Origin of the sequence: Paracoccus sp. PARArs4 (assembly GCF_947311865.1) — a bacterium.
Taxonomy (GTDB): Bacteria; Pseudomonadota; Alphaproteobacteria; order Rhodobacterales; family Rhodobacteraceae; genus Paracoccus; species Paracoccus zeaxanthinifaciens.
Window position 1 is genome coordinate 1 of record NZ_CAMZMW010000010.1, and the last position, 57671, is coordinate 57671.

Here is a 57671-nt window from a genome sequence, read left to right on the forward strand (position 1 = left end):
TGGCGCCGCGTTGCGACCCGCTACGACAGGTGCCCGAAGGTCTTTCTGTCCGCCATCGCTCTCGCCGCAACTGTCATCTTCTGGCTTTGAAAATTAACGAGTCTGGAGCCTAGGGATGCACGGGCGTATCCCCCGTATCCTTCAACTCCTCTATGAACCAACTGGTGTCATGGCCGCGACCCCCGAGGAGCCAGTCCACGTCCGTCAGGCTGCTCAGCAATGCTCTTGCACCGATGTCATCGCTGACCTGACCCGCCGTGGCGAACAGGTTAAGAGACCGGCCTTTTCTGTCGCAAATAGCGTACAGCTTGGTGTTCCGTTCTGGGGTAAAAACTGACAGTTTCTTCTTCCCGCGAACCCTCTGGTCCGACCAATCATGACGGTCTTCGTTTCGCCGCGCTCGGACGCCAGGTCAGCCATCATCGGGGCGAAGACGCCCTTGTCACTCCAGCGCTTCCAATGATTGTAGCGCGTCTTGTGGGACCACGGGCTGCATGCGCAGCACGCCATCGCAAGCCATTGCGATTGACGAATACAATGCCGCTCGAGGCACGCCGGCCATCGATTCGTGGCTTGCCATGGCTCTTGGGAAAGAACGGCCGCAGCCGCGCCAACGGTTCGTCGCTCAGCCAGAAAGGATTGCTCATCATGCCTCTATCTTTGCAACGGGGAATCGCCCCGTTAGACGGAAAGCAATGGGTCCTGACCCTAGGACGGGGATCAGTCCACGCGCACCCGGTATTCAGGCTGGCCTGCGACATCGGCGGGCACGGACATGACGCAGCCATCCTCGGGGGTGGGGTCGTCCAGGCCCTGCGTGGCCGATGTCACGAACAGGCGCGTCAGTTCCGGTCCGCCGAAAGCGGGGCAACTGACATGGCGGGCGGGCAGGTCGATGGCGCGGTCGAACCGCCCCTCGGCGTCATATCGCGCGACGCGGGACGCGCCCCATTGCGCGGTCCAGAAGCCGCCCTGCGCGTCGATCACCGCGCCGTCGGGGTTCAGCCCCTCGGCCGACAGGTCCAGCCAAGGCTGCGGGTCGCCCGCGGGCCAGCCATCGGCATCCAGCGCGACCTTCCAGACGATGGATCGTGCGGTATCGGCGAAATGCGCGTGCCGCCCATCGGGGGGGAAGCAGATGGCGTTCGTGATGGTGATGGCGGGGAACAGGCGGCGCAGCTCGCCCCGGTGATAGCGCCAGATCGAGCCCGCGCCATCCTCGGCGTTCAGGCCCATCGTCCCGATCCAGAAGCCCCCCTGCGGGTCGGCGCGGCCATCGTTCGATCGCGTGACCGGGTTGTCGGCCTCGAGCGCGACAAGCGGACGGCTGCTGCCGTCGCGCAGGTCGAACAGCGACAGCGCGCGGCTGGAGGCCACGATCAGGCGGTCGCGGTCCACGATCCCCGCCGCCGAGACGTGATCCTCGAACCGCCATTCGCGGCGTTCCCCGCCGGGTTCGCGCATGAACATGCGCCGCCCCAGGATGTCGAACCAGATCAGCGCGTTGCGATCCGAATGCCACAACGCGCCCTCACCCAGCTGGCACTGCCCCGCGTCGAAGATCATGCGGCGACCTTGTCCCATGCGGCGACCATGCGGCGCGCCTTGTCAGAGACCACCTGCGGCGTGTCGCCGGGCTTGTACATGGACGAGCCGATCCCGAAGCCCGCAGCGCCCGCCTGGCGCCACTCGGCCATGTTGTCGGCGGAAACCCCGCCCACGGCCCAGCAGTCGACATCCTTGGGCAGCACCGCCCGCATCGCGCGCAGGCCGACGGGGCCGATCAGTTCGCCCGGGAACATCTTAAGCCCGCTTGCGCCCGCATCCAGCGCCACGAAGGCCTCGGACGGGGTCATGACGCCCGGAAAGCTGTCCATCCCCTCGGCGCGGGTGGCGCGGATGACATCGGCGTTGCAATTGGGCGACAGGACCATGCGACCGCCTGCACGGGCCACGTCGCGGACCTGTTCCACTGTCAGGACGGTGCCTGCGCCGATGGTGGCGTCCTGTCCGAATTCGCGGGCCATGACGGCGATGCTGTCGATGGGATCGGGCGAATTCAGCGGAACCTCGATCCGGGTGACGCCGGCCTCGATCAGGGCGCGGGCGATGGCGGAGGCCTCGGGCGGGGTCAGGCCGCGCAGGATGGCGATGAGGGGTCGTGACATGGATCAGCCTTCCGATCTGAAGCGGTCATGGGCGGCGTTCAGGCCCGCAAGCGTCGCATCCTCGACCGAGACGCTGCGCGGGGCCAGGCCCTGCGCCGTCAGGGCTTCGGCATAGAGACGCGCAAGGCCGGATGCGCCGATGATGGTGATGTCGCTGCCCAGCCACCAGGGCTTGGTCGCGGCCAGTTCCCAGCCGATCAGCGTGCCCGACAGGCGGGCGCGGGCGACGGGCGCGGGCAGTTCGCCAAGCAGCCCCTCGGCGCGGATCTGGAACAGGCCGCCATAGCCGCGTTCGGGGCGCGCGATGGCGTCGGACACCGCCGACAGGAAGGTCGGCAGGTCGCAGCCATCCGTGCCGACCGAATGGCGCAGCACGGAATGGCCCGCGATCAGACCGAAGATCTCGCCTGTCATGACGGACTTGAAGTTGCAGATCTCGCCGGCCGAGATGCGGACCCATTTCGTATGGGTGCCGGGCAGGCAGATCACGCCGTCGAATTGCGGATCGGCGGCCAGCAGGCCCGCGATCTGCGTTTCCTCGCCGCGCATCACGTCGGCGGGGTCGGTCTGCTTGACGCCGCAGACGATCCGCACGGGGCGGCCCCCCGGATCGCCCGGCACCGCGACGATGCGCGGCTGGGCGGGGCAGGGCACGGCGGCATAGGGGGCCTCGGACCAGCCCTGACGAGAGCCCACCATGCCGCAGGCGATGACGGGGACGGCGGGCCATCCCTGCGTGGCCTCGGCCAGGACGGCGGCGAAATCGTCGGGGGCAAGGCCGCCCATGCCGCGCGGGTCGGTCCGGGCCTCGACGGGCGCGCGGCCCGACATGGCCCACAGCCTCAGGTTGGTCGTGCCCCAGTCGGCGGCAATCCAGTCGATCGTTCCTGTCACAGACGCTCTCCTTCGATGACGGCGATGGACTGCGGGAAGGCGGGCGGCAGTGCAACCCCCTGCGCCATGAGAACCGCCCCCGAGACGCGGATTTCCCCGTCCGTCAGCGCCACATGCGAGGTGGAGTGCCGCGACGGAGCCTCGATCATGTGCAGGCGATAGGTGGCCTGAGGATCCAGCCCGGTCAGCCGCAACAGCGGCGGCTGCAGCGCGACGGGCGCGGTGATCTGGGCCGCGAACAGCACGAAGCGCGATCCGTCGGCGGCCAGCTGCATCTCGGCCAGCGCGTCGTCGGGGCGGTCCAGCCGCCAGATGTCGCCCGCCATCATCCAGTCGCGATTGGCCTTCCACCAGGCGGTGACGCGGGTCAGGGTCGCGGCCTCGTCCTCGGTCAGCTCGTGCGGGTCCATCTCGAAGCCCATGTGCCGCTGCGCCGCGGTCCATGCGCGCAGGGCCATCGGCAGGACGCGGTGGCTGGTGTGGCAGTCGCGCGGGCCGACATGGCTGCCGGTCGCGCAGGCGGGCAGCAGCGATGCCGCGTGGTGCTGGATGCGCAGCCGTTCCAGCGCGTCGTTGCTGTCCGACAGCCAGACCCGTCCGCAGCGGGTCAGGATGCCCGCGTCGATGCGCCCCCCGCCCGAGGCGCAGCTTTCGAATTCGACCGCCGGATGCGCCGCCCGCAGCCGGTCCAGCAGGGCATAGACGCCGCGTGTCTGGGCCGCGTCGGGGAAGGGGGTCAGCCGGTTGTGGTCCCATTTCACGTAATCGATGTCGTTGCCGGACAGCACGGCGTCGATGCGGGCGAACAGGTGGTCGCGCACGTCCTCGCGGCTCATGTCCAGGTGCAGCTGGTTGCGGCCGCGGATCTGGTCGACCGGTCCCATGACCCAGTCGGGATGGGCGCGGTGAAGGTCGCTTTCCTCGTTGATCATCTCGGGTTCGAACCACAGGCCGAAGCGCATGCCCAGACCGCGGACGTGGTCGATCAGCGGGCCGAAGCCCTCGGGGTGCTTGCGCGGGTCGATGACCCAATCCCCAAGCGACGAGGTGTCGTCGTCGCGCAGCCCGAACCAGCCGTCGTCCAGCACGAAACGCTCGGCCCCCAGTTCGGCGGCGCGGTCCGCGATGCGGCGCAGCTCGGCCTGGTCGTGGCGGAAATAGATCGCCTCCCACCCGTTGTAATGGACGGGGCGAGGCTGGCGCGCGGGCGGCAGGTTGTCGCGGATATGGCGCTGGAACGGGATCGCCGTGCCGTTGAGGCCCCCGTCGCTGCGCGCGACGATCATCTCGGCGGTGGCAAAGACCGTGGCGGGGGCGCGTTCCGATCCGGTGACATGGCCCAGCTGCAACTGGCGGCGACCCTCGGGCAGGGTCTCGACCACCATGCGGTGACCGCCGGACCAGCCGTAATGGATGGCCGCATTCTCGCCCCGCGTGTTGGTCGTGCCCTGGGTCGCCAGGATCATGTGCGGCGGATGTTCGTGACCCGATCGTCCGGTGCGGGCCTCGCGCACCCGCATCCCGTGGTCGAGGACCGTGGTGACCGGCTGCCATTCGCGCGTCCAGCGGCCCGCGAATTCGGTCAGCCGGTCCAGATGCGCGGGCAGGGGCAGCGCCCCCGCCGTCAGCCAGTGCAGCCGGATGGGCGCGTCCGACCGCAGGCTGGCCGAGAACCCGACCAGCCCGTGATCCAGCGCGCGGATGGTGAAGTCCAGCGCCAGCCCCTGCGCGACATGGCGCAGGATCAGCGTGTCGCCGTCGCGATCCGCGCGGTCGAAGCGCCATTCGGGCGCCAGTTCCGCGCCGTCCGCCCCGAAGGCCACCAGCCCTGGCTGCCCCGGAAAGCTGCGCCGCGCCTCGGGGGTCAGGGACAGGGGCGGCACCTGGTCCAGCATGCCGCCGGTGATGCCGCCGCGCCCCGCCGCGACCATCGCGGCCAAGTCGGTATCCTCGGGCAGGGGCGCGCCCCAGTAGTGGCAGCAGGCAAGCCCGCCATCGGACCCGAACACGAAGGTCTGGGTCGGGGTGTCGATCCGCCAGAAGCTCATTTCACGGCACCGAGCGTCAGGCCGGCGATGAAGTGGCGCTGCATCAGGAAGAACATCAGGACGGGCGGAAGCGCCGCCAGGATCGACCCCGCGCTGACCAGGTGCCACGCCGCGATCCACTGCCCGTTGAGGCTGTTCAGACCCGCCGTGATCGGCTGCGTGCTGGCACCCGTGGTCAGCACCGTCGCCCAGAAATAGTCGTTCCAGATGAAGGTGAAGATCAGCACCGACAGCGCGGCGATGGCCGGACGCACCAGAGGCATGACGATGTGCCAGAAGATCTGCCACTCGGTCACGCCCTCGACGCGGGCGGCCTCGATCAGTTCCTTGGGCAGGGCCTTGATGAAGTTGCGCATGAACAGCGTGCAGAAGCCGGTCTGGAACGCGATGTGGAACAGCGCCAGCCCGGTGATGCTGTTGTACAGCCCCATGTTCACCGTCAGGTCGCGCACCGGCACCATCAGGATCTGGAAGGGCACGAAATTGCCCGCCACGAACATGAAGAACACGACCATCGACAGGCGGAACCTGTAGACCGCCAGCGCGAAGCCCGTCAGGCAGGACAGCCCGACCGCGCCGATCACCACGGGGATCGTCACGCGGAAGCTGTTCCACAGGTACTGCGCGAAGGGCGAGTTGCGGAACACGTCGAGGTAGTTCTCGAAGGCGATGCGCGAGGGCATGCCGAAGTAATTGCCGGCGGCCAGGTCCCCCGAGGGGCGGAACGAGGTCAGCGCGACCCCCAGAAGCGGCAGCAGCCACAGGACCAGCATGATCGGCAGGGCGATCTTGTATCCGCGCTGCGCGGCGGGCGACAGGGTCTGGATGGGACGGGGAAACATGGGTCAGACCCCTTTCTCGTCGCGCCACATCTTCCAGATGAAGCCCGAAATGAAGATCATCATGATGGCGAACAGCACCACGGCGATGGCCGCGCCATAGCCCATGCGATAGCCGTATTCCGACAGCGCCTGTTCATACATGTAGTAGGACAGCACCCGCGACGACCCGAAGGGTCCGCCCGCCGTCATGATCGACACGAGGTCGAAGCTGCGCAGCGCGCCGATGACGGTGACGACGACCGCGATGAAGGTCGCGGGCCGCAGCTGCGGGATGATGACGTGCCACAGCATCTTCCAGCCCTTCGCGCCGTCCAGGCGCGCGGCCTCGATCTGGTCGGGGGCGACGGCGTTCAGGCCCGTCAGGTACAGGATCATGCAATAGGCGATCTGCGGCCACAGGCCCGCCGCGATGATGCCGTAGGTCACGAAGCGCTCGTCGGCCAGGATGGCCACACCGTCCCCGGTCACCGCCTCGATCAGGGTATAGAGCAGCCCGAAATCGGGCGCGTAGAACCACGAGAACATCAGGCCGACGACGACCTGGCTGATCACGAAGGGGAAGAAGAACAGCGACTTGTAGATGCGGATGCCGCGCACGGTCTGGTTCAGGAACAGCGCGATCAGCAGCCCGAACGGCACCGCCAGCATGTACAGGACCAGCCAGATGACGTTGTTCTTCAGGCTGGTATAGAACGCCTCGTCCCACCAAAGCTCGGAATAGTTGGACAGGCCGATCCAGCGCGCCTCGCCGATGCCGTCCCAGGAATGGAACGAGATCCAGAAGGACTGGAAGATCGGGATGACGACATAGACGGCGAACATCAGGATGCCGGGCGCAAGGAACAGCCAGGGCGTCAGCTGGCTGCGACGGCGCCTGCGCGGCGCGGGCGTGCCATGCGTATCGGGGGTGACGGACATCACGTCCTCCGGGGTGGGTCAGCGGATGGGAAGGGGCGGGGGCGATCCGTGCCGCCCCCGCCTTGGATGCCGATGGCGGCGCTTACTGCCCGGCCAGGCGCTGGCGCTGGCGCTCCAGCCGGTCGAGGATGTTGTCCAGGCGCTCGGGGCGGACCATGAACTCCTGGAAGCCCTCCATCCCGGCCTTGGCCATTTCCGGGCTGGCGTCGCGGTCGAAGAACTGCGCGATGCCGCCTTCGGCCGTGGACAGCAGCTCGAAGCCCTGCTGCAGATAGGGGTCCTCACCCACGCTGCTCTCGGCGTTGATCGGCAGCTGGCCAAGCGTCTCGTTCATCTTGGTCTGCACGTCGGCGCGGGCCAGGAAGGCCAGGAACAGCTTGGCATCCTCGGGGTTCTTGGCGCCCGCGGGGATGTGGATGGTGTCGGTCGGCGCATCCTCGGCGCGCGGGATCGAGGCGTCGACGGTCGGGAAGGGCATGAAGCCCAGGTTCTCGTCGGTCATGCCGCCATCCTTGAAGGCCGCGACCGCGAAGTTGCCCATGACATAGTTGGCGGCCTTGCCCTGGACCAGGTTCGCCACCGCGTCCTGCCAGTCGATGGCGGCGTGGTTGTCGGTGGTATAGGGCAGCACCTTTTCCCAGTTCGCGAAGGTCGCCTTGACGCGATCGTCGGTCCAGGGAACCTCGCCCGAGGTCAGCTGCATGTGGAAGTCGTAGCCGTTCGTGCGCAGGTTCAGATAGTCGAAGATCCCCGCGATGGGCCACAGCGCCTTGCTGCCCGTGGTCAGGCAGTCGATGCCGGCGGCGTCGATCTTCTCGCAGGCGGCGACGAAATCGTCCCAGGTCTCGATGGTGTCGGGATCGACGCCCGCCTGCGCATAGGCGTCGCGGTTGAAGTAGATGCCCCACTGGTAATAGGTGTAGGGCACGCCCCACTGCTTGCCGTCGATCGTCATCGAGGACGCGGCGGAACCCAGGCTCTCCTCCAGCCCGTTCTCGGCCCAGACGTCGGACACGTCCATGAACTGGTTCGCCTCGACGAAGGGGCGCATCCGGTTGCCCGCATACCAGTTCGCAAGATCCGGCGCGTCGGCGGTCAGGAAGTTGCGGATGGCGGTCTTGTACCCCTCGTGATCGAAGACGTTCACCTCGACCTTGATGTCGGGATGTTCGGCCTCGAAATCCGCGATCAGCTGTTCGAACGCCGCCTTGGGGGCGGGGTCGGACGCGTCGGTGTTCATCACCAGCGTGCGGGTCTGCGCGAATGCGGGGGCGGTGGTGGCCAGCAATGCGGCCATCGCCAGTCCGTGCTTGACTTGGAACATGATCTCCTCCCGAGTTGGTTCCAATATTTGAGACTTGGTTTTGAATATTGAAACTATGCGGCGAATCGACTAGCCTGTCAACAAGGGCCAGAACGGGAGGGGGACGGCGACGTGACGGCAATGGACCGCGAGACATCGGACGGAACGGTGGGTCGCACCCTAGCGGTGCTGGACCTCGTGGCCGAATACGGCCGCCCCGTCCGCTTTGCCGAGATCCTGCCGCGTGCGGGCCTGCCCAAGGCCACGCTCTATCGTTTCCTGCAGGTGCTGGCGCATCAGGACATGCTGGTCTTCGACGAGGACCGGCAGACCTATGCGCCGGGGATGCGGCTGGTGCGCCTTGCCCATTCGGCCTGGGCGCAGTCCAGCCTTGCGCCGCTGGCCAAGGACATCATCGACGCGCTGGCCGCCCGCATAGGGCAGACCGTGCACCTTGCGCAGCTGGACAACGGCGCCGTGCTGTATGTCGACAAGCGCAACGCCCAGAAACCGGTCGAGATGTTCTCGCAGTCGGGCAAGATCGGTCCGGCCTATTGCACCGGCGTCGGCAAGGCCATGCTGGCCCATCTGCCCGAGGACCGGCTGGCGCAGGCCATCGCGCGGCAGTCCTTTCACGGGCACACGCCCAACACCATCACCACCCCCGAGGCGCTGCGCGCCGAGCTGGGCGTGATCCGCGAGCGCGGCTTCGCGCTGGACGACGAGGAACACGAGGCCGGCATCGCCTGCATCGCGGTTCCGATCCTGTCGGCATCCGGGCGGATGCTGGGCGCGATCTCGGTCACCACCACCACCGCCACGACCTCTCGCGACGAATTGCTGTCGCTGGCCGGTCCCGTATCCGACGCCAGCGCGGCCATCGCCGCCGCGGCCGAGGCGTGGCGTTTTCCTGAAACCAAGCAATGAGGTCCGCATGTCCGGCGTTCAGCTGAACCGCGTCACCAAGGATTTCGGCCCCGTGCGGGTCATTCACGGCGTCGATCTGCAGGTCGATCAGGGCGAGTTCTGCGTCTTTGTCGGGCCTTCGGGCTGCGGCAAGTCCACGCTGCTGCGCATGATCGCGGGCCTGGAGGAGACCAGCGACGGCCAGATCCGCATCGAGGCCGACGACGTCACCCATGCCGAGCCCGCCGATCGCGGCGTGGCGATGGTGTTCCAGACCTACGCGCTCTATCCGCACATGACCGTGGCCGAGAACATGGGCTTCGGGCTGAAGATGAACGGCCACCCCAAGGCCGAGATCCACGAGAAGGTCGCCGAGGCCGCGCGCATCCTGAAACTGGAGCCGCTGCTGGACCGCAAGCCCGCCGCCCTGTCGGGCGGTCAGCGCCAGCGCGTCGCCATCGGTCGCGCCATCGTGCGCGGGCCCAAGGTCTTCCTGTTCGACGAGCCGCTGTCGAACCTGGATGCCGAGTTGCGCGTCGAGATGCGGGCCGAGATCGCGCGCCTGCACCGCGAGATCAAGGCCACGATGATCTATGTCACCCATGACCAGGTCGAGGCGATGACGATGGCCGACAAGATCGTCGTCCTGCGCGCGGGCCGGATCGAGCAGGTCGGCGCGCCGATGCACCTGTACGACGATCCCGACAACCGCTTCGTCGCGGGCTTCATCGGCAGCCCCTCGATGAACTTCGTCGCGGGGCAGGTGACCGACGGGCAGCTTGTCGTGCCGGCCTTCGATGCACCGGTGCCCCATTCCAACGGCAACCTTCTGGAGGGCCGCAAGGTCGAGATGGGCCTGCGTCCCGACGCGCTGAAGATCACCGGCGACGGTCCCTTCCGCGTCGAGATGGCCGAGAACCTGGGCGGCATGACCTTCGCGCATCTGACCGCCCCTTCGGGCGAGAAGCTGGTCGTGCAGACCGATCAGCGGCTGGACCCCGCGGGCGGCGGCACGGTGGGGCTGAGCTTCGATCCGGCGGCGGCCTACTACTTCGACGCCGAGACCGGGCAGCGCCTGAGATGAGCGATCTTCGGATTGGCCTCGTGGGCCTGGGCACCATCGCCCGCGCCCAGCATCTGCCCGCCATCGAGGCGACGGCGGGCATGGTGCTGACCGATGTCGCAAGCCGCAATGCGCAGGCCGAGGGCGTGGCGAACCACCCCGATGTCGATGCGCTTCTGGCGGCGGGCGGGGTGGATGCCGTGTCGCTGTGCACGCCGCCGCAGGGGCGGTTCGAGCAGGCCATGTCGGTCCTGCGCGCGAACCGCCACCTGATGCTGGAAAAGCCCCCCGGCGCGACCCTGTCCGAACTGGAGCTGCTGGCCGCCGAGGCGAAATCGCGCGGCCTGACCATCTTCGCGACATGGCACTCGCGCGAGGCCGCGGCCGTCGATGCCTGCCGCGACTGGCTGGCGGGTCGCACGCTGCACCGCACCCATATCGACTGGGCCGAGGATGTGCGCAAATGGCATCCCGGCCAGCAATGGATCTGGCAGGCGGGCGGGCTTGGCGTCTTCGATCCGGGCATCAACGCGCTGTCGATCCTGACCGCCGTGCTGCCCGCGCCCGCGCGCATGGTCGGGGCCGAGTTGCATGTGCCGTCGAACTGCCAGACACCCATCGCCGCCGATCTGATGATGGATGCGGGCCACCCCGTCACCGCGCGGCTGGACTGGCGCCAGCAGGGCGCGGATATCTGGCAGATCCGCTTCGAGACCGATGCCGGTACCGCGATCCTGTCCGAGGGCGGTGCGCGCCTGACCATCGACGGAAGCGAGATGCAGTCGGGCGGGAACCGCGAATACGCCCGCCTCTATGCCCGCTTCGGCGACCTGGTCGCCCGCGGCGACAGCGATTTCGACCTTGCCCCGCTGCGGCTTGTCGCCGACGCGTTCATGAACGGCCGCATCCATGCGGCACCCGAATTCCAGGACTGACACCATGAAGATCACCCAGATCGAAACCTTCATCGTTCCGCCGCGCTGGTGCTTCGTCAAGATCAGCACCGACGAGGGCGTCTGCGGCTGGGGCGAGCCCGTGCTGGAAGGCCGCGCCGCATCCGTCGCCGCCTGCGTCGAAGAGCTGTCGGATTACCTGATCGGCCGCGACCCGCGCCTGATCCAGGATCACTGGACGGTCATGTATCGCGCAGGCTTCTATCGCGGCGGCGGCATCCACATGTCGGCCATCGCGGGGCTTGACCAGGCGCTGTGGGACATCAAGGGCAAGGATCTGGGCGTTCCTGTCCATTCGCTTCTTGGCGGTCAGCTGCGCGACCGCATCCGCGTCTACAGCTGGATCGGCGGCGACCGTCCGGGCGACACGGCCCGCATGGCCCGCGATTGCGGCGACCGCGGCTTTACCGCCGTCAAGATGAACGGCACCGAAGAGATGCAGTTCGTCGATACCCACGCCAAGGTCGACCAGGTGCTGGAGCGCGTGCAGGCCATCCGCGACGAGATGGGGCAGGATTTCGGCATCGGCATCGACTTCCACGGTCGCGTCCATCGCCCCATGGCCAAGGTGCTGGCCAAGGAGCTGGAACCCTTCCGCCTGATGTTCATCGAGGAACCGGTCCTGTCCGAACATGCCGAGGCCCTGCGCGAGATCGCGAACCATTGTTCCACCCCCATCGCCCTGGGCGAGCGGCTCTATACGCGGTGGGACTTCAAGTCGATCCTGCAGGGCGGCTTCGTGGACATCATCCAGCCCGATCCCAGCCATTCGGGCGGCATCACCGAGACCTATCGCATCGCGTCCATGGCCGAATCCTATGACGTGGCGCTTGCGCTGCACTGCCCGCTTGGCCCCATCGCGCTGGCTGCGAACCTGCAGCTGGATGCCGTCTGCTACAACGCCTTCATCCAGGAACAGTCGCTCGGGATCCATTACAACAAGGGCAGCGACCTGCTGGACTACCTGGTCGATCCGAGCGTCTTCGACTATGACGACGGCTTCGTGAAGATCCCGCAGGGTCCGGGCCTGGGCATCGAGGTGAACGAGGCCAAGGTCCGCGAGATGGCCGCCGAGGGCCATCGCTGGCGCAACCCCGTCTGGCGCCATGCCGACGGCAGCTTTGCAGAGTGGTGATCATGCGCGAGACGCTGAAACTGAACGACGGCTGGACCTTCGCGCCCGGCCATGCCGACCCTGCCGCCGTTCTGGCGGGGCAGGCGGTGCGCCTGCCGCATAACGCGGTGGACATGCCGCTGACCTATTTCGACGAGGCATGCTTCCAGAAGCCCTTCACCTATCAGCGCGTGATCGCCGCCGATCCTGCGTGGGCGGGGCGGCGGGTCCGGCTGCGCTTCGACGGGGCGATGGCGGATTCGCGCGTCTTCGTGAACGGGGTGCAGGTCGTGGCCCATCCCGACGGCTATACCCCCTTCACCGCCGATCTGACCGATCACCTGGGCGATGGCCAGGCGGTCGTGACCGTGCATCTGGACGGGTCGGAAAACCCCGCGATCCCGCCCTTCGGCGCGCAGATCGACTATCTGACCTATGCGGGCATCTATCGCGATGTCTGGCTGGAGGTTCTGCCCGAACGCCACCTGACGAACGCGCGCATCCTGACGCCGGACGCGCTGTCGGATGAAAAGACCGTCGTGATCCGCCCCGAGGTCACCGCCCCCGGCCCCGTCCGCGCCCGCCTGCTGGACGGCGACCGCGAGATCGCCGCGGCCGAGGGCGAGGGAGAGCTGACCCTGTCGGGCCTGACCGGCCTGCGCCTGTGGTCGCTGGATGATCCGGCGCTGTACACGGTCGAGCTGACGCTGCCCGACACGGGCGACGTGACGACGCACCGCTTCGGCTTCCGCACTGCCGAATGGACCCCCGAGGGGTTCGTTCTGAACGGCCAGCCCGTCAAGCTGCGCGGCCTGAACCGGCACCAGAGCTGGGCGCATGCGGGCTATGCCGCGGGTCGCCACGCGCAGGGACGCGACGCCGAGATCCTGAAACGCGATCTGGGCTGCAACATGGTGCGCACCTCGCATTATCCGCAAAGCCCGTGGTTCATCGACCGCTGCGACGAGATCGGCCTGCTGGTCTTCGAGGAGATCCCCGGCTGGCAGCATATCGGCGACAAGGCGTGGCAGGATGCGTCGGTGGAAAACGTCCGCGCGATGATCCGCCGCGACTGGAACCACCCCAGCATCGTGATCTGGGGCGTGCGCATCAACGAAAGCCAGGACAACCACGACTTCTATCTCCGCACCAACGCGGTCGCGCGGGAACTGGACCCGACGCGGGCGACCGGCGGCGTGCGCTTCATCACCGACAGCGAGATGCTGGAGGACGTCTATACGATGAACGATTTCATCCTGGACGAATCCGAGCTGCCGCTGATCCAGCGCCCGCGCACCCCCCTGCGGTCGCAGACCGAGGTGACGGGGCTGAAGGCGCCCGTCCCCTATGTCGTGACCGAGTATAACGGCCACATGTTCCCCACCAAGGCGGGCGACCCCGAGCTGCGCCAGATGGAGCACGTGATGCGTCACCTGGACGTGCTGAACGCGGCGCATGGCGATCCGAACATCGCGGGCTGCATCGGCTGGTGCATGTTCGACTACAACACGCACAAGGATTTCGGCGCGGGCGACCGCATCTGCCATCACGGCGTCATGGACATCTGGCGCGAACCGAAATTCTCGGCCCATGCCTATTCCAGCCAGAAGCCGCAATCCGAGGGCGTGGTGATGGAGCCGGTGACCTTCTGGGCGCGGGGCGAGCGCAATATCGGCGGCGTGCTGCCGCTGATCGTGCTGACGAATTGCGACGAGGTCGAGTTCGAATGCGCGGGCGTCACCCGCCGCGTCGGCCCCGATCGCGAACGCTTTCCGCATCTGCCGCATCCGCCGGTCATCATCGACCACCGCCATATCGGCCCCGAGGAACTGGGCCTGTGGGGCATGAGCTGGCACCCCGGCAGCATCACCGGCCTGATCGACGGCAAGCCCGTCGCGCGGCGCGATTTCGTGGCCGACCCGCTGCCCACCACGCTGCAGGTCGCGCCCGATCTGGACGCGGTTCCGGCGGATGGCGATATCGACCTGCGGGTGATGATCCGTGCGCTGGATCAGGCGGGGAACCGTCTGCCCTTCCTGGCGGGCTGCGTGGATGTCACGGTCGAGGGTCCGGCCACGCTGATCGGCCCCGATGCGCGGCCCTTGCAGGGGGGCACCACGGGGATGTGGCTGCGCCTGACGGGGGATGCGGGACAGATCCGCATCATCGCCCGCCACCCGCAATTCGCGGATGGCGGGGCGGTCGTCACGGTCGGTCAGGAAGGCTCGATCCGGTAACGGGTGCGCTGCTGCCAGATCTCGCCCGGGCGCAGGATCGCGTCCGGGAAATCCGGCCTGTTCGGGGCGTCGGGCCAGGCCTGCGCCTCGAACGCGACGGCGGCGCGGGGGCGGGCCAGCTGGCCCTTGTGCGCGGGGATGCCTTCGGGCGGGAAGTGCCCGCCGTCATAGATCTGAAGCCCCGGCGCGGTCGTCAGAACCGCCAGCCGCAGGTCCGACGATTGCAGCGTCGCGACCTGCCGCATCGGGCCATCCCCATCGGGCAAGCAGAAGCAATGGTCGATCCCGTCGCGTCCCAGGGTGCGCGGCTGCCGGAAATCGAAGCGCGTTCCCGCGACCGGCGCGGGGGCACCGGCCAAGGGGATGCCCGACGCATCTACCGGAAGATAGCGGTCGGCATGGACGGTCAGCATGTGGTCGGCCGCATCGCCCCCAAGCGCGAAATAGCCGTGATGCGTCAGGCTGCAGGGCGTGGCGCGGTCGCATGTCGCCTGCAGGTCGAAATCCAGCGCGCAGCAGGCCCCGTCATCCGACAGGGTGATCCGGATCGTCGCGTGGAAATTGCCCGGAAATCCCCCCGCGCCATCGGGCAGGGTCAGCGTCAGGGTCGCGCTGTCCTCGGTCGTGCGGACCTGCGTCCAGTCCCGAAGCGAGGCCGCCGCGTGGCCGCCATGCAGGCAGTTTCCCCCTTCGTTCGCGTCCAGCACATGGGTCGCGCCGTCCAGATCGAAGCGTGCCCCCGCGATGCGGTTGGCAAATCGGCCCATCATCGCGCCGACATGGGCGAAGCGGTCGGCATAGGCGGCAGGGTCCGGATGGCCCAGCACCAGCGGGCGGTCGATGCCCGCGATCCGAAGATCCTGCACCACCGCGCCGAATGGCAGCAGCGTCGCCGTCGCACGGCCCGAACGCAAGGTGATCTGTCCCATGGGCACCCCTTTTCCCCCGCGATACGACGCGGGGGCGGGGGGGGGCAAGGTCAGGACTGCAACGCCTTGCGAAGGCCGGGCAGGGTGCGGTCGAATGCCTTTTTCAGGGCAGGGCCGAACTCGCCTGGGGCAAAGCTGCGGATGCCGGAATGCGCGGCACACAGGTGGCGCAGATTGGCGCAGGTATGGGCCAGCTCGTCCACCCACGCACCCAGCTGCTCGATGCAGTCGGGGTCTCCGGTCAGCGCCTTGGACATGGTGGGGTGCATGAAGAGCTTGTCTTCGCCCATGATGCGTTTCAGCGGGCCGGGCATGGGCAGCACGTTGATCGTGTCGTCCACATGCAGCGTCGCGCTGGCCGGATGCCATGCAAGGACCGAGCCCGCATGCACGCGCTCGTTTGCGGTCGTATGCGCGATCCCGCGCGGCACGGTCAGGACGAAATCCGATGCGAAGGTGGCCGCGGCCTCGGGGGTGTCGATCAGGGTCGGCTGCCAGTCCAGATCGGGGTGCTGGCGGCGATGCCGCTCGGTCCCATAGAGCCGCGCCTGCGGAAAGTCCCGCGCGACTGCCTGGCAGTGCAGCGTGTGATAGGGATGCAGGTTCAGCACCGCCGTGACCGCACGCCCCTGGTCGGTCATCTGCATCACTTGGTCGCGGATCTCGCCCGACAGGGGATAGCTGTCCAGCATCGCGAATTCGCCCGATCCCAGCTGCACCAGCGATGCCTGCGTGCCCACGTTCAGCACGCCGCCGATCCGCAAATCGCCGCGGATGTTCCAGAAGCCGTTGCCGAGGTCGATGATCTTCTCGCTCATGTGTCTTTCCTGTTCATGCGTCCAGTGGGCTTATGCACCCGGGGGCGTTCCGAAATCGCGGTCCGTGGGCTGCGGCGCGTTCACCTGGCGGCAGATGTCGCGCAGCGCGGGCTTCATGCCCTCGACCAGGGTGGGGTGATAGAAGGGCATCGACAGAAGCTGCGGCGCGGTCGCGCCCGACTGGATCGCCCAGGCCAGCAGATGCGCCAGCGTGTCGCCGCCCGGGCAGCACAGATCCGCGCCCGTCAGTCGCCCGTCATCGTCGGCATAGATCCGCATCAGCCCCTCGTTCGTGGCCTCGACCTTGGCGCGGCCCTGATCGCCGTAATCCGAGCTGCCGCAGATGCGCCCATCCTCGGGGGCGGTGCCGATCACGGCCATCGGCGGATCGGTGAAGGTCAGCGCGAAGGCCGGGCTGCGGTCGGCAGGGGCCACGTCGGGCAGCCGGGCGGCATTGCGCCCCGCGACGGCCCCCTCGGTCGAGGCTTCGTGCAGGACCGGCGCATCGGCATTCGCATCGCCCGCGATGAAGATCGCGCTGTCGCCGCAGCGCATGGTGCGGCGGTCGAAATCCGGCATGCCCTTGTCGTCCAGCGCCAGCCCGCTCCGTTCCAGGTCCAGCCCCTTCAGGTTCGGCGGCCGCCCGGCTGCGACCAGCACGCGGTCGAAATACTCCTCGCCGCTGTCATCGTCCGAGGACCAGCGGAGGCGAATGCCGAACCCCTCGCGCTGCGCTTCGGTCTGCACGCCCAGATGCAGGTCCACGTCGCGCGTCAACGCCTGTTCCAGCGCGCGCCCGACGCGGGGGCAGCGGGCCTTGCCGACCGTGCTGCCGTGATCGAAGAGCGATACGGTGACTCCCAGCCGCGCCATCGCCTGTGCCAGCTCGCACCCGATGGCGCCGGCGCCGATGACGGCAAGGCTGCGGGGAAGGTCCTCGATCTCGAAGATGGTCTCGTTGGTCAGGACGGCCTCGCCCAGATCGCGGAAGGGGTCGGGGATGGCGTTGGCCGAGCCGGTGGCGATCACGACCGCACCGGCCCGGATGGTGCGCCCGTCCGACAGGGCCAGCAGGTCGGGCCCCGCAAAGCGTGCGCGGGCGCGGATCATCACGCCCTCGGGCAGGTTGTCATAGCTTTCGCGCGTGCCGGCGGCAAAGCGGTCGCGTTCCTCGCGCAGGCGGGCCATGACCGCGGGGCCGTCGATGCGCGGGGTGCCGGGATGCACGCCGAAGACGGGCGCGCGGCGCGCGTCATGGGCGGCATGGGCCGCCGCCAGCAGCAGCTTCGAGGGCATGCAGCCGGTATTCGCGCACAGCGTCCCGCGGAACTCGGGGTCGATCAGCAGCGTGCTGGCGCCTGCGTCCCGCGCCGCGCGTTCCGCCGACATGCCCGCCGTGCCCGCCCCGATGACGGCCACGTCGCAACGAAGATCGGGGCTGTCGGTCATGTCGTTCTCCTGGCTTGAACCTGCATGACAACATGCCGGGGGCGGCATCGTTCCCTGCGCGTCAATCAGGCGCATCCGGCGGTTGCGGCGAAAGGTCGCGCGCCGCCTGCGGGCCGTGCAGCATCTGCAACCGATATTGACAATTCCGCGTTTCGGGCAGACCATATGTACACAATTTGTACCAAGCCTAATCGCAAGGGAGAGGGGTCGAATGAATATGGACCTTTCACGCCGCAGTTTCCTGCGGCTGGCAGGTGCAGGGGTTGCAGCGACATCGCTAGGCGCGATGGGTTTCGGCAAGGCCGAGGCGGCAGAGGCGGCACATGTGCGCGCCTTCAAGCTGGCCACCATGACCGAGACGCGCAACATCTGCACCTATTGTTCGGTGGCATGCGGGATCATCCTGTATTCCAAGGGTGACCTCAAGGCGGGCGAGACCGCCGAGCTGGTCCATGTCGAAGGCGACGCCGATCACCCGACGAACCGCGGCACGCTGTGCCCCAAGGGTGCCGCGCTGAAGGATTTCGTGAAATCCGAGACCCGCGCGACCAAGCCCCGCTATCGCGCCCCCGGCGGCGGCGAATGGCAGGACATCACCTGGGACGAGGCTTTCGACAAGATCGCCCGCGCCATCAAGGACGACCGCGACGCCAACATGATCGAGCGGAACGAGATCGGCACGCCGGTCAACCGCTGGACGACGGCGGGCTTCCTTGCGGCATCTGGTTCCACCAACGAGGCCGCATGGACCACCTACAAGGTCGTGCGCTCGATGGGGATGGTCGGCTTCGACAACCAGGCACGCGTCTGACACGGACCTACGGTGGCCAGTTTGGCTCCGACATTTGGCCGTGGCGCGATGACGAACGCCTGGACCGACATCAAGAATACCGACCTCGTGATCGTCATGGGCGGCAACGCCGCCGAGGCGCATCCATGCGGTTTCAAGTGGGTGACCGAAGCCAAGGCCCGTCGTGGCGCGAAGCTGATCGTGGTCGACCCGCGCTATACCCGCACCGCATCGGTGGCGGACTACTATGCCCCGATCCGTCCGGGCGCCGACATCGCCTTCCTGATGGGGGTGATCCGCTGGTGCATGGAAAACGACAAGATCCAGTGGGAATACGTCCGCAACTATACCAACGCGGCATTCCTGGTGAAGGACGGCTTCGGCTGGTCCGACGGGATGTTCAACGGCTATGACGAGGAGACGCGCAGCTACGACATGGACGACTGGGAATACCAGATCGGCGATGACGGCTTCGCGATGACCGACCCGACGCTTCAGGACCCGCGCTGCGTGTGGAACCTGCTGCGCGAGCATGTCGACGTCTATACCCCCGAATTCGTCGAGAACGTCACCGGTACGCCCAAGGACAAGTTCCTGACCATCTGCGAGATGATCGGCGAATGCAGCGCGCCCGACCGCGTCATGACCTCGGTCTATGCGCTTGGCTGGACGCAGCATTCCAAGGGTGCGCAGAACATCCGCGGCATGGCGATGCTGCAGCTGATCCTGGGCAATATCGGCATGATGGGCGGCGGCGTGAACGCGCTGCGCGGCCATGCCAACATCCAGGGTCTGACCGATCTGGGCCTGATGTCGAACCTGATCCCGGGATACATGAACATCCCGCGCGATACGGAAATCGACTTCGAGACCTATATCGCGGGCAAGGCGAACCCGCCCCTGCGGCCGAACCAGATCAGCTACTGGCAGAACTACTCGAAGTTCTTCGTGTCCTTCCAGAAGGCCATGTGGGGCGACGCCGCCACCGAGGAGAACGACTGGGCCTACGACTATCTGCCCAAGCTGGACGTTCCGACCTACGACATCCTTCGCATGTTCGACATGATGTCCAAGGGCGAGGTGAACCTGTATTTCTGTCAGGGCTTCAACCCGTTCCTCAGCTTCCCGAACCGGGCCAAGCTGCTGAGCGCGCTGTCCAAGCTGAAGCTGCTGGTCGTGATGGACCCGCTGCAGACGGAAACGGCGCATTTCTGGCAGGATCACGGCATCTACAACGATGTCGACATGGCCTCGATCCAGACCGAGGTGCTGGAACTGCCCACGACCTGCTTCGCCGAGGACGAGGGCGCGACCGTGAACTCGGGTCGCTGGCTGCAATGGCATTGGCCGGGCGCGACCGCGCCGGGGCAGGCCAAGCCGGACACCTGGATCATGTCCAACATCTTCCTGCGCGTGCGCGAGCTGTACCGCACCGAAGGCGGCGTGTTCCCCGATCCGATCGTGAACCTGAACTGGGAATACGAGGATCCGATGGAGCCCTCGCCCCAGGAACTGGCCAAGGAGATGAACGGCCGCGCGCTGCGCGACGTCTACGACCTTGCCGATCCCGAGAAGCTGCTGGTCCCCGCGGGCGAGCAGGTCTCGACCTTCGCGCATCTGCGCGACGACGGATCGACCATGGCCGGGTGCTGGATCTTCGCGGGCTCGTTCACGCCGGAAGGCAACATGATGGCGCGCCGGGACAATTCGGACCTGGGCGACACGGGGACCTTCCTGAAATGGTCCTTCGCGTGGCCGCTGAACCGCCGGATCCTGTACAACCGCGCATCGGCGGACATGAAGGGGCGCCCCTGGGACCCCGAACGCACGCTGATCGAGTGGAACGGCGAGAAGTGGGTCGGCTTCGACGTGCCCGACACGGCACCGACGGCCAAGCCCGAGGAGGTCATGCCCTTCATCATGACGCATGAGGGGGTCGGACGCCTCTTCAGCCGCAAGATGATGGTGGACGGACCCTTCCCGACGCATATGGAGCCCTTCGAGAGCCCCGTGGAGAACGTGCTGAACCGCAAGATGCGGGGCAACCCGGCTGCGCGGATCTTCCCGGGCGACCTGGAGCAGCTGGGCACCAGCGCGGACTTTCCCTTCGTCGCGACATCCTATCGCCTGACCGAGCATTTCCACTACTGGACCAAGCACAACAAGGTGAACGCCGCCTTGCAGCCCGAGTTCTTCGTGGAGATCAGCGAGGAGCTGGCGGCGGAACGCGGCATCACCAAGGGCGGTCGCGTGCGCGTCTGGTCGAACCGCGGGCAGGTCTGGGCCAAGGCCGTGGTGACCAAGCGGATCAAGCCGATGGTCTGCGACGGCAAGCAGGTCCACGTGGTGGGCATCCCGCTGCACTGGGGCTTCATGGGCGCAGCCAAGAAGGGCTTCGGGCCGAACAGCCTGACGCCGTTCGTGGGTGACGCGAACATCCAGACGCCCGAATACAAGGCCTTCCTTGTCAATATCGAACCCGCAGCAGAGGAGCCGGTCGCATGAAGGATACCGCATCTGGCCCGACCACCGCGGTCTCGAACCCGCCGGTCCAGCCGACCGAGGCCTATTTCGACCAGGGCGACATCACCCGCATCTCGGCCACGCGGAACGTTCCGCAGCCGGATCGCGAGCTGACGAAGCTGGCCAAGCTGATCGATGTCAGCAAGTGCATCGGTTGCAAGGCCTGCCAGTCGGCCTGCGTCGAATGGAACGACACCGATCCCGGTGTCGGCGAGAACGTGGGGGTCTACGAGAACCCCCACGACCTGACGCCCGACATGTTCACCCTGATGCGCTTCAGCGAATGGGAGAATCCGGTCACGAACGAGCTGGAATGGCTGATCCGCAAGGATGGCTGCATGCATTGCGAGGATCCGGGCTGCCTGAAGGCATGCCCGGCCCCCGGCGCGATCGTGCAGTATTCGAACGGGATCGTGGACTTCAACCACGACAACTGCATCGGCTGCGGGTACTGCGTCACCGGCTGCCCGTTCAACATCCCCCGCATCTCGGATACCGACCACAAGAGCTACAAGTGCACGCTGTGTTCGGACCGCGTCGCGGTGGGGCAGGGTCCGGCCTGCGCCAAGGCATGCCCGACCCAGGCCATCGTTTTCGGCACCAAGGACGACATGAAGGCCCATGCCGCCGAACGGATCGAGGATCTGAAATCGCGCGGCTACGACAATGCGGGTCTCTATGACCCCGAGGGCGTGGGCGGGACGCATGTGATGTATGTCCTGCATCACCGCGACCAGCCCGGTCTCTATGCCGACCTGCCCGAGGAGCCGCGCATCTCGCCGGTGGTCGAGGGCTGGAAGGGCGTGACCAAGACCGCCGGCCTTGCGGCCATGGGCATCGCCGCCGTCGGCGCGACGCTGCACGGTCTGTTCGCCCGCCCGAACGAGGTCGAGGAGCATGACGAGATCGAGGCCGATCGCATCGTCGACGGGCAGGAACCGCGTGACGGGGGGCAGGTCTGATGGCGCGTCCCCAATTCTCGGAGCGTGGCGATCACATCGCCAGCCATGAACCCATCCGCGTCAGCCGCTATCGCGGCTTTACCCGTGCGAACCACTGGGTGACGGCGGCCTGCCTGATGGTGCTTGCGATCTCGGGGCTGGCGCTGTTCGATCCGGCGCTGTATTTCCTGACCGGCCTCTTCGGGGGCGGTCAGACCACGCGCTGGCTGCATCCCATCGTGGGGGTCGTCCTGTTCGTCAGCTTCGCGCTGATGTTCGTGCAGCTGTGGCGGCTGAACCTGCCCCGGCGCGAGGACGCGAAGTGGATGGCCCATATCGGCGATGTCGTGAAGCAGAACGAGGACAAGCTGCCCGAGCTGGGGAAATACAACCCCGGTCAGAAGTTCGTCTTCTGGGGCATGTCCGGCCTCATCATCCTGCTGATCGTCACCGGCGTCGCGATCTGGGAACAGTTCTTCCCCGGCCTCGTGTCGATCCCGGTGCGGCGCATCGCGGTGCTGGTCCATGCGCTGTCGGCGGTCGCGATCATCCTGGTGTTCATCGTCCACGTCTATGCCGCGATCTGGACGCGTGGCACGCTGCGTGCGATGACGCGGGGAACCGTGACGGGCGGCTGGGCGTATCGCCATCACCGCAAGTGGCTGCGAGAGATCGCGGCGCGTGACAACAAGGGTCCGGCGGAATGATCCGCCGACCCGACTTTCGTGGCCGGTCGGCCCAGAGAGGATCATGACTACCACCATCCAACCCGATCCGACGGTCATCGGCGGCGTCCCTCAGGCGCCGCTTGCCTTTCTGCCGAACCCCGCGCGCCTGTTCGCGACGCGCGCGCGGCGCTTCGACTTCCTGTCGCAGCACAGCCAGAACCTTGCGCCCTATCTGAAATTTCTGGGCGAACTGGTGGCCCTGCAGGACCGCATCGCGCGCGATCTGCCGCAGGTGACCCCCGTCCCGCGCGACCGCATCGACCTTGCGCGCGAAAGCCGGATGCCGCCGATCGACCGCGCGAAGCTGGCGACCGATCCCGACCTGCACATCCTGCTGGACCGCTTCCTGTCCGAGGCCCAGTCCATCGAGATGCCCGAAGAGGCGCGGCTTGCGCTGTCCGCCGTCACCTCGGCCGGGGTCGCGGACCGGCACTGGCTGGTCGGGAACATCCTGTCCGACACGATCCCCGATGACAGCGCAGCGCCCCACCTGTTTGCCTCGCTGGCCGTGCAGCTGCACCTGGCTCGCCTTGCGGCGACGCTGGATGCGGATGCGCTGGTCCCGATCCGCACGGGCGTCTGCCCGTCCTGCGGCGGGCGGGCGGCCACCTCGTCCCTGACCACGGTCGGCCAGCTGGAAGGCGTGCGCTATGCGACCTGCGCCTGCTGCCAGACCCGCTGGAACGAGGTGCGCGTGACCTGCCTCTGCTGCGGCTCGAACGAGGACGTGTCCTATCGCAGCGTCGAAACCGCCGAGGCCACCGTCCGCGCCGAGGAATGTGGCAAGTGCGGCCATTGGGTCAAGATCCTGACCCAGACGGCGAACCACAGCCTGGAACCCATCGCGGACGATGTCGGCTCGCTTGGGCTGGACCTGCTGATGAAGGACAAGGGCGTGACGCGCGGGGGCTTCAACCCCTTCCTGGCGGGGTTCTGATGCAGGGCTTCCGGGCCCTGCCATCCGTCGATCAGCTGCTGCAATCGGAACCGGTCGCGGCACTGGTCGCGGAACACGGGCGGCAGGCGGTCACCGCCGCCGCCCGTGCGCGTCTGGACGGCGCTCGCGATGCGATCCGCGACGGTGCCGACGGACCTGCGCAGGCCGCCGCGCTGCCGCATCTGATCGCCGCCGAACTGGCCGCCGCCGCCGCGACGGGGCTGCGGCCCATGCTGAACCTGACCGGCACGGTCCTGCACACCAATCTGGGCCGCGCGATCCTGGCCCCCGAGGCGGTCGAGGCCGCCGCGACCGCCATGGCCGCACCGCTTGCGTTGGAATTCGACCTTGCGACCGGCGGTCGCGGACAGCGCGACGACCACCTTCGCGACATCCTGTGCGAGCTGACCGGGGCCGAGGATGCGACCATCCTGAACAACAACGCCGCAGCCGTGCTGATCGCGCTGAATACCTTCGGGCAGGGGCGCGGCAGCATCGTGTCGCGGGGCGAGCTGATCGAGATCGGCGGCGCCTTCCGCATGCCCGACATCATGTCCCGCGCCGGCACGCGCCTGGTCGAGGTGGGGACCACGAACCGCACCCATCCGCGCGATTACCAGTCCGCGATCGACGCGGATACGGGGCTGATCCTCAAGGTTCATACCTCGAACTATCGCATCGAGGGCTTCACCTCCGAGGTGGGAGCCCCCGAACTGTCGCGCATCGCGCGCGAGGCGGGCGTCGTGCTGCTGAACGATCTGGGCGCGGGGTCGTTGGTGGACCTGTCGCGGTGGGGGTTGCGCCGCGAACCGACCGTGGCCGAGGCCGTCGCCGAGGGGGCCGACCTGGTGACCTTCTCGGGGGACAAGCTGCTGGGCGGCCCGCAGGCGGGCTTCATCGTCGGGCGGCGCGACCTGATCGCGCAGATCAACCGCAACCCGCTGAAGCGCGCGCTGCGGCTGGACAAGATCCGCATCGCGGCGCTGCAGGCGACGCTGCGGCTCTATCGCGATCCGGATCGTCTGGCGGCGCGTCTGCCGGTGCTGCGCATGCTGTCGCGCCCGCAAGCCGAGATCGCCGCGCAGGCCGAACGGGTGCTGCCGCAGGTCGCGAAGATCCTGTCGGACTGGGGCTTCCACGCCGAAACCTGCGCCTGCGACAGCCAGGTGGGGTCGGGCGCGCTGCCGACCGACACGATCCCCTCGGCGGGGTTGCGGCTGACGGGGCAGGGCGGCGATGCGCCCGACCGCCTTGCCGCGCGGCTGCGCGCCCTGCCGCGCCCCATCATCGGGCATATCCGCGACGGGGCGCTGATCCTGGACCTGCGCTGCCTTGGCGCGGATGACGATCTGACCGGGGCGCTGGCCGGGCGATGATCGTCGGAACCGCAGGACATATCGACCACGGCAAGACCGCCCTCGTGAAGGCGCTGACCGGCACCGATGCCGATCGCCTGGCCGAGGAGAAGGCCCGTGGCATCACCATCGACCTGGGCTTCGCCTATGCCGATCTGGGCGGCGGAGGCGTCACGGGCTTCGTCGATGTTCCGGGACACGAGAGGCTGATCCACACCATGCTTGCGGGTGCGGGCGGGATCGACATGGCGCTGCTGATTGTGGCGGCGGATGACGGGATCATGCCGCAGACGCGCGAACATCTGGCCATCCTGGACCTGCTGGGCCTTAACCGTGCAATCGTGGCGCTGACGAAATGCGACCTCGTGGACGACGACCGCCTGTCGCAGGTCCGCGCGCAGATCGGGGGCGCGCTGGCGCCGACCCTGCTGGCGGGTGCGCCGGTGATGCCGGTATCCGCCGTCACGGGTGCCGGGATCGACGCGCTGCGCGAGGCGCTGATCCGGGCCGAGGCCGCGACCGCCGCCCGCGCCGATGCGCTGCCGCTGCGCATGTCGGTCGATCGCAGCTTCACCCTGTCGGGGGCGGGGACGGTCGTGACGGGGATGGTCGTGCAGGGGCGCGTCTCGGTCGGGGATCAGGTCGTGATCGGGCCGGAGGGGATCGCGGCCCGTGTGCGGGGCGTCCACGCGCAGAACCGCGCCGCGACCACGGGCGTCGCGGGCCAGCGTTGCGCGGTCAATCTGGCGGGCGAGGGGATCGCCAAGGACGCGATCCATCGCGGCGACATGCTGATGGCGCCTGAGCTTCTGGCCCCGACGGACCGCATCGACGCCTGGCTGTCGGTCCTGCCGTCGGAACCCAAGCCCGTCGGCACCTGGTTTCCCGCGCGCCTGCACAGCCATGCCGCCGAACGCGGCGCTAGGATCGTCCCCCTGGGCGATCCGATCCGCCCGGGCGAGGGCGGGCCCGTGCAGATCGTGCTGGACCGTCCGGTCGCGGCTGCGGTGGGCGACCGCTTCGTGCTGCGCGACGTCTCGGCCAGTCGGACCATCGGCGGGGGGCGGTTCCTGGACCTGCGCCCGCCCGCGCGGCGCAGGCGCACGCCCGAACGGCTTGCGCTGATCGGGGCGGCGCGGCTGCCCGATCCGCTGCCGCGCATGCTGGACATCGCGCCGGTCGATCTGCGCGTTTTCTTCCGCGACAGAGGGCTGCCGCAGGACGACCGCATCCCGAACTTCGCGGGCGTCGCGCTGTCGGACGCGCATCTGGCGGGTCTGCGGCATCAACTGACCGAACAGCTTGCGGCCTTCCACGAGGAAAACCCCGACATGCCGGGGCTTGGCCGCGAAAGGCTGCGCCTGTCGATGCAGCCGCGCCTGCCCAAGGACGCGCATCTGGCCTTCCTGCGGTCCGAGGCCGCCGAGGGTCGCGTCGTGCTGGACGGGGCCTTCCTGCGGCTGCCCGGCCACTCGGTCCGCCTCTCCCCCGAGGACGAGGCGATCTGGCAGCGCGTCCATCCGGTCCTGGTCGGGGAACAGCGGTTCCGCCCGCCGCGCGTGCGCGACTTCGCGACCGAGTTCGGGGTCGATGAACGCGAGCTGCGCCGCGCGATGCGTCTGACGCAGAAGCTGGGTCTGACCGATCAGGTGGCCACCGACCACTTCTTCGCCCGAGAGGTCACGGTCGAGATGCTGGCCATCCTGCGCGACGTGGCTGAGCAGGCCGAGGGCGACTGGTTCGCGGCCCCCGCATTCCGCGACCGGCTGAACAACGGCCGCAAGGTCGCGATCGAGATACTGGACTTCTTCGACAGGCTGGGTGTGACGATCCGGCGCGGGGACATGCGCAAGCTGAACCCACATCGCCTGGATCTGTTCGGATAAGGCGCTTGCAAAGGGCGCGGGGCTTGGCCATCAAGGCCGTCCCGCGCCAGTCGCGTCATGGAAGGGAATCGTCCCCGGTGGGGCGGCCGGACTTCAAATCCGGTTGGGGCAGCGAGCCTGTCCCGGGTGGGTTCGACTCCCATTCCCTTCCGCCAATCACCAGCGCAGCCAGCGGCGTCCCAGCATGGCCCCGATCAGGGTCGCGATGCAGATGCCCATGCCGTACCAGGTGACATAGAACAGCGGGTTGTCCTCGGCGCAGTGGAGGGCATAGCCCGCAGCAGCACCTGCCCCCGATGCCAGCCCGATCAGCGCGCCCGTCAGGGTCGGACGCGTCGTGGCGCCCCGGCGCATCAGGGCGATCCCCACGACGATGGGCGTCAGCGAGAGCGCCGTGATCGAGGTCAGGCAGGCCGCGACGGTATTGCCCATGATCCCGCGCGGGATCTGCGCGACCGGTGTTTCCGCAAGCGTCGCCACGAACAGCGCGGCGGCCAGTCCGGCGGGCAGCAGCAGCAGCCAGACGGGGGGCTCGGCCTCGGGGCGGGCGGTCATCATGGCAGCGGGCAGCGCGATTGCGGCCAGCGCCAGCGGAATGGCGTTCTTGGCCAGCGTGACCGGCGTCGTCAGCGCATGGGCCAGGTCGGGCCGCAGCCCGGTGCCGATCAGCAGCAGCACGAGGCCGATGCCGACCAGCCCCGCGATCTGCAGCGCGATGCGGGACATGCGCAGCCGGGGCGGCGCAGGCATGGCCGCAAGGCTGGCGATCAGGTCTTCGGTGGTCTGTCGTTGGCTCATCTCGTCATCCTCTCCGCCAGGGCGCTCAGGCGCTTCATCGCCCTGTGCATCGATACCCGTGCGGCACCTGCGCTGAGCCCGACGCGTTCTCCGGCGGTCTCGGCGCTTTCACCTTCGATCGCGATCGCGCGCACGATTGTGGCCGATCGCTCGTCTATCTGGTCCAGCATGGCCGTCAGGTCGCGGGCGGCCATGGGTTCGTCGCTTCGTTCGGCGGGCAGCGTCTCCTCGAATGCCTCGATGGGCACCTGGATCGCGCTGCCGCGCTTGCGGAAGGCATCGACGATCTTGTGTCGCGCCACCGCATAGAGCCAGGGCCGCACGGGCCTGTCGCCCTGCCATGTCCCCCGCTTCAGATGGACCGCCAGAAGGACCTCCTGAAGGATGTCCTCGTGTTCGTCGCTGCCCATCGTGCCGGCGCGTGCGCGGATGATGCCGCGCATGACCGGCGTGATCAGTGTCAGGAACCGCGCAAAGGCGGCGCCGTCGCCCGCGTTCGCGGCCGTCAACAGCCTTTCCCATTCGCCCTGCGGTTCCAGCGCGACCTCCCGTCCGTTATCGAAGCTATCGCTCAAAATAGCGCTTCGAACGGGGGCGAGGCAATGCCGGGGGGCCGCATATGACTGGACGAAGGTCATCACGTCTTCCTCAGTCCAGCCGAAGGGCACGGTCGATGGACCAGCGTCCCGGCCCGTGGACGATCACCGCAAGCAGGGCTCCGGCCCAAAACCCGTGGGTGATCCACGCCCCCGGATAGACGAAGACCTGGATCACCGCCGTCATCGCCAGCAGCCCCAGGGCCGACAGTCGCGTCATCAGCCCCAGGATCATCAGGACCGGCAGGACATGTTCCGCGACCGTCGCCATCACCGCCGCCCAGTCGGACGGGATCAGGGGCAGGGCGTATTCGTGTTCGAACAGGAACCAGGTCGATTCCTTGATGCCGAAGCCCTCGACCTTGGTGCGGCCCGATTGCAGGAAGACCATCGCCGGAAAGACGCGCAGGGCCAGCGCGGGAATGTCGCGCGGGATGGCTGCAAGGACGGTGTTCAACGTCGCGATCATGGCGCTTCCTCCAGGGCGCTGGTGATGGCCCCGCCCGACATCAGCCGCACGAGGATGTCCTGCGCCGAATGGTCGGGGTCGATCCGCAATGCGCATCGGGCCGCATCGGCAAGGGGGCGGCCCTGCTGCAGGGCCTCGATCAGGGCGGCGTCGGCTTCGGAAATGCCCACGACATGGACCTGGAACGCCGGGTCGCGCAGGATCAGCGCGGTCTCTGCCCGCGCATGGTCGCGGACGGGCGGCCCGTCCGGCTGGTTCGCCAGCCAGACCGAGAGCGCCGCATGCCCGAAGCGCAGCACCTGGACCGAGGGGTGCAGCCCCAGGATCAGCCGCTCGGGGGCGCATCGCGCCAGGTCGCCCGGTGCCACCGGCATCGCGTCGGCGGCGTGGAAGGCGCGGCCCCGCGCATGCTCCAGCCGCGCCACGTCGGCCATGTAGGGATGGGCGGCCAGCGGCGCGAAACCGCGCAGGAAATCGGCAAAGCCCTCGCCCCATTCCGCGATGACGGGGCTGGCGGGGCGGTCGTCGCGGATGAAGGCCCGCGCCAGCGCCGCAAAGAATTCCTCGCCCACCAGGCGGCGGATGACGGGGAAACGGGCGGCCAGCGCCTCGGACAGGCCGACGGCCACGTTGTTGCGATAGACCGCGAAACGCTGGCCGGTCTCGGCCGGGTCGATGGCGGTCAGTCCGGGGGGCAGGGTGCCGTCCTGCAGGCCCGCCCGGAACGCGGTCAGGAAATCACTGTGCGGCAAGGCTCTGCCCCCTTTCGCGAAGGATTGCATCGGCGCGTGCGGCCTCGGCGGCCAGCACGGACCATTCGGGAACGTCGTTGTCCCATTCGACCAGCGTGGGAAGCGGGCCGGTGCGGGCGATGATGTCGCGAAACAGCGCCCAGACCGGGTCCGCCACGGGCGCGCCGTGGCTGTCGATCAGCAGCGGCCCCGAGGGCAGGTCCTCCTGGTCGTGGCCGCCCAGGTGGATCTCGGCCACGAGGTCCAGCCGGAAATCCGCAAGATAGTCCAGCGGATCGCAGCGATGGTTCACGCAGGACACGAAGACATTGTTCACGTCCAGCAGCAGCCCGCAGCCGGTGCGGTCGGCGACCCTCGCCATGAATTCGGGTTCGGGGATGGTCGACTGTTCGAACAGCACATAGGTCGCGGGGTTCTCGAGCAGCATTGGCCGGCCCAGAACCTCCTGCACGCGGTCGACGTGATCGGCAACGATCTGCAGCGTCTGCTCGGTATAGGGCAGGGGCAGCAGGTCGTTGAGATACTCCGCCCCGTGGCTGGACCATGCGAGATGCTCGGAAAAACTGTCGGGCTGGTAACGGTCGCAGAGGGTCTTCAGCCGCGCCAGGTGATCCTCGTCCAGCCCCTTGTGGCCGCCGATCGACAGGCCGACGCCATGCACCGACAGCGCGTGATCGGCGCGCAGCGCGGTCAGCTGCGCATGGGGCAGCCCGCCCGCGCCCATGTAGTTCTCGGCATGGACCTCGAAGAAGCCGACCGGACCGGGGTCGCGAGCGATATCGGCGAAGTGCTTCGACTTGAAGCCGACACCGGGGCGTGCGGGAAGATGGGACATGGTGTTCACCTTGGCGGATGGAACGGGGCGGATGGCGCGTGCGCGGCCGGGGGAACCCGCGCACGCGCGCCCTGCCGGTCAGGCAGGGATGTCGCGGTCGAGTTCCGAGAGCGATCCCTGCCGCGCGGTGCCGTCATCGGCGGCGGGCAGCGCGATATCCGCGCAGGTCCCCGCCGGCACCAGCGTCCAGGCGTTGCCCTGGTAATCCACCTTCGAGGTTCCGGCGCAGGTCGTGCCCGGTCCGGCGGCGCAGTCGTTCTCGCCCGCCAGCGAGACGCCGAAGCATTTTTCCATGCCCTGCGCGTGGACGGGGGTGGCTGCCATCGCACCAAGGGCGCAGGTCAGCGCGGCGCCCAGTGCAAGCGTGTTGGTCTTGGTTGTCATCGGGTCCTCCTTGTCAGACGGGAAGGACGATCTTGCGCCGTCCTTCCCCTGACCATTCGGAGCGACCGAACCGATCGTTACACGGATCACGAACCCGTGATGTTGATCAGGCCTCTGCCAGGTGCTGCAGGATGCGGCCGTAATTCTCGACCCCCTGCGCGCCGGTCACAAGGTGCTGTTGGCTGAACACCATCGCCGGCACGCCCGAGATGCCGTGCCCGGTCCAGAACTGCTGCTTCTTGCGCACGTCACCCGCCATGCGTTCGTCGCGCAGGACCTCCAGCGCCTCGTCGCGGTCCAGACCGGCCGCGACCGCCGCATCGCCCAGCACGTCGGGCTGGGACACGTCGCGGCGATCGGTGAAGAAGGATGCGAACAGCGCCATCTTCACCTCGTGCGCCTTGCCCTTGGTCGCGGCCCAGTCGATCAGCTGATGCGCGCGGAAGGTGTTCACCATCCGCATGTCGGCGGCATAGTTGAACTCGAAGCCCAGCTCTGCCCCCAGCTCGGTCAGGCGTTGGCGCGAGGCCTCGGATTCCTCGATGGTCGAGCCGTATTTCTGGGCGATATGCTCTCGCAGGTTCTGGCCTTCGGGGGGCATGTCGGTGTTCAGCTCGAACGGGTGCCAGTGCACCTCGACGGGAATGCCGGTCTGTTCGCTGGCAAGCGCAAGCTGGCGATAGCCGATCACGCACCAGGGACAGACGACGTCCGAGACGATATCGACGCGGATCGGGGATGCTTCGGTCATGGGATCCTTCCTTGTTCAGCCCCCCAAGCTAGGCACGATTGTCCAACCTTTCCAGAAGCGCCACCAGATCGCGGAAGCGTTCGCCCTGGATCAGGACGTGATCCTGCATCGCGCGGGCGGCCTCGTCCTCGGCGCCGTCGCGGATGGCGCGGGCGATCTGGCGGTGTTCGGCAAGCGAGGTCCGCACCCGCCCCCGCGCCTGCAGCTGGCGGCGGCGATAGGGTTGCAGGATCGCCTGCAGGCGCAGCGTCTCGGCTTCTAGGAACGCGTTATGCGCGGCGTGATAGATGGCCTGGTGGAACTCGGTGTTCTCGGCATAGTAGCGGTCGCTGTCGCCCGCCTTGGCGGCCAGTTCGCAGGCGGACAGGCTGGCCTCGATGCGGCGGTGATCGGCATCCTCGGCGCGGCGGCAGGCCAGGCGCGCGCAGAACGCCTCCATCTGGGCCATCAGCTCGAACCGCTCCATCAGCTCCGCGACGCCCAGCTTGGTGACGAAGGTGCCGCGCTTGGGCTGGACGATCAGCAGGCCCGACGCCTCGAGCGCCTGCAGCGCCTCGCGGACGGGGGTGCGCGAACAGCCGTAGTCGGCGGCGATGGCATCGGGGTCGATTCTGTCGCCCGGCTGAAAGCGCCCGTCGACGATGTCGTTTTCCAGCGCAAGGCGGATTCTCTGGGCGGTCGGGATGTTCATGGCCACGCGATGTCCTTGTCCTTGCTGCCCATTTCATCCGACGGGCGGGGAATTGTCCATTTGCAAGCCTGTTATATACAACAACATCCAGAAGGTGTATATCTGGTCCCGAGGAGGATCGCATATGGGCAAGCAACGACTGACCTTCCTGACCGATTTCGTCGAGGCGATCACCCGGCGCAAGCGCGCCGGAGAGGCCGAGACGCTGAAGGCGCTGTCCCACCCCGCACCCGAGCGGCTGATCGCCGCCTGCAGCGTGCTGATGGGCCGGATCGGGGACGCCTCTCGGGTGGCGGTGGCCGAACAGGCGCTGGCCGCCTATGGCGACCTGTCGGACGACGAGAAGCGCGCCTTCTTCGCCCATCTGCGCGACGATTACGGCGTCGATGCCGATGCGATCCGCAGCGCCTATGCCGCATGGGATGCGGGCGGGGACGCGGTCGCTGTGGCGGACCTGTTCCGTGTGGTCGAGCCCGCGCGCCAGACCCTGCTGCGCCGTCTGAACCTGGCGCCCGGCGCGACCCTGCGGCTGGTCCGCATGCGAGAGGACCTGCTGAAGGCCATCGCCGACGATCCGGCCCTTGCGCCCATCGACGAGGATTTCGCGCATCTCTTCGCGTCCTGGTTCAACCGCGGCTTCCTGACGCTGCGCCGGATCGACTGGGCCTCGCCCGCCGCGATCCTGGAAAAGATCATGGATTACGAGATCGTCCACCGCATGCGGGGCTGGGACGACCTCAAGCGGCGCCTGGCCGACAACGACCGCAGGCTTTATGCCTTCTTCCACCCCGCGACTGGCGACGAGCCGCTGATCTTCGTCGAGGTCGCCCTGACGCGCGGCATCCCCGATGCGATCGGCCCGATCCTGACCGCCCCCGAGGCCCGCGAGGCCGTCGATGCCGACACGGCCGTGTTCTATTCCATCAACAACAGCCTTGCCGGGCTGAAGGGCGTGTCCTTCGGGAACTTCCTGATCAAGCAGGTGGTCGCGGTCCTCAGCGCGGAGCTGCCGCAGTTGTCGCGCTTCGTGACGCTGTCGCCCGTGCCGGGCTTTGCCCGCTGGCTGGCCGCGCAGGATGACGACCGCGCCACAGCCCTTGGGCGCGCGCTGTCGGCGGGCGAATGGTCCGAGGATGCCGACGCCATCGAGGCCCTGCGCCCCGAGATCGAGGCCATAGCCGCGCGATACATTGTGCAGGAAAAGGGCCGCGGCGGCATGCCCGCCGATCCGGTCGCCCGCTTCCACCTGGGCAACGGTGCCAGCGCGCATCGCCTGAACTGGCCCGCCGATCTGTCGTCGGGCGCGATGCGGTCCGCGCATGGGCTGATGATCAACTATCTCTATGAACTTTCGCTGATCGAGGCCCGCCACGAGGGCTTCGTCCGCGACGGCACGGTCGCCCATGGCGAACAGCTTGCCGAAGCCCTGCAACGATAAGAGGGGGAGGAGACCCTGATGCAGACCATCCACGAGCAATTCATCCAGACCGCCGAGCTGCTGGAGGGCAAGCCCCTGTTCCAGCGCCCCGGCAAGCCCGACATCAGCTTTGCCCAGATGCGCGACATCGTCGAACGCATGGCCGGCGCGCTGACGGAAATGGGCGTGACCCCCGGCGACCGCGTGGCCGTCCAGGTCGAGAAATCGCCCGAGGCCATCGCGCTGTACCTGGCGGTGCTGCAGGTCGGCGGCATCTTCCTGCCGCTGAACACGGCCTATACCGGCCCCGAGATCGACTATTTCGTGGGCGACGCCTCGCCCCGGATCTTCGTCTGCGACCCTGCGGTGGCTGCCGATCACGCGCATCGCGCCTCGGACGCGCTGCGCGTCGAGACGCTCGGGCCGGATGCCGACGGCACGCTGATGGACGCCGCCCGCAGCGCCACCCCGCGCGAGGATCGCGTGGAATGCGGGCCGTCCGATCGTGCCGCGATACTCTATACCTCGGGGACGACGGGGCGGTCGAAGGGCGCGGTGCTGACGCATGGCAACCTGACCTCGAACACCGAGGCGCTGCTGGAATGCTGGCGCTTCACGGCGGATGACCGCCTGATCCACGCGCTGCCGATCTTCCACACGCACGGGCTGTTCGTCGCCGCCAACATGGCGCTGACGGCAGGTGCGACGATGGTCTTCCTGACGAAGTTCGACCCCGAACAGGCGATCGACCTGATGGATCGCGCGACCGTCCTGATGGGCGTGCCGACCTTCTACACCCGCCTGCTGAAGTCCGACCGCCTGACGCGCGAGACGACGGCGAACATGCGCCTGTTCGTGTCGGGTTCCGCCCCCCTGCTGGCCGAGGATCACCGCGCCTTCGAGGAACGCACCGGCATGAAGATCCTCGAACGCTATGGGATGACCGAGACCTGCATGATCGCGTCGAACCCCTATGAGGGCGACCGCATTCCGGGCGCAGTCGGCATGGCGCTGCCGGGCATCGCCATCCGCGTGACCGACCGCGAGACGGGCGCCCCGCTGCCCGACGGCCAGATCGGCCTGATCGAGGTGAAGGGCCCGAACGTCTTCGAGGGCTACTGGAACATGCCCGAGAAGACCGCCTCCGAATTCCGCGAGGACGGGTTCTTCATCACGGGCGACCTGGGCCTGATCGGCGATGACGGATACCTGCGCATCAGCGGGCGCGACAAGGACCTGGTCATCTCGGGCGGGTACAACGTCTATCCCAAGGAGGTCGAGGAGGCGCTGGACGCGCTGCCGGGCGTCCTGGAAAGCGCGGTCATCGGCCTGCCGCATCCCGACCTGGGCGAGGGCGTCACGGCGGTCGTCGTGCCCAAAGGCGACGCAAGCCTCGACCCCGAGGCCCTGCGCGCCGCGCTGTCGGACAAGCTGGCCCGCTTCAAGCAGCCCAAGCGCGTGATCCTGGCCGATGCCCTGCCGCGCAACGTCATGGGCAAGGTCCAGAAGGCCGAACTGCGCCGCAATCACGCCACGCTCTATGCCGGTGTGGATGCCTGAACGAAGGCCCCGTTTCGCGCGACGGAGGAGGTCGCGCGAAACGGGGAAAACGAACGAGAGGGAGGAGAGAAATGATCATCTACGGAGTTGCGGCCCTGGCCGCCTGCCACCTGGCGGGCGTCATCCTGGGCGATCTGCTGGGGGCCGTGCTGGGCGTCCAGTCGAATGTGGGCGGCGTCGGGTTCGCGATGCTGATCCTTGTCGTGCTGACCGACTGGATGCGCCGCACCGGTCGGCTGCCCAAGCTGACCGAACAGGGGGTCCTGTTCTGGAGCGCGATGTACATCCCCATCGTCGTGGCGATGGCGGCCAAGCAGAACGTCGTCGCGGCCCTTGCGGGCGGTCCCGTCGCGATCATCGCGGGGGTCGGCGCGACGGTCGTCTGCGTCGCGATGGTTCCCGTCATCGCCGGTATCGGCGGCCGCGAGGCCCCGCTTCCGCCCCTCATGCCGCAGGAGGCATGAGCCATGGAAGAGATCGTCGGACTGATCGAGAAGAACGGCCTCGTCTTCGCCTTCGTGGTGGTGGGCGTGGTGATGTGGGTGTCCTACCAGCTGTCTGACCGGCTGAGCGCGGGTCGCGTCCACGGATCGGCCGTGGCCATCATCCTGGGCCTGGTGCTGGCCTGGATCGGGGGGCGCGTCACGGGCGGGTCCTCGGGGCTGGCGGACATGCCGCTGTTCGCGGGCATCGGGATCATGGGCGGCTCGATGCTGCGCGACCTGGCCATCGTCTCGACCGCCTATGGCGTGGACATGCGCGAGATCCGCAAGGCGGGCACCGCGGGCGTGCTGTCGCTGATCATGGGGATCGTCCTGTCCTTCGTGGTGGGCGCGGTCGTCGCCGCCTCCTTCGGCTATACCGATGCCGTCAGCATGGCGACGATCGGCGGGGGTGCCGCGACCTATATCGTGGGTCCGGTGACCGGGACCGCGCTCGGGGCCAGTTCGGACGTGATCGCGCTGTCGGTCGCCGCGGGCCTCTTGAAGGCCGTGCTAGTGATGATCGGCACGCCCTTCGTCGCGCCGCTGATCGGGCTGAACAACCCGAAATCGGCCATGGCCTATGGCGGGCTGATGGGCACGACCAGCGGCGTCGCGGGGGGCCTCGCCGCGACCGACAAGCGGCTGGTCCCCTATGGCGCGATGACGGCGACGTTCTACACGGGCCTCGGTTGCCTGATGGGGCCGTCGGTCATCTACCTGGTCCTGCTGCAGCTTACGGGCGGCTGAGGAACCGGCCACGCCCTTCGGGTGTTCCGCCCCGGCCCTGTCCCGATCCGGGGCGGGGCGTCCAAGGGACGGAAGAAAGGAACGCCCATGCGTTTGCCGATGATCGCGACCGCCATGACCCTCATGGCCGCGCCCGCTCTGGCCGATGACGGCCCCGACGACTGGATCGTGAAGGACAGCCCGCATGACGTGGTGACGACCGCCGACCGGCTGGAAGCCGCCATCGAGGAAAGCCCCGCCAAGCTGGTCACGCGGATCGACCACCAGCGCGCAGCCGAGGCTGCCGGCCTGGAAATGCCGGGCGCGACCGTGATGATCTTCGGCAACCCCGAGATCGGCACGCCGCTGATGAATGCCGATCCGCGCATCGCGCTGGACCTGCCCGCCCGCGTCCTGATCTGGGACGAGGACGGGCAGACCAAGGTCGGCTACATGGACCCCGAAGAGTTCGAGGACCTGTACGAGATCGACGGCGCCGAGGAACCGCTGGAGAAGCTGGCGGGCGCCATGGGGATGCTGACCGACAAGGCCATCGCCGAGTGACGCGAGGGGGCCGCTCAGGCCCCTTCGATCGACACCATCTCGACCCCGTCGCGGCACTCGATCCGGGCGGGGTCGATTGCTGCGCGGACCCTGTCCTCGATCCGGTCGCCCGCGCGGGGCCAGCCGTGCAGCGCCGCGATCCGGCCCGCCAGATCGGTCAGGGGCAGCGGAGCCTCACGCGACAGTTCCTCGGCGATCATGGCGACCAGCACCGGCTGATAGGCTGCGTCGAAGAACCGATCGGGCTCGGGCGTGGCGGTCGCGGCCTGCGGCGCGGGGGGCTGCGTTTCAGCGTCCTTCTGCGCGCGCAGGGCGCGGTCGGCCTCCAGGTGCTGCTGCAGCGCCTCGTGGATGCGGTCTGCGACAGAGGGCGGGTGGCGGAACCAGTCGGTCGACCAGATGCGCAGGATCGTCCAGCCCAACCCCTCCAGCACCGCCTGTCGCACCTTGTCGCGGTCCCGCGCCGTGGCCGACCCGTGATAGGTCGCGCCGTCGCATTCGATCCCCGCAAGATAGATCCCGGCATGGTCGGGATGCACGACGCCCAGGTCGATGCGGAACCCCGACACCCCGATCTGGGGCCGGATCTCCCATCCCCGCAGTTCCAGCGCCTGCAGGACGGCGGCCTCGAACGGGCTGTCGACGCCGCCCTGCGACCCGGTATCCTGCGCGGGCAGCGCCACGGCCCCGCGTTCGGCGTAATCGAGGAACGCCTTGAGGTGCCGCACGCCCGTCGCGTTGGTGCGCGCAAGGTCGATCTGCTCGGCCCTCAGCGAGGCGAAGACGTGCAGTTCCGACCGCGCGCGGGTGACGGCGACGTTCAGCCGCTTTTCCCCGCCCGTTCCGTTCAGCGCGCCGAAGCCCATCGACAGCTTGCCCGCGTGATCCGGCCCGTAGGTGATCGAGAACAGCATCACGTCGCGTTCGTCGCCCTGGATGTTCTCGAGGTTCTTGACGATGACGGGCTCCTCGCGGGCATCCTCGAAGAACCATTCCAGCTCGGGATCGCGGCGGCGTTCCTCGTCCAGCAGGTCCAGGATCAGCGCCTGCTGTTCGGCGTTGAAGGTGATGACGCCCAGGGTCGGGCGCGCGGCCTCGGGCAGGGTCAGCCATTCGGTCAGGCGCGCGACGGTCATCTGCGTGATGGCGCGGGCCTCGACCTCGTTCCGGCGATCCTTGCCGCGGCCATAGGTGCCGTCGACCGGGTGCAGCCGCACCGCGTTCGACTGCGTCCGCGGCGAGGGGAAGGTGATCAGCCGCCCGCCGTAATAGTGCCAGTTGGAAAACGCGATCAGCGCCTCGTCGCGGCTGCGATAGTGCCAGTCCAGCTGCTGCGTCGGCACGCCCGATGCCGCCACCTCGTCCAGGATCGAGGGCAGGTCGCGTTCGGTCTCGGGGATGTCGTCGGCGTCGTCCTCGACCTTGCCGAAGAAATTGGTCGGCGGCAGCTGCTTGGGATCGCCCACGATGATCGCCTGGCGCCCGCGCGCGATAGCGCCGATCGCGTCCCAGGTGGTGATCTGTGACGCCTCGTCGAAGATCACCACGTCGAAGGCCGCCTGCCCGGCGGGCAGGTATTGCGCGACCGACAGCGGCGACATCAGCACGCAGGGCGCAAGCCGCGTGAAGGCGCCGGGCATCTGCGCGATCAGCGACCGGATCGGCATGCTGGGACGCTGAAGCCCCAGCTGGTGCCGCAGCGTGCCCAGTTCCGACTTGCGTGGGACGGCATCGCGGGCGGGCAGGCCGTGGCGGATGCGCGCCAGCACCTGCCCGGCGGCCATCTCGGTCGCGGCGCGGTCGAGGTCGCGGAACCGCGCGATCGCGTCCTCGTGCGCCCAGTGGGAAAAGCCGCGCAGAACGGGGTCGGTATCCAGCGCCTCGGGCAGCCACCACGCGGCATAGGCGTTGCGGAAGGCCGTCTCGGCGTCCTGCGTCAGGCGGCCATCCTCCAGCGCCTCGATCAGCGGGTCCAGCCCGGCCCCCTCGGCCTGGAGGCGGGCGGCGTTCCAGCGGGTCCAGTCCGGCAGATGTTCGCGCGCCTGTTCCAGCGCGTCCAGCTGCGCGATCAGTTCGGCCAGCGGGACCGAGGCCGGATTGCCGCCCGCCGCATCGGCGAAGGGCGGGCAGGCGGCGGCAAAGGCGTCCTGCGCCGCCAGCAACGCCCGCGCGGGATGCGCCCCGCCCGAGGCGATGCGGCGCAGGCTGTCCTGCCATCGCGCCGGTTCGACGACATGCGGGCGCAGCGCGTCCACGGCACCCAGCAGGGCTGTGGCCGCCTGCACGCGCGCGGTCAGGGTCGCGGCATCGTCCGCCACCTCGCGCAGGGGCGATGCGTCGATCGCCGCCTGCGCCTGCGCGATGGCGCCCAGTGCGGGGATGTCGGTCTGCGGATCGGCCTGTCCTGCCGTCGCATAGGTCTGCAGCAGCTTGCGCAGGCGGCCCGTCGCCAGCGAGGACAGCGGCCAGATCCTGGCCTGCGCCTCTCGCCAGTCGCTGTCCAGCCGATCGACCGGAATTCGCGCGCCGGGATCATAGGTCGCGGCAAGGCAGGCGCTGGCCTCGTCGCGGCTGCGCAGGGCCTGTGCCAGGTCCTGACCCTGGCGGGGCAGGTCCTGGGGCTGGCGATCCAGCGCCCAGACCAGGTCGTCCGTGCCGTCGCCTGCGCGGGCCAGCGCCAGCAGATCCTCGGGCGGGGTGTCGTCATGCAGGCCCGCGACCGCGATCAGGTCGCGCCGTGCGGCCATCAGGTCGCGTGCCGCGCGCGCCAGCGGCGCCGCGGTTTCCAGCAGCCGCGCCTGCCAGCCGAAGGACCAGTCCTGCGCGCCGATCAGCGGGAATGACGGCAGATCGCGCACGACCGCGTGCGTGCGGCCAAGCGTGGCCGCGATCTGCTGCATCCGGCGGAAGCTTTCCTCGTCATGGGCATCGCGATTGTCGAAACGCAGGCGCAGCGCCGGATCGGCGTTCAGCGCCCAGCCGATGGCCTGGAAGATGCTGAACCCCTGCCGCCCCGTCGCATGAAGCGCCGCGACATAGGCGTTCAGCTCCTGCCGCGTGACATCCAGATCCGCCGTGACGCGCGCCCATTCGGCATCGCTGCCCTCGGACGCGCGATCCCAGCTGCGGCCCAGCTGGGCCATGACCGACTTGCGGTCGGCCTTGTTGGAATGCAGCTCCAGCACGGCATCGCCCAGGCCATGCGCGTTCAGGCGGCGATGCACGACATCCAGCGCGGCGGATTTCTCGGCCACGAACAGGACCGTGCGGCCCGTCGCAAGACACTGGCTGATGATGTTTGCGATGGTCTGGCTCTTGCCGGTGCCGGGCGGGCCGATCAGCACGAAGTCGCGCCCCTCCTGCGCCGACAGGACGGCGGCCAGCTGAGAGCTGTCGGCAGGCAGCGGCGCGAAGAGGTCCTGCGGCGGCAGGCGGCGGTCCACGTCGCGCGGTCCTGCAAGCCCCGGATCGCCCTCGGGCAGGAACGGGGTTTCGGGGTTGTCGACCAGGTGACGGACCAGCGCGCTGTTGCGCAGGCTGTCGGTGCGGTCGGCCAGGTCCTTCCACATCAGGAACTTGGCGAAGGAGAAGGTCGAGAGGGCGGATTCCTCGACCAGCTCGAAGCCCGGCACGTCGCGGATGCGGGCGCGCATCGTCGTGAAGATCCGCGTCAGGTCGAAGCCTGCCTCGTCGCGGGGCAGATCGCCCTCCAGCTCGGGGATCTTCAGGTCAAAATCGCGCTTCAGGAACTCCAGCAGGGTGGTGTTGAAGCGGATGTCGTCCTCGTGCGGTTCGATCACGAAATCGGACTGGGCCGAGCGGCGCGTCAGCCGGACCGGGATCAGCAACAGCGGCGCGCGATAGCTGCGGGTATCCTGCGCCGATTTCTTCCAGCGCAGGAAGCCCGCGGCCAGGAACAGCGTGTTCGTCCCGCCCTCCTGCAGGTCGCTGCGGGCCTTGCGATACAGGTCCAGCAGCCGGTCCTGCATGTCCTTGCCGGGCAGCGGGACGGCGATGCGCCCGCGCTGGAAGGCGTCGCGGGCCATCTGGTCGATGATCGCGGGATCCTCGGGCAGGGCGTCGCCCGCCAGCGATTCCGCCCGCACGCCCTGACCCTGCGCCAGCCGATCCTCCAGCGCGGGGATGTCGGGGCAGATGAAGGGCAGGGTCTGGCGCGTGTCGCGGAAGTTCAGCAGCCGGTTGCGCAGCGACAGGTCCAGCAGCTTGCGCTGCCAGCGGGCGATGCGGTCGGCGGCGTTCTGCGGGGTGTCGTCCGCGATCGGGCTGGCGGGCATCATGCCGGGCGGCAGCGGACGGGGCAGGGCGGCGGGCGCGACGGGGGCGTCGGGATCGGCATCCTCGGGGGGGCGGTGGCTGGCCATCGGGCGGATGCCCGCGGCACGTGCGCGGCGGATGTCCAGCGCCTGGAGGAAGCCGTGCTCGTTCCGTTCGGCAACGAGATCGCGGCCCGCGGCGGCGGCCTCTTCGAAGGCGATGGCGGGGCGGCGCGTCAGGTAGGTGGTTTCCAGCATCACCAGTTCGCGCGCATCGACGGCCTTGCGTACCGTCATCACGTCGGGTTCCGACACGCAGCCGAAATCGGCGTCGGTCAGCCAGAAGCCGGTCCAGGCATGCCCCTCGGCGAAGAGCACGACGGGGTTGAGGCCCGCAGCCTCGAAGCACGAGGCCAGAAGGACCGCCGTGTCGAGGCAGGTCGCCAGCCCCTCGGAGCGGATGCGCGCGGGGTCGCGCAGCTTCTGGCCCTGCCGTTCGAAGGACGCGGGCGGCAGCGCATAGCTGAGGCCCCATCCCGTCAGCGCCGACCAGATCGCCCCCGCCAGCATCCAGACCCGGCCCGGATCGCCCGAGCGGTATCCGTCGATGTCGCCGGGTTCGCCCACGGCTTCCAGCAGCCGCGCGGCGTCCTTGAGGATGCCCGCGACCAGCGCGTCGTTCGGCGACAGGTGGGCGGCCAGCAGCGGCGCCATCGACAGCCCGCCCCATTCGTCCCGCGCCAGCATCTCGACCGGGCGCGAGGTTTCGGCCAGCAGCGTCTCGGACTGGTGGACCTGCAGGACGACCTCGCCCCATTCGGCCTCGTTCAGACCGCCCAGCAGCGCATTGTCCAGCGGCGTTTCCGCCTGCGGCAGCGTCACGGTCGCCCCCGGCGCGATCCGGTCGATGCGGAAGCTGCGCGGGCGCATGGCGGCGGGGCGCGTCAGCAGCGTGACGTCCAGATTTTCCAGCGCCTCGTCGCCGTCGTTTCGCAGCGCGACGCGTCGCAGGATCGACAGTCCGTTCTGCGACAGGGCGAAGTTGATCCGGTCCACCGGTTCGAGGTCAAGGCCGACTGCCGGGGCAGCGCCTTCGGGGCTGAGGTCTTCCAATTCGTCCAATCCAAGGGGTCGTCGTTGCCGTTTGTGCCGCTGCGTCGGGAAAGCGTTTATCGCACAATGGGATGCGGGGTGTTCTTCACGTTCCGCATCACAGGGTCGTTTCTAGATGTTGTATTGCCCGACTGCATCCCGCCATAGATGCGATCACGATATGTTCCGGGTCAAGTCGAAAGTTTGACAGGCCACGGGGACCGGTCTGCCGCCAGCCTGCGGCAACGCCAGCGGGCCCTGTGGGTGAAAACGCATTGTTTCAAATCCGGGGCGATCTGCACCAGCCTGAAGGGGAATTGAAACAGCTCGGAAAAAGGCGCTGCATCACATGAAAATCGGCTTCATCGGATTGGGCAATGTCGGCGGCAAGCTGGCGGGCAGCCTGCTGCGCAACGAATTCGACGTGACGGTCCACGATCTCGATCCCAGGCTGGTCGCGGCATTCGTCGCCAAGGGCGCGAAGTCCACCGGCGGCCCGCGCCAGCTGATGCGCGATTGCGACGCGGTCATCACCTGCCTGCCATCGCCCGCCGCCTCGGCCGCCGTGGTCGAGGAAATGCTGCCCGAGGTCGATCACACCAAGATCTGGATGGAGATGTCCACCACCGACCAGGCCGAAGTCCAGCGTCTTGCGGCCCTCGTGCAGGAACGCGGCGGTGCGGCGATGGAATGCCCGGTCTCGGGCGGGTGCCACAGGGCGGATACGGGCAACATCTCGATCTTCGCGGGCTGCGACCGCGCGACGTTCGAACGCATGCTGCCGACGCTGGCGACGCTTGGGCGTCGCGTGCTGCACACGGGCGATATCGGCACGGCCTCGGTGCTGAAGGTGATGACCAACTATCTTGCGACCGCGAACCTGCTGACCTGCTGCGAGGCGCTGGTGACCATGAAGGCCGCGGGGATCGACCTGAACACCACCTACGAGGCCATGAAGATCTCGTCGGGGACGTCCTTCGTCCACGAGACCGAGAGCCAGGTGATCCTGAACGGCTCGCGCGACATCTCGTTCACGATGGACCTGGTGAAGAAGGATATCGGCCTGTTCCAGAAGATCGCGTCCGAGGCCGGTGTGCCGCTGGAGATCAGCCCCCTGATGATCGAGATCTTCAACGACGGCATCGCGCGCTTCGGCGAACGCGAGCTGTCGCCGAACATCATCCGCCGCCTGGAAGAGGCCACCGGCCTGTCGATCACCGCGCCGGGCTTCCCGCCCGAACTGGTGGATGACGAACCCGAGGAACGCGGCTACGAGGTCATCCCGACCGGCCTGTCGGCGCCCGCGGGCCTGACGGAATCGCGCCCCGCGCTGGCCGAGGGGTGATCCCCATGCAGCACGCCAATCTGGATCACTGGACCGAGCGCGCGGACCTTGCCGCCAGCTTCCGTTGGGCCGCGCGGCTGAACATGCACGAGGCGGTGGCGAACCATTTCAGCCTTGCGGTGAACGACGAGGGAACGCGGTTCCTGATCAACCCGAACCAGGTGCATTTCTCGCGCATCAAGGCGTCGGACCTGCTGATGCTGGACGTGGACGATCCGTCGGTGATGGACGCGCCGAACGCGCCCGATCCGACCGCCTGGGGGCTTCACGCCGCGATCCACCGCGCCTGCCCGCATGCGCGCTGCGTCATGCACACGCATTCGATCTGGTCCACCGTGCTGGCCTGCCTGGCCGACAGCCGCATGCCGCCGATCGACCAGAACACGGCGACCTTCTTCAACCGCCACGTCATCGACGAGGAATTCGGCGGCCTCGCCTTCGAGGAGGAGGGCCGCCGCTGCGCGAGCCTGCTGTCGGACCCCGCCAGCAAGGTGCTGGTCATGGGCAATCACGGCATCCTGGTCGTGGGCGACGGCGTGGCCGACACGTGGAACCGCCTGTTCTATTTCGAACGCGCGGCGGAAACCTATGTCCGCGCGCTGCAGACCGGGCGTCCGCTGCGGATCATGTCCGACGACATCGCCGAAAAGACCGCCCGGGAACTCGAGGACTATCCCGGCCAGGCCGAGGCGCACCTGTCCGAGCTGCGCGCCATCCTGGATGCCGAGGGCGACAGCTATGCAAACTGAGACGAACCTGAAAGGAGAGGTCGCATGACCGAAACAAGCTTCGACCTGCGCGAGAAGGGCATGGTCGTCGGCCTGCCCGAGGGCGAGAAGTACTTCAACTACTACTGGCTGCGCGACGCGTGCCTGTCCTGCATCGACCCCCAGACGCGCGAACGGATCTTCGACGCGTCGGAGCTGCAGTCCCCGCCGCGTGCCACCTCGGCCGTGATCGAGGAGGACACGGTCGTCATCGGCTGGGCCGACGAGGCGCAGGCCTCTCGCGTGCCGCTGTCGCTGCTGCGCGAGGTCTTCGCGACCGGTCGCCGCGCCGATCCCGCCGACCTGCCGCGCCGCCTGTGGTACAAGGACCACACGCCCGACATCACGCGCATCGACCAGGATGCGGTGGTGGGCACCGAGGAAGGCCGCGCCTGCCTGACCCGCGCCCTGATCGAGGACGGCATCGCCATCGTCACCAATATGGAGAAGTCCGAAGGATCGCTTCCCCGCCTGGTGAACGCGGTCGGCCCCGTCACCCCGTCGGCCGAGGGTCTGTTCTTCAACGTCCGCGTCGAGATCGCGCCGACGAACCTTGCCTTCACCGCCGGTCCGCTGGAGATGCATACCGACCTGCCGGGAGAGGAGACCGCGCCGGGCGTGCAGTTCCTGCACTGCCTCGAGAATACGGTCGAGGGCGGCAATTCGCTGTTCCTCGACGGTGCCGCGGTGGCCGAGGCCCTGCGCAAGGAGGACCCCGAGGCTTTTGCCTTGCTGGCGGGCCACGACATCCCGTTCTTCTATCGCCACGACAACTGGGATTACCGGTCCCACCAGCGCGTGATCGAGACGGATGTGGACGGGCGCGTGACCGGGGTCACCATCTCGCAGCATCTTCAGGACTATATGGACCTGCCGCAGGACCTGCTGGACGACTACTATCCCGCGTTCATCAAGTTCATCCGCATGATGCAGGAGGATCGCTTCCTTCTGCGCTTTCGGTCCGAGGCGGGCAATTGCGTGGTCTTCGACAACCACCGCATCGTGCATGGCCGCGAAGGCTATGTCGCCGACAGCGGCAAGCGTCACCTGCGGGGCTGCTATACCGATCGGGGGGCGCTGCGCTCGACCTATCGCGTGCTGGCGATGAAGGGTCACGACGGTTCGGTCGAACAGCCCGCGCAGCAGGCGCGGGGCTGAATCGGCGCTGCTTCAGCCGTAAGACGAAGAAGGCCCGGCGCGGATATCCGCGCCGGGCCTTTTGTTGTCAGGATCCGCGCATCACGCCTTGAAGGGCGGGCGCACCTTCAGTTCCAGGTAATCCTCGAGACCGAAGCGACCACCCTCGCGGCCGATGCCCGAATGCTTGAAGCCGCCGAAGGGCGAGCCGTAATCGGCATCGGCACCGTTGATATGGATGCCGCCCGCGCGCAGGCGGCGTGCGACACGCGTCGCCCGCGCCTCGTCCCCCGTCTGCAAATAGGCTGCCAGCCCGTATTCGGTGTCGTTGGCCATCGCGATTCCCTGATCCTCGTCGTCGAAGGGGGTCATCACCAGAACCGGGCCGAAGATCTCCTGCGACCAGATCGCCATGTCGGGCGTCACGTCGGCAAAGATCGTCGGGCGCACGAACCAGCCCTCGCGCAGCGCCTCGGGCAGGCCCTCGGGACGGCCGGGGCCGCCGGCCAGCAGGCGGGCGCCTTCGTCGATGCCCTTTTGGATCATCGCCTGCACGCGGTCGTATTGCAGCCCGTCGAACAGCGGACCGATATGATCGCCCGGTTCCAGCGGGTCGCCGACCTGCTGTTCCTCGGCGGCCTTACGGGCGATCTCGACCGCGCGGTCATAGACGCCGCGTTCGACCAGCATGCGGGTCGGCGCGTCGCAGGACTGGCCGGTATTGTAGAAGCAGGTCTGCACGCCTTCGCGCACGCGGGTTTCCAGGTCGCAATCCGCGAAGACCAGGTTCGGGGACTTGCCGCCCAGTTCCAGCGTCACGCGCTTGATCGTGTCGGCGCTGTCGCGCGACACGGCGCTGCCCGCGCGGGTCGAGCCGGTGAAGGACATCATCGCGATGTCGGGATGGCGCGACATCGCGGCCCCTACGGTCGGCCCGTCGCCGTGGACTAGGTTGAAGACGCCCGCGGGATAGCCCGCCTCCTCGACGATCTCGGCATAGATCTGCGCCGAAAGGGGGGTGTGCTCGGACGGCTTCAGCACGCAGGTCGAACCGGTGGCGAGGGCCGGCACGACCTTCAGCGCGATCTGGTTGATGGGCCAGTTCCAGGGCGTGATCAGGCCGCAGACGCCGATCGGCTCCCTCGACAGGATGTCGCCGTTGGGCAGGGTCTCTTCCTCGTCCAGCGCCTCGAGCGCGGCGATGAAGGCGTTCAGGTGCCCGAGGCCGCTATCGGCCTGCACGTCGCGGGACATGGTGATGGGGGCGCCCATCTCGGTGGTGATCGCATGGGCCAGGTCGTCCATGCGCCTTTCGGTGATGCGGGCCATGCGGCGCAGCAGTTCCAGCCTTTCGGCCTTGGTGGTGATCGAGAAGCTGTCGAACGCCTTGCGCGCGGCGGCGACGGCGCGGTCCACGTCGGAGGCATCGCCCAGTGTCAGCGTGCCGATGCGCGAATTGTCGCGGGGCGTCAGGATCGGCATGGTGCGGGTGCCCTGCGGGGCGACCCATTCACCGCCGATGAAGAACGTGTCGATATCGGTCATCATGGTCCTCCTAGTGGGTCACATGCGTTTCGGTCATGCCAAGGTGCAGATCGGTGCCGGTCCAGGGGTTCGCGGCGATCGCCTCGTCGTCCAGTTCCAGCCCTAGCCCCGGCGCGGTCGAGGGGATGACATAGCCGTCCTCCCACTCGATCCGGCCCTTCACGCCCGACATGTAGGGGCCGTCGAAGGTTCCGATGCTTTCGAGGATCAGGAAGTTCGGCGAACAGGCCGCCAGCTGGATGTTCGCCGCCGCCACGACAGGCCCGCAATAGAGATGCGGCGCGATCTGCGCCTGCCGCGTCTCGGCCATGCCGGCGATCTTCTTGGCCTCGAGCAGGCCGCCCACGCGGCCCAGGTTCATCTGCAGGATCGAGGCGGCACCGGCTTCGAGCACGCGGGCGAACTCGTATTTCGTGCACAGCCTCTCGCCCGCGGCGACGGGGATCGAGGTGAAGGTCGCGACCGCCGCCATGTCGGCGGGGCTTTCGGGCGGCATCGGTTCCTCGAACCACAGGGGGTCGTAGGGTTCCAGCGCGCGGGCCATCCGCTTGGCCCCCGAGACGGTGAACTGCCCGTGGGTGCCGAACAGCAGGTCGGCGCGGTCGCCCACGGCGCGGCGGATCTCGCGGCAGAAGGCGACGCTGCGGGTGATGTCCTCGCGCCGGGGCTGGTGGCCGTCGAAGATGCTGTAGGGACCGGCGGGGTCGAATTTCAGCGCGTTGAAGCCCTGATCGACCATCTTCGCGGCGACCTCGGCGGCCATCTCGGCGTCGTTGTAGACGTTCGGCGCGTCGGGGTCGGGATAGACATCCCCATCCGCCGGATAGATATAGCTGTAGCTGCGCAGCCGGTCATGGACCCGCCCGCCCAGAAGCGCATGGACCGGCTTGTCGGCGGCCTTGCCGAGGATGTCCCAGCACGCCATCTCAAGGCCGCTGAACACGCCCATAACGCTGACATCGGGGCGGTGGGTGAAGCCCGCCCCGTAGGCGCGGCGGAACAGCAGCTCGATATTGGCGGGGTCGGTGCCCGCGAACTGCCGGTCGAACATGTCCCGCGCCATCGCGCAGCAGATGTCGGGGCCGAAGGTGGCGTTGTAGATCTCGCCCACGCCGGTGATGCCGCATTCGGTCGTCAGTCGGACGAAGATGAAATATCGGCCCCCGTGGCGGGGGGGCGGGTTGCCCATCACGAAGGTTTCCAGCTTCTCAAGGCGCATTGCGTCCCCTTTCGTCGGTGTCGTTCGTCATCGCGCGTCCTGCAGGATCATTCCCGCCGCGCGCATCGCCAGCATCATGACCGGCGCGTTGGTGTTCCCCGAGGTGATGTTCGGAAAGCTCGAGGCATCGACGACGCGCAATCCGTCGATGCCGTGAACCCGCAGCCGCGCGTCGATCACCGAACCGGCGGGATCGTGGCCCATCCGGCAGGTGCAGCTGGGATGATAGACCGTCGTGGCCCTCTCGCGGAAATCCTGCAGCAGCGCGGCGTCGTCCATGGCGTGCAGGTCGGCGCATTTCGGCGCACGCGTCACGTCGCGCAGCGCGGGCACGCGGGACAGGTCGCGTGCAAGGCGGCTGGCGGCGACGGCCGCCGCGCGGTCCTCTGCGGTGCCAAGCGACGCGGGGCGGATGGCGGGTGCGGCCCCCGGATCGCCCGAGGTGATGCGCACCTGCCCGCGGCTGGTCGGGCGGCAGAACTGCCCCGACAGGATGAAGCCGCCGTCGCGATCCATCTCCACCTGGCCGTCCGTCGTCAGCGAATAGGATGCGGGATTGCAGAACAGCTGCATGTCGGGATGCGCCAGCCCGTCCCTGGACCGCACAAAGCCGCCGACCTGGTTGACCGGAACCGACAGCGGCCCGTTCCGCGTCAGCAGGTATCGCGCCCCCGCCGCCAGCCGCCCCCGCCGCCGGCCCAGCATCGCGTTCAGCGTCGGCACCGTGGCGTGGAACTGGTGGGTGATCGCCAGGTGGTCCTGCAACCCCTCGCCCACCTGCGGCAGGTCGATCACAGGCGTCACCCCAAGCGTTTGCAGATAGGCCGCAGGCCCGATGCCCGACAGCTGCAGGATCTGCGGCGAATTGATCGCGCCCGCCGACAGGATCACCTCTTGCCCGGCAAGGGCGTGGTGCGTGTGGCCGCGCCGCGACCATGTCAGGCCGGTCACGCGCCGACCGTCCATCCGCAGGCCGGTGACATGGGCGTCGGTCTCGATCCGCAGGTTGGGACGGCGCAGGGCAGGGCGCAGGAAGGCGTCGGCCGCCGACCAGCGCCGACCGCGCCAGACGGTGCTGCGATAATGGCCGACGCCCTCGGCCCGGTTCATGTCGGGGCTGAGCGGATGACCCGCCTGCCGCGCCGCGTCCAGAAAGCGGGCCGAGAACGGGTGCATCCGGTCGGACAGGTCGGCCACGCGGACCGGCCCGCCGCCCGCATCCTCGATCGCGTCATAGGTCTGCCGGACCGCGTCCCAGTCCCAGCCTGTCGCGCCCGTCGCCGCCCAATCGTCGAAATCATGCGGCAGCCCCCGCACATAGGCCATCGCGTTGATCGAGCTGCTGCCCCCCACGACCCGCCCGCGCGGCCAATAGGTGCTGCGCCCGGCCAGCCCCTCGTCCGCATCGGTGCGATAGCCCCAGTTCAGCGCGGGATTGGCATAGTTCACGGCATAGCCGATCGGCACCTTGATCCAGAAGCGCGCATCGCTGCCCCCGGCCTCGAGCAGCAGGACCTTGTGGTGCCCGCAGCGCGTCAGCTGCTCGGCCAGCACGCAGCCGGCCGAACCCGCGCCGACGATGATGTAATCATATGCAGTCCCGGTCATCGCCCCCTGCCTTGCGGTCCCGAATTCCGCGCCAGCAAGCCAGAGCGGTGCCTGCAATGCAAACAATGCCTTTGACCGCTGAGGCATTGTTTGCGTTTGCCCATCGCCTGCGTCAGGATGGCCGCCGACTGCAGGAACGGACCTCGCCCATGCGCAAGCTGCCCCATGTCACATGGCTCCGAGCCTTCGAAGCCGCCGCGCGCCATGCCTCGTTCAGCGCCGCCGCGGACGAGCTGGGCCTGACCGCCGCCGCCGTCAGCCAGCAGATCCGCCTGCTGGAAGGGCATCTGGGGATCCAGCTGTTCCGCAGGCTGGCGCGCGGGGTCGAGCTGACGGATATGGGCCAGGCCTATGCCGTGCCCGTGCGCAAATCCTTTGCCGAGATGCAGGTCGCGACCGACGGGCTGTTCAGCGACCGGCGCAGTTCGGTGATCCGGGTGCGGTCCTCGATCTCCTATGCGGCGCTGGTGCTGGCGCGTCGGCTGGCCGCGTTCCGCAACGAACATCCGGGGATCGAGATCGAGCTGTCGACCGCCGTCTGGGCCGACCGCATGAACGGCGCTAGCATCGATCTGGACATCCGCTATGGCGCGGGCGACTGGCCCGAGCAGAACATCCATCCGCTGAAGACCGCGCCGGCGACCGTGGTCTGTCACCCGGACTATGCCCCCGCGATCCCGGACCTGAACGCGCTGGCCCGCGCCGATATCGTCCAGATCGTCGGCTGCGAGACGGACTGGGACCGGCTGTTCCTGCAAGAGGGCATGCCCCTGCCGCGCCCCGTGCATTGGATGCGGGCGGATTCGTCGCTGCTGGCGCTGCAGATGCTGTCGGCGGGCCACGGCTGTGCGATCGTCAGCCGCAGCTTCGCCTTCGACGCCTTCGAGGCGGGCACCCTTGTCGCGCCCCTGCCGGTCGAGGTCCCGATGTCCCAGAGCTTCTACGTCGTCGAGCAGGACGACCTCGGCCCGCGCGAGGACGTGGCGATCTTCGTGGACTGGCTACGCGGGCTGAGCTTCTAGCCGCCTGCCAGCCGCGCCAGATAGGCCGCCGCGTCGCGGGCGTCGGTGTCGCAATTGCGGATCAGCCAGTCGAAATGGTCGATCAGGGCGCCGACGCGCTGGCGTTCCCTCAGCGACAGGTAGAACTGCCCGACATAGATGATCCCCAGCCCGTTTCCGAAGACCGTCACCGGTGCGCTGAAGGCGCGGCGCTTGTCGAACAGGAACAGGCGCAGGCGCGGGAACAGCGCCTCGCATCGGCTGGCCATGAAGCGCAGCTGGTCGCGGCGGATATCGGCGGGCAGATCGGCATAATAGCCTTCGCCCGAGGCAAGCGACTGCAGTTCCTGCAGGGGCATCGCGATCTCGTAATCGGCCTCTCCGGTGCGGACCCAGTCGTGATAGGCGCGTGCGGTGCCGATGATCTGCGCGATCGTGGCGGGCGGGCAGGCGGCGTATTCCCATTCCAGCAGGGCGGGGGTCTTCAGCATCTCGGGCAGGGTGGCGGGGACGTGGCGGATCTTGCTGCCGATGGCGGATTGGTGCCACTCGATGATCTGGCGGTCGGCCTCGTCGCGTTCGGCGGGGCTGAGCCCCATGGCCGAGGCCAGGATGTCGCCCGCGGGTTCGGGACGGTTCGTCAGCCCCAGCAGCCAATCGAGGCTGACGCCCAGATGCTCCGCCATGTCCGCCGCAAGCTGCGCGTTGGGAAGGCGCGGATGATCGCCCTTGAGAAGCTGCCCGACGGTCGAACGATCGACCCCGGCCGCGCGGGCAAGCGCGCTTTTGCTGGTCGCGCTGTCGGCCATGGCCTGTTCCAGCCGCGCGCGGAAGATCTGATGCCTGTCTCTGGTTGCCATTCCGCTACAATGCAGTCTTTGCGCAACAACGCAAACAATCCGCAGCGAATTATCGGAATTTTCGGCGCCTCCCCCGGCGATTAGGGATCGTGACAGGTCAGGAAAGGGAAACGCATGGAAAGCAGGGCGCGGATCGCGATCAAGGCACTGACATGGCAGCTTCTGGGGCTGGTCGTGATGCTGGGCATCGGGCTTGCCTTTACCGGATCGCTCAGCGCGGGGGGCGGGATCGCGCTCGTCAGCGGGGTCACGGGATACCTGTGCTACTTCCTGCACGAGATGGCCTGGGAACGGATCGGCTGGGGTCGCAAGCCGCGCTGAGCGGCCTTCGGGTTCCCCCATGCGCGGATGCGTCGCGGCACGGCGAAATGGCCATACAAAACCGTTCCGTTCACCCGTTCTCGCATTCAATCACAGGAATGCGAGCAATGAAACGATCCCCCCGGGTCATGCGTAGTGCACCCCTGAACGCAATGACGAAACAGGAGACATACCATGGCTATCCGTAAACTGACCGCCGTCGCAGCCCTTTCGGCCCTGACCGCATTCCCGGCCTTCGCCACCGTCCAGGGCGGCAACGGCCCCAGCTTCAACGACGAGCAGCCGGTCCAGGAACTGTCGACCCGCCAGGTCCGCGCAGGTGACGTCCTGCAGGAAAAGGATCTGCACCGCCGCGACCTGAACGCAGACGACCTGATCACGCTGAGCGAGTTCCCCGAAGGCGGTCCCGTCGACTTCTCGAGCGCGAATAACGGCTGATCGACGCCCCTTCGTCGACAATTTGCCGACGTCAAAAGAAAACCCCGCCGGTTCGCCGACGGGGTTTTCCGTTTTTATGGCGCCGTCGTCAGGCGCGGTATTCGTTCTGCTGGCGGCTGGCCAGGCTGACGATGACAATGGCCGCGAAGGCCGCGACGAAGCCCGGGATGATCTCGTAGATCCCGGCACCGCCCATGAAGGACTTGTTCCAGCCAAGCGCGATCCAGGCGATCACCACGGCAGCGCCGGTCACCAGGCCCGCGACCGCACCCGATCCGGTCATGCGCGACCAGGTCAGCGACAGCAGGATCAGCGGACCGAAGGCCGCGCCGAAGCCAGCCCATGCATTGGACACCAGGCCCAGCACCTGGCTGTCGGGATCGCCCGCGATCAGGGCGGCCACGACGCCGACCAGCGCGACGGCGATGCGGCCCATGTTCACGACCTCGCGCTCGGACGCGTCCTTGCGCAGGAACAGGCGATAGAAATCCTCGGCCAGGGACGAGGACGACACCAGCAGCTGGCTGGAGACGGTGGACATCACCGCCGCCAGCAGCGCGGCGAACAGGAAGCCGGTCACCAGCGGGTGGAACAGCAGGTCGGACAGGATGATGAAGATCGTCTCGGCATCCTCGACGGCCAGGTCGTTGCGCACCGCATAGGCGCGGCCCAGGATGCCGACGCCCACCGCACCCAGCAGCGAGATGCCCATCCAGGCCATGCCGATATTGCGCGCGGTCGCAACCTCGCGGACGCTGCGGACGGCCATGAAGCGCACGATGATGTGCGGCTGCCCGAAATAGCCCAAGCCCCAGGTCACCGCCGACAGGAAGCCCACGAAGGTCAGCCCGTTGGTCAGCGACAGATAGTTCGGGTCGACGGTCGAGACGGTCTCGGCCGCCTGCGCGAAGCCGTCGCCCTTGCCCAGCCACAGGATCATGGCGGGCATGATGACCAGCGCGATCATCATGATGCAGCCCTGCACGAAGTCGGTCAGGCTGACGGCAAGGAAGCCGCCGATCATCGTATAGGCCAGCACGACAAGCAGCGTCACCCAGACGCCCGTCATGTAACCGCCGTCGAAGGCGCTGGCGAACAGCTTGCCCCCGGCGACCAGACCCGACGCGGTATAGACCGCGAAGAACACCACGATGATCACCGCCGACACCACGCGCAGCGCCTTGGCCTTGGTGGGAAAGCGGTTCGCCAGGAAGGACGGGATGGTCAGCGCGTTGTCGTAACGTTCGGTCTGTTCGCGAAGTCGCGGGGCCACTACGAGCCAGTTGACGAATGCGCCGACGAAGAGGCCGATCCCGATCCAGGCCTCGACCAGGCCCGTGGCATAGAGCGCGCCGGGCAGGCCCAGCAGCAGCCAGCCGCTCATGTCGGATGCGCCGGCCGACAGCGCCGCGACGGCGGGCGGCAGGTTGCGACCGCCCAGCAGGTATTCCTCGCTGCTGGCGGTGGATTTGCGATAGGCATAGAAGCCGATGCCGAGCATCAGCAAGAAATAGGCAGCAAGGCTGACCCAGACGCCTGTTTCCATGATGCGCCTCCCTTCATTGAGTTTGAGGCGCGGAACCGCGATCCCGCCCCCTCGATTTGCACCTTATGTAACAAAGCCGTGTTCGATGCAAAGGCGGGGTGGGATCGTGGGGTCCTGGTCAGTCTGCCCCGCGCACCTCGAAGGGGGCGTCGGGATCGGGGCGGATCATCTTCTGGACGGCCCAGACCGCGACGCCGCCGCCGATGCCGATCAGGTCGGTCAGCAGCCCGCCCTCGATCATGAACAGCGCGAAGATGCCAAGGACCAGGCGCAGCCACCAGACCATGCGCCCGCCCATGAACCATCCCTGCACCGCCGCCGACAGCAGGAACACGCCCACGATCGCGGTCGCACCCGCGCGGATGATCTCCAGCCAGGTGCCATCCATCAGCAGGGCCGCGTTGTAGAAGAACATGAAGGGCACGACGAAGGCGGTGATCCCGATCTTGAAGGACGCGACCGAGGTGGCCATCGCATTCGCCCCCGAAATCCCCGCCGCCGCATAGCTGGCAAGCGCCACGGGCGGGGTGATCGCGCTGACGACCGCGAAGTAGAAGACAAAGAAATGCGCAGTCAGCGGCGGGATGCCCAGGTTCGTCAGGCCGGGGGCCACGACGCTGGCGGCGACCGCATAGGCCGCCGTGGTCGGCATCCCCATTCCCAGAAGGATGGCGATGAACATGGCGAAGAACAGCGCCAGCAGCTCGGACGCGCCCGCGATGCCCAGCAGAAGCGACGAAAACCGCGCCCCCACCCCGGTCAGTGCGATGACGCCGACGATGATGCCCGCGCAGGCGCAGACGGTGATGATCTGGATCGACATGATACCCGCCAGCTCGAACGCCTTGGCGATGGCGCCGAACCCCATCCGATAGGGCGTCAGCCAGGACACCACCGCGGCCGAGATCGTGGCCAGCGTGCCCGCCCGGATGACCGAATATCCCATGAACAGCGCCGCGATCAGGATCACGATGGGCAGGAACAGGTAGACCTGCCGGGCCATGGCGCGGAATTTCGGCAGCTCATCCTCTCGCATGCCGCGCATGCCCAGCTTCGCGGCCTCGAAATCGACCATGAAGTAGATCGAGACGAAATAGAGGATCGCCGGGATCACCGCAGCCAGCGCGATTTCGGTATAGGGTATGCCTGTGATCTCGGCCATGATGAAGGCGCCTGCGCCCATGATCGGGGGCATGATCTGCCCGCCGGTCGATGCCGCGGCCTCGACCGCGCCGGCGGTGGTCGGGCGATAGCCGACCTTCTTCATCAGCGGGATTGTCAGCGATCCGGTCGCCACGACATTGCCCGCCGAGGTGCCGTTGATCATGCCCATCAGGCCCGACGCGAAGATCGCGACCTTGGCGGGCCCGCCACGCGACCGGCCCGCCGCGGCAAAGGCGAAGTTCACGAAGTAGTCGCCCACCTTCGACGCCGACAGGAAGGCCGCGAAGATGATGAACAGGATGATATAGGTCGAGCTGACCGCCGTGGTCGGCCCCAGGATCCCCGCATCGGTGTAGACTTGGCTGAAGAACCGCTCCCACGAGATCGCGGGCGAGTTGAGGAAGCCCGGCATGTACTGCCCGGTGAACACATAGGCCAGGAACACGGCCGAGATGATGACCAGCGCCATCCCCGCCACGCGGCGCGTCAGTTCAAGGATCAGCGCCGTCCCCGCCACCGCCGCCAGAGAGATGCCGATGGGCGCGAAGGGCGTGCCCGTCGAATTGCGCATCAGCGTGCCATAGATGGTGATCAGGTAGACCGCGACCGCACAGGCGCAGATGCCCAGCACGATATCGGGGGCCGAGAACCCGTCGCGACGGCGCAGGTCCATCCAGCCCAGCACAGTCCCGCCTGCCGTTGCGATCAGCAGGGGCACGCCGAACCACCAGATCTCGCGGTTGCGGATGCCTTCGTCCATGCCGTTCCACATGGTCCCGCCCGCGATGTCGAGCGCGAAGGACACCGCCGTCGCAAGCGAGATCAGCGCCAGCACGCCGAAGGCGGCCGAGGGCAGGCGGATCGCGCGGCTCTCGTCCTCGTCCTCGGCGGGGAAGCGGCGGGCGGCGAACAGCACGAAGCCCAGGAAAAGCGCGCCCGCGACGTGGATGATGCGGAAATTCCACGTCTCCATCGGGAAGGTCGGCAGGAAGGACAGGTTGATGCCCGTCCAGTCGCGGATCGACACGCCATTCAGCGCGATCATGTGGAAGGCGGCGTAAAGTGCTGCGAACCACGTCACGACCGTCAGCCGCCATCCGGCAAAGGCGCGGCGGTTGGCCTCGACGGGTTCGTCGTCCACGCCCTCGGCGATGACGCCGCCGCCTTCGGGCAGGGCGCTGGCCTGCATTTCGGGCGTTTCACGCCCCGTTTCGTGGTCCTGTTCCGGCATCCGTTCCATCCCGCGGCGCTTGGCCGTCCGTCGCTTGGGTCGTGAAACGGGCCGTCGGCTGTCGCCGCGGCCCGCCTGTTGTCGTCAGGATTTCAGCCGGACCTTATTCGGCGGAATGGACCATGTCGTCCGGGATCTCGGCGCCGGCATTCTCGCGGAACCAGCGGGCGGCGCCCGGGTGCCATTTCATGACAGTGTTCTTCTCCCAGTTCTCGGGCAGGGTCTCGCGGGCCGAGCCGTGGATGTTCTTCATGCGGTCATTGTCCGACATGACGATGTCGGTCGCGGCATGGACGAAGCTTTCGGGCAGGTCGCAGCTGGCGATGGCGAAGTTCCACATGGCCACCGACTGCATGTCGCGATCCAGCGTGGAATAGGTGTCGGCGGGGATGCCGAACTCGGCCACCGGGAATTCCTCGATGATCTTGGCCTCTTCCTCGTCGGTGAAGTCGATGAAGTTCACTTCGGCCTGGACCTCGATCTGGCTGATGGCGGGGGTCGGGATGCCGACCGCGAAGGCCACCGCGTCCAGCAGCCCGTCCTGCAGCTGACCGCCAAGATCGTCCCAGCCGCCGTTGCGGCGTTCGAAGTTCACCCCGAGCGATTCCAGCATGGCAGGGAAATACGTGTCCGAGGTCGAGCCCGCGGGACCGAAGCCGATGCGCGCGCCGTCCGGGATCGATTCGACAGACGTGATCCCCGAAGAGGCCAGCGCCGCCATCGAGAAGGGCGTCTGGTACATCGGGAACATCGCGCAGGCATTGGTCATCTGCAGGCCGGGCGCGATCGGGTTCGTGCCTTCCAGCGATTCACGCGCGGGGCCCATGGTGGTCATGCCGAAGGCCGCGTCGCCCGTATGGACCAGCGCCATGTTCTGCATCGGGCCGCCGGTCACCTCGCCGCCGCCGGAGATGCCCAGCTCCTCGCCCACGAGGTTCGCCCAGCCCGAGCCATAGACGAAATAGGTCCCGCCCTGCGAGGCGGTGCCGACCGTGAAGCTCTCGGGCCAGTCGGTCCGGTCCAGATCGGCATATTTCTCGTTCTGCGCGGATGCGCCGGTGGCCGCGAGCATCAGCACGGCGACAAGTGCGGTGGTGTTCTTCATGGTCATCCTCCCCGTGGGCATGGCTTGAATGCTGCCCTTGGGCGCAAGGAAACGACATGCGCGACAGGATTTCCACAGTTTTTTTTCGTGTTCCGGCAGGTTTGCAGCAAATGCAGTGCCGGAACGCCGCGTCGGATCAGTCCAGCGGAAGGGGCGGGGTCGGGCCGGAATGTTCCAGGTGCCACACC

General features: G+C 67.9%; 49 protein-coding genes, 1 tRNA gene and 2 pseudogenes (1 of these 52 running past the window's edge). 24 read left to right on the plus strand and 28 right to left on the minus strand.

Features of this window, described 5'->3' with window-relative positions:
- Nucleotides 1–90, plus strand: a pseudogene (locus QMZ16_RS09780) (IS5/IS1182 family transposase); the annotation flags it as partial.
- 40 nt (nt 91–130) lie between these two features.
- Here QMZ16_RS09780 and QMZ16_RS09785 read toward each other — a convergent pair.
- From QMZ16_RS09785 to QMZ16_RS09820, 8 genes and pseudogenes are all read right to left on the minus strand, one after another.
- A pseudogene (locus QMZ16_RS09785) lies at nt 131–647 on the minus strand (transposase); the annotation flags it as partial.
- 73 nt (nt 648–720) lie between these two features.
- Nucleotides 721–1566 carry an SMP-30/gluconolactonase/LRE family protein gene (locus QMZ16_RS09790; protein WP_282603090.1) on the minus strand — a complete coding sequence of 282 codons (846 nt, stop codon included), beginning with the start codon at nt 1564–1566 and terminating at the stop codon, nt 721–723.
- Entirely contained in the window at nt 1563–2168 is a 606-nt protein-coding gene (locus QMZ16_RS09795) for a 2-dehydro-3-deoxy-6-phosphogalactonate aldolase (RefSeq protein ID WP_282603091.1), read from the minus strand. Before QMZ16_RS09795 ends, QMZ16_RS09790 begins: the two co-directional genes overlap by 4 nt.
- Before the next feature lie 3 nt (nt 2169–2171).
- On the minus strand, nt 2172–3062 hold the full coding sequence (locus QMZ16_RS09800; protein ID WP_022706240.1) for a 2-dehydro-3-deoxygalactonokinase: 891 nt from the start codon (nt 3060–3062) through the stop codon (nt 2172–2174).
- Complete coding sequence (locus QMZ16_RS09805; RefSeq protein WP_282603092.1) at nt 3059–5110, minus strand: alpha-galactosidase; 2052 nt, start codon at nt 5108–5110, stop codon at nt 3059–3061. Before QMZ16_RS09805 ends, QMZ16_RS09800 begins: the two co-directional genes overlap by 4 nt.
- Nucleotides 5107–5952, minus strand: a complete 846-nt coding sequence (locus QMZ16_RS09810; RefSeq protein ID WP_022706242.1) for a carbohydrate ABC transporter permease — start codon at nt 5950–5952, stop codon at nt 5107–5109. Before QMZ16_RS09810 ends, QMZ16_RS09805 begins: the two co-directional genes overlap by 4 nt.
- 3 nt (nt 5953–5955) lie before the next feature.
- Nucleotides 5956–6870, minus strand: a complete 915-nt coding sequence (locus QMZ16_RS09815) for a sugar ABC transporter permease (RefSeq protein WP_282603093.1) — start codon at nt 6868–6870, stop codon at nt 5956–5958.
- A gap of 82 nt (nt 6871–6952) precedes the next feature.
- Nucleotides 6953–8194, minus strand: coding sequence for an extracellular solute-binding protein (locus tag QMZ16_RS09820; protein ID WP_022706244.1), 1242 nt, complete (start codon nt 8192–8194; stop codon nt 6953–6955).
- Between the two features lie 120 nt (nt 8195–8314).
- Here QMZ16_RS09820 and QMZ16_RS09825 point away from each other — a divergent pair, with 120 nt between their 5' ends.
- From QMZ16_RS09825 to QMZ16_RS09845, 5 genes are read left to right on the plus strand one after another with little or no spacing between them, the layout of a single operon-like run.
- The gene (locus QMZ16_RS09825; protein WP_282603202.1) at nt 8315–9100 is read left to right on the plus strand and encodes an IclR family transcriptional regulator; all 786 of its coding nucleotides are present in this window, start codon (nt 8315–8317) and stop codon (nt 9098–9100) included.
- A gap of 7 nt (nt 9101–9107) precedes the next feature.
- A complete protein-coding gene (ugpC, locus tag QMZ16_RS09830; RefSeq protein WP_282603094.1) occupies nt 9108–10163 on the plus strand; it encodes a sn-glycerol-3-phosphate ABC transporter ATP-binding protein UgpC in 1056 nt (351 codons plus the stop codon).
- Entirely contained in the window at nt 10160–11077 is a 918-nt protein-coding gene (locus tag QMZ16_RS09835) for a Gfo/Idh/MocA family oxidoreductase (protein ID WP_282603095.1), read from the plus strand. The genes ugpC and QMZ16_RS09835 overlap by 4 nt, the downstream gene beginning before the upstream one ends.
- A 4-nt stretch (nt 11078–11081) precedes the next feature.
- Nucleotides 11082–12230 (plus strand): galactonate dehydratase, encoded by a 1149-nt coding sequence (gene dgoD, locus QMZ16_RS09840; protein WP_282603096.1) that lies wholly within the window; start codon nt 11082–11084, stop codon nt 12228–12230.
- Nucleotides 12231–12232: 2 nt separating this feature from the next.
- A complete protein-coding gene (locus QMZ16_RS09845; protein ID WP_282603097.1) occupies nt 12233–14446 on the plus strand; it encodes a glycoside hydrolase family 2 TIM barrel-domain containing protein in 2214 nt (737 codons plus the stop codon).
- On the opposite strand, the gene QMZ16_RS09850 is transcribed toward QMZ16_RS09845, so the two are convergent.
- The 3 genes from QMZ16_RS09850 to QMZ16_RS09860 are packed head-to-tail and all read right to left on the minus strand — an operon-like array spanning nt 14425 to nt 17642.
- The gene (locus QMZ16_RS09850; protein WP_282603098.1) at nt 14425–15375 is read right to left on the minus strand and encodes an aldose epimerase family protein; all 951 of its coding nucleotides are present in this window, start codon (nt 15373–15375) and stop codon (nt 14425–14427) included. The two genes, QMZ16_RS09845 and QMZ16_RS09850, sit on opposite strands and share 22 nt — an antisense overlap.
- Before the next feature lie 50 nt (nt 15376–15425).
- The gene (locus QMZ16_RS09855; protein ID WP_282603099.1) at nt 15426–16193 is read right to left on the minus strand and encodes a hypothetical protein; all 768 of its coding nucleotides are present in this window, start codon (nt 16191–16193) and stop codon (nt 15426–15428) included.
- Nucleotides 16194–16223: 30 nt separating this feature from the next.
- Entirely contained in the window at nt 16224–17642 is a 1419-nt protein-coding gene (locus tag QMZ16_RS09860; protein WP_282603100.1) for a dihydrolipoyl dehydrogenase, read from the minus strand.
- A 211-nt stretch (nt 17643–17853) separates the two neighbouring features.
- Here QMZ16_RS09860 and fdnG point away from each other — a divergent pair, with 211 nt between their 5' ends.
- The 7 genes from fdnG (at nt 17854) to QMZ16_RS09895 (ending at nt 26957) form a co-directional block, all read left to right on the plus strand.
- Nucleotides 17854–20937, plus strand: a complete 3084-nt coding sequence (fdnG, locus tag QMZ16_RS09865; protein WP_282603101.1) for a formate dehydrogenase-N subunit alpha — start codon at nt 17854–17856, stop codon at nt 20935–20937.
- Complete coding sequence (gene fdxH / locus QMZ16_RS09870; RefSeq protein ID WP_282603102.1) at nt 20934–21917, plus strand: formate dehydrogenase subunit beta; 984 nt, start codon at nt 20934–20936, stop codon at nt 21915–21917. The genes fdnG and fdxH overlap by 4 nt, the downstream gene beginning before the upstream one ends.
- Nucleotides 21917–22603, plus strand: coding sequence for a formate dehydrogenase subunit gamma (locus QMZ16_RS09875; RefSeq protein ID WP_282603103.1), 687 nt, complete (start codon nt 21917–21919; stop codon nt 22601–22603). Before fdxH ends, QMZ16_RS09875 begins: the two co-directional genes overlap by 1 nt.
- Nucleotides 22604–22646: 43 nt before the next feature.
- Entirely contained in the window at nt 22647–23561 is a 915-nt protein-coding gene (gene fdhE / locus QMZ16_RS09880; RefSeq protein WP_282603104.1) for a formate dehydrogenase accessory protein FdhE, read from the plus strand.
- Complete coding sequence (gene selA / locus QMZ16_RS09885) at nt 23561–24937, plus strand: L-seryl-tRNA(Sec) selenium transferase (protein WP_282603105.1); 1377 nt, start codon at nt 23561–23563, stop codon at nt 24935–24937. Before fdhE ends, selA begins: the two co-directional genes overlap by 1 nt.
- Nucleotides 24934–26802, plus strand: coding sequence for a selenocysteine-specific translation elongation factor (selB, locus tag QMZ16_RS09890; protein ID WP_282603106.1), 1869 nt, complete (start codon nt 24934–24936; stop codon nt 26800–26802). The genes selA and selB overlap by 4 nt, the downstream gene beginning before the upstream one ends.
- 59 nt (nt 26803–26861) lie before the next feature.
- Nucleotides 26862–26957: transfer RNA gene (locus tag QMZ16_RS09895), tRNA-Sec, on the plus strand.
- 1 nt (nt 26958) lies between these two features.
- Here QMZ16_RS09895 and QMZ16_RS09900 read toward each other — a convergent pair.
- The 8 genes from QMZ16_RS09900 to QMZ16_RS09935 form a co-directional block, all read right to left on the minus strand.
- Nucleotides 26959–27600: a DUF1109 domain-containing protein gene (locus QMZ16_RS09900; RefSeq protein WP_282603107.1), complete on the minus strand. Its 642-nt coding sequence runs from the start codon at nt 27598–27600 to the stop codon at nt 26959–26961.
- Nucleotides 27597–28175 carry a sigma-70 family RNA polymerase sigma factor gene (locus tag QMZ16_RS09905; RefSeq protein ID WP_282603108.1) on the minus strand — a complete coding sequence of 193 codons (579 nt, stop codon included), beginning with the start codon at nt 28173–28175 and terminating at the stop codon, nt 27597–27599. Before QMZ16_RS09905 ends, QMZ16_RS09900 begins: the two co-directional genes overlap by 4 nt.
- Before the next feature lie 73 nt (nt 28176–28248).
- Nucleotides 28249–28665, minus strand: a complete 417-nt coding sequence (locus tag QMZ16_RS09910; protein WP_282603109.1) for a DoxX family protein — start codon at nt 28663–28665, stop codon at nt 28249–28251.
- Entirely contained in the window at nt 28662–29417 is a 756-nt protein-coding gene (locus tag QMZ16_RS09915; RefSeq protein ID WP_282603110.1) for a DNA-binding domain-containing protein, read from the minus strand. Before QMZ16_RS09915 ends, QMZ16_RS09910 begins: the two co-directional genes overlap by 4 nt.
- Nucleotides 29404–30252 carry a DUF692 domain-containing protein gene (locus QMZ16_RS09920; RefSeq protein ID WP_282603111.1) on the minus strand — a complete coding sequence of 283 codons (849 nt, stop codon included), beginning with the start codon at nt 30250–30252 and terminating at the stop codon, nt 29404–29406. The genes QMZ16_RS09915 and QMZ16_RS09920 overlap by 14 nt, the downstream gene beginning before the upstream one ends.
- A 78-nt stretch (nt 30253–30330) precedes the next feature.
- Nucleotides 30331–30636, minus strand: coding sequence for a DUF2282 domain-containing protein (locus tag QMZ16_RS09925; protein ID WP_028725550.1), 306 nt, complete (start codon nt 30634–30636; stop codon nt 30331–30333).
- 106 nt (nt 30637–30742) lie between these two features.
- Nucleotides 30743–31387 (minus strand): DsbA family oxidoreductase, encoded by a 645-nt coding sequence (locus QMZ16_RS09930; RefSeq protein WP_282603112.1) that lies wholly within the window; start codon nt 31385–31387, stop codon nt 30743–30745.
- Nucleotides 31388–31415: 28 nt separating this feature from the next.
- Entirely contained in the window at nt 31416–32078 is a 663-nt protein-coding gene (locus QMZ16_RS09935; protein WP_282603113.1) for a GntR family transcriptional regulator, read from the minus strand.
- Between the two features lie 124 nt (nt 32079–32202).
- Between QMZ16_RS09935 and QMZ16_RS09940 the strand changes: the two genes are divergently transcribed.
- The 5 genes from QMZ16_RS09940 (at nt 32203) to QMZ16_RS09960 (ending at nt 36830) form a co-directional block, all read left to right on the plus strand.
- Nucleotides 32203–33516 carry a malonyl-CoA decarboxylase gene (locus QMZ16_RS09940; RefSeq protein ID WP_282603114.1) on the plus strand — a complete coding sequence of 438 codons (1314 nt, stop codon included), beginning with the start codon at nt 32203–32205 and terminating at the stop codon, nt 33514–33516.
- Between the two features lie 18 nt (nt 33517–33534).
- Complete coding sequence (locus tag QMZ16_RS09945; protein ID WP_282603115.1) at nt 33535–35055, plus strand: malonyl-CoA synthase; 1521 nt, start codon at nt 33535–33537, stop codon at nt 35053–35055.
- 71 nt (nt 35056–35126) lie between these two features.
- Nucleotides 35127–35519: a malonate transporter subunit MadL gene (gene madL, locus QMZ16_RS09950; protein WP_022706264.1), complete on the plus strand. Its 393-nt coding sequence runs from the start codon at nt 35127–35129 to the stop codon at nt 35517–35519.
- A 3-nt stretch (nt 35520–35522) separates the two neighbouring features.
- Entirely contained in the window at nt 35523–36287 is a 765-nt protein-coding gene (madM, locus tag QMZ16_RS09955; protein WP_282603116.1) for a malonate transporter subunit MadM, read from the plus strand.
- A gap of 87 nt (nt 36288–36374) precedes the next feature.
- On the plus strand, nt 36375–36830 hold the full coding sequence (locus QMZ16_RS09960; RefSeq protein WP_022706266.1) for a DUF302 domain-containing protein: 456 nt from the start codon (nt 36375–36377) through the stop codon (nt 36828–36830).
- A gap of 14 nt (nt 36831–36844) precedes the next feature.
- On the opposite strand, the gene QMZ16_RS09965 is transcribed toward QMZ16_RS09960, so the two are convergent.
- Complete coding sequence (locus tag QMZ16_RS09965) at nt 36845–42226, minus strand: DUF3320 domain-containing protein (protein WP_282603117.1); 5382 nt, start codon at nt 42224–42226, stop codon at nt 36845–36847.
- Nucleotides 42227–42536: 310 nt separating this feature from the next.
- Between QMZ16_RS09965 and QMZ16_RS09970 the strand changes: the two genes are divergently transcribed.
- Genes QMZ16_RS09970 through QMZ16_RS09980 form a run of 3 tightly spaced genes read left to right on the plus strand, consistent with a single transcriptional unit; the run spans nt 42537 to nt 45466 of the window.
- Nucleotides 42537–43541, plus strand: a complete 1005-nt coding sequence (locus QMZ16_RS09970) for an NAD(P)-dependent oxidoreductase (protein ID WP_348984661.1) — start codon at nt 42537–42539, stop codon at nt 43539–43541.
- 5 nt (nt 43542–43546) lie between these two features.
- The gene (locus QMZ16_RS09975; RefSeq protein ID WP_282603119.1) at nt 43547–44290 is read left to right on the plus strand and encodes a class II aldolase and adducin N-terminal domain-containing protein; all 744 of its coding nucleotides are present in this window, start codon (nt 43547–43549) and stop codon (nt 44288–44290) included.
- 24 nt (nt 44291–44314) lie between these two features.
- Nucleotides 44315–45466: a TauD/TfdA family dioxygenase gene (locus QMZ16_RS09980; RefSeq protein WP_282603120.1), complete on the plus strand. Its 1152-nt coding sequence runs from the start codon at nt 44315–44317 to the stop codon at nt 45464–45466.
- Nucleotides 45467–45547: 81 nt separating this feature from the next.
- Here QMZ16_RS09980 and QMZ16_RS09985 read toward each other — a convergent pair whose 3' ends face one another.
- Genes QMZ16_RS09985 through QMZ16_RS09995 form a run of 3 tightly spaced genes read right to left on the minus strand, consistent with a single transcriptional unit; the run spans nt 45548 to nt 49817 of the window.
- Complete coding sequence (locus QMZ16_RS09985) at nt 45548–46990, minus strand: aldehyde dehydrogenase family protein (protein ID WP_282603121.1); 1443 nt, start codon at nt 46988–46990, stop codon at nt 45548–45550.
- A gap of 10 nt (nt 46991–47000) precedes the next feature.
- Nucleotides 47001–48209 (minus strand): mandelate racemase/muconate lactonizing enzyme family protein, encoded by a 1209-nt coding sequence (locus QMZ16_RS09990; protein WP_282603122.1) that lies wholly within the window; start codon nt 48207–48209, stop codon nt 47001–47003.
- Between the two features lie 27 nt (nt 48210–48236).
- Complete coding sequence (locus QMZ16_RS09995) at nt 48237–49817, minus strand: GMC family oxidoreductase N-terminal domain-containing protein (protein WP_282603123.1); 1581 nt, start codon at nt 49815–49817, stop codon at nt 48237–48239.
- Nucleotides 49818–49966: 149 nt separating this feature from the next.
- On the opposite strand from QMZ16_RS09995, the gene QMZ16_RS10000 reads away from it, so the two are divergent.
- On the plus strand, nt 49967–50839 hold the full coding sequence (locus QMZ16_RS10000) for a LysR substrate-binding domain-containing protein (protein WP_282603124.1): 873 nt from the start codon (nt 49967–49969) through the stop codon (nt 50837–50839).
- Here the strand turns inward: QMZ16_RS10000 and QMZ16_RS10005 are convergent.
- Nucleotides 50836–51678: a helix-turn-helix transcriptional regulator gene (locus QMZ16_RS10005; protein WP_282603125.1), complete on the minus strand. Its 843-nt coding sequence runs from the start codon at nt 51676–51678 to the stop codon at nt 50836–50838. The genes QMZ16_RS10000 and QMZ16_RS10005 overlap by 4 nt on opposite strands.
- Before the next feature lie 114 nt (nt 51679–51792).
- Here QMZ16_RS10005 and QMZ16_RS10010 point away from each other — a divergent pair, with 114 nt between their 5' ends.
- On the plus strand, nt 51793–51999 hold the full coding sequence (locus QMZ16_RS10010; protein ID WP_282603126.1) for a DUF2061 domain-containing protein: 207 nt from the start codon (nt 51793–51795) through the stop codon (nt 51997–51999).
- Between the two features lie 174 nt (nt 52000–52173).
- Nucleotides 52174–52437: a hypothetical protein gene (locus QMZ16_RS10015; RefSeq protein ID WP_022706277.1), complete on the plus strand. Its 264-nt coding sequence runs from the start codon at nt 52174–52176 to the stop codon at nt 52435–52437.
- 88 nt (nt 52438–52525) lie between these two features.
- Here the strand turns inward: QMZ16_RS10015 and putP are convergent, their stop codons facing one another.
- From putP to QMZ16_RS10035, 4 genes are all read right to left on the minus strand, one after another.
- Complete coding sequence (putP, locus tag QMZ16_RS10020; RefSeq protein ID WP_282603127.1) at nt 52526–53983, minus strand: sodium/proline symporter PutP; 1458 nt, start codon at nt 53981–53983, stop codon at nt 52526–52528.
- A 118-nt stretch (nt 53984–54101) separates the two neighbouring features.
- Nucleotides 54102–56336, minus strand: coding sequence for a TRAP transporter permease (locus QMZ16_RS10025; RefSeq protein ID WP_282603203.1), 2235 nt, complete (start codon nt 56334–56336; stop codon nt 54102–54104).
- 145 nt (nt 56337–56481) lie between these two features.
- Nucleotides 56482–57483: a TAXI family TRAP transporter solute-binding subunit gene (locus tag QMZ16_RS10030; RefSeq protein ID WP_028725553.1), complete on the minus strand. Its 1002-nt coding sequence runs from the start codon at nt 57481–57483 to the stop codon at nt 56482–56484.
- Nucleotides 57484–57619: 136 nt separating this feature from the next.
- Nucleotides 57620–57671 carry the final stretch of an alkaline phosphatase D family protein gene (locus QMZ16_RS10035; protein ID WP_282603128.1) on the minus strand. Its footprint extends 1385 nt past the window's final position, so 52 of the gene's 1437 nt are visible here — the last part of the coding sequence; the start codon falls outside the window, past its right edge; it ends in the stop codon at nt 57620–57622.

Bases quoted from the DNA above. Each gene is read 5' to 3' on its own strand.
- QMZ16_RS10025 (WP_282603203.1), bottom strand. From the start codon at position 56,336: ATGCAGGCCAGCGCCCTGCCCGAAGGCGGCGGCGTCATCGCCGAGGGC.
- QMZ16_RS09815 (WP_282603093.1), bottom strand. From the start codon at position 6,870: ATGTCCGTCACCCCCGATACGCATGGCACGCCCGCGCCGCGCAGGCGC.
- ugpC (WP_282603094.1), top strand. From the start codon at position 9,108: ATGTCCGGCGTTCAGCTGAACCGCGTCACCAAGGATTTCGGCCCCGTG.
- QMZ16_RS09875 (WP_282603103.1), top strand. From the start codon at position 21,917: ATGGCGCGTCCCCAATTCTCGGAGCGTGGCGATCACATCGCCAGCCAT.
- QMZ16_RS09935 (WP_282603113.1), bottom strand. From the start codon at position 32,078: ATGAACATCCCGACCGCCCAGAGAATCCGCCTTGCGCTGGAAAACGAC.
- QMZ16_RS09990 (WP_282603122.1), bottom strand. From the start codon at position 48,209: ATGCGCCTTGAGAAGCTGGAAACCTTCGTGATGGGCAACCCGCCCCCC.
- QMZ16_RS09790 (WP_282603090.1), bottom strand. From the start codon at position 1,566: ATGATCTTCGACGCGGGGCAGTGCCAGCTGGGTGAGGGCGCGTTGTGG.
- QMZ16_RS10000 (WP_282603124.1), top strand. From the start codon at position 49,967: ATGCGCAAGCTGCCCCATGTCACATGGCTCCGAGCCTTCGAAGCCGCC.
- QMZ16_RS09860 (WP_282603100.1), bottom strand. From the start codon at position 17,642: ATGACCGACAGCCCCGATCTTCGTTGCGACGTGGCCGTCATCGGGGCG.
- QMZ16_RS09945 (WP_282603115.1), top strand. From the start codon at position 33,535: ATGCAGACCATCCACGAGCAATTCATCCAGACCGCCGAGCTGCTGGAG.
- QMZ16_RS09975 (WP_282603119.1), top strand. From the start codon at position 43,547: ATGCAGCACGCCAATCTGGATCACTGGACCGAGCGCGCGGACCTTGCC.
- QMZ16_RS10030 (WP_028725553.1), bottom strand. From the start codon at position 57,483: ATGAAGAACACCACCGCACTTGTCGCCGTGCTGATGCTCGCGGCCACC.
- fdhE (WP_282603104.1), top strand. From the start codon at position 22,647: ATGACTACCACCATCCAACCCGATCCGACGGTCATCGGCGGCGTCCCT.
- QMZ16_RS09820 (WP_022706244.1), bottom strand. From the start codon at position 8,194: ATGTTCCAAGTCAAGCACGGACTGGCGATGGCCGCATTGCTGGCCACC.
- selB (WP_282603106.1), top strand. From the start codon at position 24,934: ATGATCGTCGGAACCGCAGGACATATCGACCACGGCAAGACCGCCCTC.
- putP (WP_282603127.1), bottom strand. From the start codon at position 53,983: ATGGAAACAGGCGTCTGGGTCAGCCTTGCTGCCTATTTCTTGCTGATG.
- dgoD (WP_282603096.1), top strand. From the start codon at position 11,082: ATGAAGATCACCCAGATCGAAACCTTCATCGTTCCGCCGCGCTGGTGC.
- QMZ16_RS09910 (WP_282603109.1), bottom strand. From the start codon at position 28,665: ATGATCGCGACGTTGAACACCGTCCTTGCAGCCATCCCGCGCGACATT.
- QMZ16_RS09995 (WP_282603123.1), bottom strand. From the start codon at position 49,817: ATGACCGGGACTGCATATGATTACATCATCGTCGGCGCGGGTTCGGCC.
- QMZ16_RS09825 (WP_282603202.1), top strand. From the start codon at position 8,315: ATGGACCGCGAGACATCGGACGGAACGGTGGGTCGCACCCTAGCGGTG.
- fdxH (WP_282603102.1), top strand. From the start codon at position 20,934: ATGAAGGATACCGCATCTGGCCCGACCACCGCGGTCTCGAACCCGCCG.
- madL (WP_022706264.1), top strand. From the start codon at position 35,127: ATGATCATCTACGGAGTTGCGGCCCTGGCCGCCTGCCACCTGGCGGGC.
- QMZ16_RS09930 (WP_282603112.1), bottom strand. From the start codon at position 31,387: ATGACCGAAGCATCCCCGATCCGCGTCGATATCGTCTCGGACGTCGTC.
- QMZ16_RS09850 (WP_282603098.1), bottom strand. From the start codon at position 15,375: ATGGGACAGATCACCTTGCGTTCGGGCCGTGCGACGGCGACGCTGCTG.
- QMZ16_RS10015 (WP_022706277.1), top strand. From the start codon at position 52,174: ATGGCTATCCGTAAACTGACCGCCGTCGCAGCCCTTTCGGCCCTGACC.
- QMZ16_RS10010 (WP_282603126.1), top strand. From the start codon at position 51,793: ATGGAAAGCAGGGCGCGGATCGCGATCAAGGCACTGACATGGCAGCTT.
- QMZ16_RS09985 (WP_282603121.1), bottom strand. From the start codon at position 46,990: ATGACCGATATCGACACGTTCTTCATCGGCGGTGAATGGGTCGCCCCG.
- QMZ16_RS09900 (WP_282603107.1), bottom strand. From the start codon at position 27,600: ATGAGCCAACGACAGACCACCGAAGACCTGATCGCCAGCCTTGCGGCC.
- selA (WP_282603105.1), top strand. From the start codon at position 23,561: ATGCAGGGCTTCCGGGCCCTGCCATCCGTCGATCAGCTGCTGCAATCG.
- QMZ16_RS09960 (WP_022706266.1), top strand. From the start codon at position 36,375: ATGCGTTTGCCGATGATCGCGACCGCCATGACCCTCATGGCCGCGCCC.
- QMZ16_RS09855 (WP_282603099.1), bottom strand. From the start codon at position 16,193: ATGAGCGAGAAGATCATCGACCTCGGCAACGGCTTCTGGAACATCCGC.
- QMZ16_RS09835 (WP_282603095.1), top strand. From the start codon at position 10,160: ATGAGCGATCTTCGGATTGGCCTCGTGGGCCTGGGCACCATCGCCCGC.
- QMZ16_RS09795 (WP_282603091.1), bottom strand. From the start codon at position 2,168: ATGTCACGACCCCTCATCGCCATCCTGCGCGGCCTGACCCCGCCCGAG.
- QMZ16_RS09810 (WP_022706242.1), bottom strand. From the start codon at position 5,952: ATGTTTCCCCGTCCCATCCAGACCCTGTCGCCCGCCGCGCAGCGCGGA.
- QMZ16_RS09940 (WP_282603114.1), top strand. From the start codon at position 32,203: ATGGGCAAGCAACGACTGACCTTCCTGACCGATTTCGTCGAGGCGATC.
- QMZ16_RS10005 (WP_282603125.1), bottom strand. From the start codon at position 51,678: ATGGCAACCAGAGACAGGCATCAGATCTTCCGCGCGCGGCTGGAACAG.
- QMZ16_RS09925 (WP_028725550.1), bottom strand. From the start codon at position 30,636: ATGACAACCAAGACCAACACGCTTGCACTGGGCGCCGCGCTGACCTGC.
- QMZ16_RS09920 (WP_282603111.1), bottom strand. From the start codon at position 30,252: ATGTCCCATCTTCCCGCACGCCCCGGTGTCGGCTTCAAGTCGAAGCAC.
- QMZ16_RS09845 (WP_282603097.1), top strand. From the start codon at position 12,233: ATGCGCGAGACGCTGAAACTGAACGACGGCTGGACCTTCGCGCCCGGC.
- QMZ16_RS09980 (WP_282603120.1), top strand. From the start codon at position 44,315: ATGACCGAAACAAGCTTCGACCTGCGCGAGAAGGGCATGGTCGTCGGC.
- QMZ16_RS09805 (WP_282603092.1), bottom strand. From the start codon at position 5,110: ATGAGCTTCTGGCGGATCGACACCCCGACCCAGACCTTCGTGTTCGGG.
- madM (WP_282603116.1), top strand. From the start codon at position 35,523: ATGGAAGAGATCGTCGGACTGATCGAGAAGAACGGCCTCGTCTTCGCC.